This window comes from Vibrio sp. Isolate24, from assembly GCF_022398215.1.
Lineage (GTDB): Bacteria > Pseudomonadota > Gammaproteobacteria > Enterobacterales > Vibrionaceae > Vibrio > Vibrio coralliilyticus_A.
This window is the reverse complement of sequence record NZ_JAKEUU010000001.1, coordinates 461,372-519,042: the sequence shown is the minus strand read 5'-3', so window position 1 is coordinate 519,042 and position 57,671 is coordinate 461,372. Positions and strand designations below refer to the sequence as shown.

At 42.8% G+C, this 57,671-nt stretch carries 51 protein-coding genes (2 of these 51 running past the window's edge); 15 read left to right on the top strand and 36 right to left on the bottom strand.

From position 1 onward, the window contains the following. The 6 genes from luxQ to L1D23_RS02225 all read right to left on the bottom strand — a co-directional run. Positions 1 to 2,322, bottom strand: the 5' portion of a protein-coding gene (gene luxQ / locus L1D23_RS02250) for a quorum-sensing autoinducer 2 sensor kinase/phosphatase LuxQ (protein ID WP_239863983.1). 249 nt of this gene lie to the left of the window's left edge; the window shows 2,322 of its 2,571 coding nt (coding positions 1-2,322); its start codon is at positions 2,320 to 2,322; the stop codon falls past the left edge of the window. Next, positions 2,322 to 3,419, bottom strand: a complete 1,098-nt coding sequence (locus L1D23_RS02245) for an autoinducer 2-binding periplasmic protein LuxP (RefSeq protein ID WP_239863981.1) — start codon at positions 3,417 to 3,419, stop codon at positions 2,322 to 2,324. The genes luxQ and L1D23_RS02245 overlap by 1 nt, the downstream gene beginning before the upstream one ends. Before the next feature lie 151 nt (positions 3,420 to 3,570). Beyond that, on the bottom strand, positions 3,571 to 4,710 hold the full coding sequence (locus L1D23_RS02240) for a conjugal transfer protein TraF (protein WP_239863980.1): 1,140 nt from the start codon (positions 4,708 to 4,710) through the stop codon (positions 3,571 to 3,573). Positions 4,711 to 4,776: 66 nt separating this feature from the next. Continuing rightward, on the bottom strand, positions 4,777 to 5,094 hold the full coding sequence (locus tag L1D23_RS02235; protein ID WP_239863979.1) for a GIY-YIG nuclease family protein: 318 nt from the start codon (positions 5,092 to 5,094) through the stop codon (positions 4,777 to 4,779). Further along, on the bottom strand, positions 5,094 to 5,750 hold the full coding sequence (locus L1D23_RS02230) for a YceH family protein (protein WP_239863978.1): 657 nt from the start codon (positions 5,748 to 5,750) through the stop codon (positions 5,094 to 5,096). The genes L1D23_RS02235 and L1D23_RS02230 overlap by 1 nt, the downstream gene beginning before the upstream one ends. 29 nt (positions 5,751 to 5,779) lie before the next feature. Then, positions 5,780 to 5,974, bottom strand: coding sequence for a hypothetical protein (locus L1D23_RS02225; protein ID WP_239863977.1), 195 nt, complete (start codon positions 5,972 to 5,974; stop codon positions 5,780 to 5,782). Positions 5,975 to 6,152: 178 nt separating this feature from the next. On the opposite strand from L1D23_RS02225, the gene L1D23_RS02220 reads away from it, so the two are divergent. Next, positions 6,153 to 6,488, top strand: coding sequence for a DUF496 family protein (locus L1D23_RS02220; RefSeq protein WP_286037073.1), 336 nt, complete (start codon positions 6,153 to 6,155; stop codon positions 6,486 to 6,488). A gap of 295 nt (positions 6,489 to 6,783) precedes the next feature. Beyond that, positions 6,784 to 7,029, top strand: a complete 246-nt coding sequence (locus L1D23_RS02215) for a YgjV family protein (protein WP_239836237.1) — start codon at positions 6,784 to 6,786, stop codon at positions 7,027 to 7,029. A gap of 55 nt (positions 7,030 to 7,084) precedes the next feature. On the opposite strand, the gene glpK is transcribed toward L1D23_RS02215, so the two are convergent. Together glpK and L1D23_RS02205 are read right to left on the bottom strand one after the other, a co-directional pair. After that, positions 7,085 to 8,599, bottom strand: coding sequence for a glycerol kinase GlpK (gene glpK / locus L1D23_RS02210; RefSeq protein WP_239863976.1), 1,515 nt, complete (start codon positions 8,597 to 8,599; stop codon positions 7,085 to 7,087). Positions 8,600 to 8,644: 45 nt separating this feature from the next. Then, positions 8,645 to 9,496 (bottom strand): MIP/aquaporin family protein, encoded by an 852-nt coding sequence (locus tag L1D23_RS02205; protein WP_239835201.1) that lies wholly within the window; start codon positions 9,494 to 9,496, stop codon positions 8,645 to 8,647. Between the two features lie 508 nt (positions 9,497 to 10,004). Between L1D23_RS02205 and glpA the strand changes: the two genes are divergently transcribed. From glpA to glpC, 3 genes are read left to right on the top strand one after another with little or no spacing between them, the layout of a single operon-like run. After that, positions 10,005 to 11,642, top strand: coding sequence for an anaerobic glycerol-3-phosphate dehydrogenase subunit A (gene glpA, locus L1D23_RS02200; protein WP_239863975.1), 1,638 nt, complete (start codon positions 10,005 to 10,007; stop codon positions 11,640 to 11,642). Next, positions 11,639 to 12,943, top strand: a complete 1,305-nt coding sequence (gene glpB / locus L1D23_RS02195; protein ID WP_239863974.1) for a glycerol-3-phosphate dehydrogenase subunit GlpB — start codon at positions 11,639 to 11,641, stop codon at positions 12,941 to 12,943. Before glpA ends, glpB begins: the two co-directional genes overlap by 4 nt. Next, positions 12,940 to 14,169, top strand: a complete 1,230-nt coding sequence (gene glpC / locus L1D23_RS02190; RefSeq protein WP_239863973.1) for an anaerobic glycerol-3-phosphate dehydrogenase subunit GlpC — start codon at positions 12,940 to 12,942, stop codon at positions 14,167 to 14,169. The genes glpB and glpC overlap by 4 nt, the downstream gene beginning before the upstream one ends. A 19-nt stretch (positions 14,170 to 14,188) precedes the next feature. On the opposite strand, the gene L1D23_RS02185 is transcribed toward glpC, so the two are convergent. Next, the gene (locus L1D23_RS02185; protein ID WP_239863972.1) at positions 14,189 to 14,977 is read right to left on the bottom strand and encodes a transporter substrate-binding domain-containing protein; all 789 of its coding nucleotides are present in this window, start codon (positions 14,975 to 14,977) and stop codon (positions 14,189 to 14,191) included. 103 nt (positions 14,978 to 15,080) lie between these two features. Continuing rightward, positions 15,081 to 15,698 carry an OmpA family protein gene (locus L1D23_RS02180; RefSeq protein ID WP_239863971.1) on the bottom strand — a complete coding sequence of 206 codons (618 nt, stop codon included), beginning with the start codon at positions 15,696 to 15,698 and terminating at the stop codon, positions 15,081 to 15,083. Between the two features lie 236 nt (positions 15,699 to 15,934). Here L1D23_RS02180 and L1D23_RS02175 point away from each other — a divergent pair, with 236 nt between their 5' ends. Beyond that, positions 15,935 to 16,555 (top strand): thiol:disulfide interchange protein DsbA/DsbL, encoded by a 621-nt coding sequence (locus tag L1D23_RS02175; RefSeq protein ID WP_239863970.1) that lies wholly within the window; start codon positions 15,935 to 15,937, stop codon positions 16,553 to 16,555. Between the two features lie 19 nt (positions 16,556 to 16,574). After that, entirely contained in the window at positions 16,575 to 17,048 is a 474-nt protein-coding gene (locus tag L1D23_RS02170; RefSeq protein ID WP_239863969.1) for an FKBP-type peptidyl-prolyl cis-trans isomerase, read from the top strand. Between the two features lie 35 nt (positions 17,049 to 17,083). On the opposite strand, the gene L1D23_RS02165 is transcribed toward L1D23_RS02170, so the two are convergent. The 8 genes from L1D23_RS02165 to L1D23_RS02130 form a co-directional block, all read right to left on the bottom strand. Next, positions 17,084 to 17,494, bottom strand: a complete 411-nt coding sequence (locus tag L1D23_RS02165; RefSeq protein ID WP_239863967.1) for an NUDIX hydrolase — start codon at positions 17,492 to 17,494, stop codon at positions 17,084 to 17,086. 216 nt (positions 17,495 to 17,710) lie between these two features. Next, positions 17,711 to 18,322 carry an ATP-dependent zinc protease gene (locus L1D23_RS02160; protein WP_239863966.1) on the bottom strand — a complete coding sequence of 204 codons (612 nt, stop codon included), beginning with the start codon at positions 18,320 to 18,322 and terminating at the stop codon, positions 17,711 to 17,713. Between the two features lie 73 nt (positions 18,323 to 18,395). Beyond that, positions 18,396 to 19,577, bottom strand: a complete 1,182-nt coding sequence (locus L1D23_RS02155; RefSeq protein ID WP_239835212.1) for an amino acid aminotransferase — start codon at positions 19,575 to 19,577, stop codon at positions 18,396 to 18,398. Between the two features lie 169 nt (positions 19,578 to 19,746). Beyond that, entirely contained in the window at positions 19,747 to 20,214 is a 468-nt protein-coding gene (gene nrdG, locus L1D23_RS02150; RefSeq protein WP_239863965.1) for an anaerobic ribonucleoside-triphosphate reductase-activating protein, read from the bottom strand. An 81-nt stretch (positions 20,215 to 20,295) separates the two neighbouring features. Beyond that, positions 20,296 to 22,416 carry an anaerobic ribonucleoside-triphosphate reductase gene (gene nrdD, locus L1D23_RS02145; protein ID WP_239863964.1) on the bottom strand — a complete coding sequence of 707 codons (2,121 nt, stop codon included), beginning with the start codon at positions 22,414 to 22,416 and terminating at the stop codon, positions 20,296 to 20,298. A gap of 415 nt (positions 22,417 to 22,831) precedes the next feature. After that, a complete protein-coding gene (locus L1D23_RS02140; protein WP_239863963.1) occupies positions 22,832 to 23,308 on the bottom strand; it encodes a YeeE/YedE family protein in 477 nt (158 codons plus the stop codon). Between the two features lie 11 nt (positions 23,309 to 23,319). Next, positions 23,320 to 23,727, bottom strand: coding sequence for a YeeE/YedE family protein (locus L1D23_RS02135; protein WP_239865357.1), 408 nt, complete (start codon positions 23,725 to 23,727; stop codon positions 23,320 to 23,322). Beyond that, complete coding sequence (locus L1D23_RS02130; RefSeq protein WP_239863962.1) at positions 23,727 to 24,041, bottom strand: metalloregulator ArsR/SmtB family transcription factor; 315 nt, start codon at positions 24,039 to 24,041, stop codon at positions 23,727 to 23,729. The genes L1D23_RS02135 and L1D23_RS02130 overlap by 1 nt, the downstream gene beginning before the upstream one ends. Before the next feature lie 299 nt (positions 24,042 to 24,340). Here L1D23_RS02130 and L1D23_RS02125 point away from each other — a divergent pair, with 299 nt between their 5' ends. From L1D23_RS02125 to L1D23_RS02110, 4 genes are all read left to right on the top strand, one after another. Continuing rightward, positions 24,341 to 26,065, top strand: coding sequence for a choice-of-anchor I family protein (locus L1D23_RS02125; RefSeq protein ID WP_239865355.1), 1,725 nt, complete (start codon positions 24,341 to 24,343; stop codon positions 26,063 to 26,065). A gap of 359 nt (positions 26,066 to 26,424) precedes the next feature. Further along, a complete protein-coding gene (locus L1D23_RS02120) occupies positions 26,425 to 26,688 on the top strand; it encodes a hypothetical protein (protein ID WP_239835217.1) in 264 nt (87 codons plus the stop codon). 118 nt (positions 26,689 to 26,806) lie between these two features. Further along, on the top strand, positions 26,807 to 29,563 hold the full coding sequence (locus tag L1D23_RS02115; RefSeq protein ID WP_239863961.1) for an immune inhibitor A domain-containing protein: 2,757 nt from the start codon (positions 26,807 to 26,809) through the stop codon (positions 29,561 to 29,563). A 455-nt stretch (positions 29,564 to 30,018) separates the two neighbouring features. After that, positions 30,019 to 31,263: an SGNH/GDSL hydrolase family protein gene (locus tag L1D23_RS02110; protein ID WP_275658274.1), complete on the top strand. Its 1,245-nt coding sequence runs from the start codon at positions 30,019 to 30,021 to the stop codon at positions 31,261 to 31,263. Positions 31,264 to 31,322: 59 nt separating this feature from the next. Here the strand turns inward: L1D23_RS02110 and L1D23_RS02105 are convergent, their stop codons facing one another. The 6 genes from L1D23_RS02105 to L1D23_RS02080 form a co-directional block, all read right to left on the bottom strand. Next, positions 31,323 to 32,492 (bottom strand): MFS transporter, encoded by a 1,170-nt coding sequence (locus L1D23_RS02105; RefSeq protein ID WP_239863960.1) that lies wholly within the window; start codon positions 32,490 to 32,492, stop codon positions 31,323 to 31,325. Then, positions 32,489 to 33,181 carry an aspartate/glutamate racemase family protein gene (locus tag L1D23_RS02100; RefSeq protein WP_239863958.1) on the bottom strand — a complete coding sequence of 231 codons (693 nt, stop codon included), beginning with the start codon at positions 33,179 to 33,181 and terminating at the stop codon, positions 32,489 to 32,491. Before L1D23_RS02100 ends, L1D23_RS02105 begins: the two co-directional genes overlap by 4 nt. A gap of 134 nt (positions 33,182 to 33,315) precedes the next feature. Continuing rightward, a complete protein-coding gene (gene phaC, locus L1D23_RS02095; protein WP_239835221.1) occupies positions 33,316 to 35,100 on the bottom strand; it encodes a class I poly(R)-hydroxyalkanoic acid synthase in 1,785 nt (594 codons plus the stop codon). A 56-nt stretch (positions 35,101 to 35,156) separates the two neighbouring features. Beyond that, positions 35,157 to 35,504, bottom strand: a complete 348-nt coding sequence (locus L1D23_RS02090; protein ID WP_239835222.1) for a phasin family protein — start codon at positions 35,502 to 35,504, stop codon at positions 35,157 to 35,159. Positions 35,505 to 35,563: 59 nt separating this feature from the next. Beyond that, a complete protein-coding gene (locus L1D23_RS02085) occupies positions 35,564 to 36,772 on the bottom strand; it encodes an acetyl-CoA C-acetyltransferase (protein ID WP_239835223.1) in 1,209 nt (402 codons plus the stop codon). Between the two features lie 11 nt (positions 36,773 to 36,783). Continuing rightward, complete coding sequence (locus tag L1D23_RS02080) at positions 36,784 to 37,524, bottom strand: SDR family oxidoreductase (protein WP_239835224.1); 741 nt, start codon at positions 37,522 to 37,524, stop codon at positions 36,784 to 36,786. Positions 37,525 to 38,330: 806 nt separating this feature from the next. Between L1D23_RS02080 and L1D23_RS02075 the strand changes: the two genes are divergently transcribed. Next, entirely contained in the window at positions 38,331 to 39,038 is a 708-nt protein-coding gene (locus L1D23_RS02075; RefSeq protein WP_239863957.1) for a TetR/AcrR family transcriptional regulator, read from the top strand. 26 nt (positions 39,039 to 39,064) lie between these two features. Here L1D23_RS02075 and icmH read toward each other — a convergent pair whose 3' ends face one another. Genes icmH through L1D23_RS02050 form a run of 5 tightly spaced genes read right to left on the bottom strand, consistent with a single transcriptional unit; the run spans position 39,065 to position 43,689 of the window. Next, positions 39,065 to 39,856 carry a type IVB secretion system protein IcmH/DotU gene (gene icmH, locus L1D23_RS02070; protein ID WP_239835226.1) on the bottom strand — a complete coding sequence of 264 codons (792 nt, stop codon included), beginning with the start codon at positions 39,854 to 39,856 and terminating at the stop codon, positions 39,065 to 39,067. Further along, complete coding sequence (gene tssK / locus L1D23_RS02065; RefSeq protein ID WP_239863956.1) at positions 39,853 to 41,178, bottom strand: type VI secretion system baseplate subunit TssK; 1,326 nt, start codon at positions 41,176 to 41,178, stop codon at positions 39,853 to 39,855. Before tssK ends, icmH begins: the two co-directional genes overlap by 4 nt. An 11-nt stretch (positions 41,179 to 41,189) precedes the next feature. After that, positions 41,190 to 41,690: a type VI secretion system lipoprotein TssJ gene (tssJ, locus tag L1D23_RS02060; protein WP_239835228.1), complete on the bottom strand. Its 501-nt coding sequence runs from the start codon at positions 41,688 to 41,690 to the stop codon at positions 41,190 to 41,192. Further along, positions 41,683 to 43,074 (bottom strand): type VI secretion system-associated FHA domain protein TagH, encoded by a 1,392-nt coding sequence (tagH, locus tag L1D23_RS02055; RefSeq protein ID WP_239863955.1) that lies wholly within the window; start codon positions 43,072 to 43,074, stop codon positions 41,683 to 41,685. The genes tssJ and tagH overlap by 8 nt, the downstream gene beginning before the upstream one ends. 12 nt (positions 43,075 to 43,086) lie before the next feature. After that, positions 43,087 to 43,689 (bottom strand): hypothetical protein, encoded by a 603-nt coding sequence (locus tag L1D23_RS02050; RefSeq protein ID WP_239835230.1) that lies wholly within the window; start codon positions 43,687 to 43,689, stop codon positions 43,087 to 43,089. Positions 43,690 to 44,178: 489 nt separating this feature from the next. Between L1D23_RS02050 and L1D23_RS02045 the strand changes: the two genes are divergently transcribed. The 3 genes from L1D23_RS02045 to L1D23_RS02035 are packed head-to-tail and all read left to right on the top strand — an operon-like array spanning position 44,179 to position 49,402. Next, positions 44,179 to 45,513 carry a type VI secretion system ImpA family N-terminal domain-containing protein gene (locus tag L1D23_RS02045; protein ID WP_239863954.1) on the top strand — a complete coding sequence of 445 codons (1,335 nt, stop codon included), beginning with the start codon at positions 44,179 to 44,181 and terminating at the stop codon, positions 45,511 to 45,513. A 2-nt stretch (positions 45,514 to 45,515) separates the two neighbouring features. Beyond that, positions 45,516 to 48,911, top strand: coding sequence for a type VI secretion system membrane subunit TssM (gene tssM, locus L1D23_RS02040; protein WP_239863953.1), 3,396 nt, complete (start codon positions 45,516 to 45,518; stop codon positions 48,909 to 48,911). A gap of 38 nt (positions 48,912 to 48,949) precedes the next feature. Then, the gene (locus L1D23_RS02035; RefSeq protein ID WP_239835233.1) at positions 48,950 to 49,402 is read left to right on the top strand and encodes an Lrp/AsnC family transcriptional regulator; all 453 of its coding nucleotides are present in this window, start codon (positions 48,950 to 48,952) and stop codon (positions 49,400 to 49,402) included. A gap of 85 nt (positions 49,403 to 49,487) precedes the next feature. Here the strand turns inward: L1D23_RS02035 and tssG are convergent, their stop codons facing one another. The 7 genes from tssG to L1D23_RS02000 form a co-directional block, all read right to left on the bottom strand. Continuing rightward, the gene (gene tssG / locus L1D23_RS02030) at positions 49,488 to 50,486 is read right to left on the bottom strand and encodes a type VI secretion system baseplate subunit TssG (protein WP_239835234.1); all 999 of its coding nucleotides are present in this window, start codon (positions 50,484 to 50,486) and stop codon (positions 49,488 to 49,490) included. Further along, positions 50,483 to 52,231, bottom strand: a complete 1,749-nt coding sequence (tssF, locus tag L1D23_RS02025; protein ID WP_239863952.1) for a type VI secretion system baseplate subunit TssF — start codon at positions 52,229 to 52,231, stop codon at positions 50,483 to 50,485. Before tssF ends, tssG begins: the two co-directional genes overlap by 4 nt. A gap of 17 nt (positions 52,232 to 52,248) precedes the next feature. After that, the gene (gene tssE, locus L1D23_RS02020; RefSeq protein WP_099608287.1) at positions 52,249 to 52,659 is read right to left on the bottom strand and encodes a type VI secretion system baseplate subunit TssE; all 411 of its coding nucleotides are present in this window, start codon (positions 52,657 to 52,659) and stop codon (positions 52,249 to 52,251) included. Between the two features lie 62 nt (positions 52,660 to 52,721). After that, a complete protein-coding gene (gene tssC / locus L1D23_RS02015; RefSeq protein ID WP_239835237.1) occupies positions 52,722 to 54,197 on the bottom strand; it encodes a type VI secretion system contractile sheath large subunit in 1,476 nt (491 codons plus the stop codon). Positions 54,198 to 54,206: 9 nt separating this feature from the next. Continuing rightward, complete coding sequence (gene tssB, locus L1D23_RS02010) at positions 54,207 to 54,716, bottom strand: type VI secretion system contractile sheath small subunit (protein ID WP_239835238.1); 510 nt, start codon at positions 54,714 to 54,716, stop codon at positions 54,207 to 54,209. 26 nt (positions 54,717 to 54,742) lie between these two features. Continuing rightward, on the bottom strand, positions 54,743 to 56,308 hold the full coding sequence (gene tssA / locus L1D23_RS02005; RefSeq protein ID WP_239863951.1) for a type VI secretion system protein TssA: 1,566 nt from the start codon (positions 56,306 to 56,308) through the stop codon (positions 54,743 to 54,745). A 3-nt stretch (positions 56,309 to 56,311) separates the two neighbouring features. Further along, positions 56,312 to 57,671: the 3' portion of a protein kinase gene (locus L1D23_RS02000; protein ID WP_239863950.1), read on the bottom strand. The gene runs 635 nt beyond the window's last position; 1,360 of the gene's 1,995 nt are visible here — the last part of the coding sequence; the start codon falls outside the window, past its right edge; its stop codon occupies positions 56,312 to 56,314.

Below are 57,671 nucleotides of genomic sequence, written 5' to 3'. Positions count from 1 at the left end.
AAATTTAGCTGACTTTTGGAGTTGGTCTATCGCATTATGTCCATCTTGCACCCAGATCACTTCCATACCGTACTTTTCACAAAAGGCTTTAGCGATAAATGCATTCGTGTGATTATCTTCGACAAGTAAAACGTTGAGCGGACGATCAAACAAAGTCTCTGGGTCAGCTAAGAGTGTATTGGCTTCTACCTGTTCTACGGACTCCGTCAACTCTATGGGTACTGACAAACTAAATGTAGTACCTTGCCCTATTGAACTTTCAATCTCGATATGACCATTGAGCATTTCAACTAAACTGTGAACAATGGCTAGCCCCAAGCCACTACCACCATATTCACGAGTGGTGGTGGCCTCCGCTTGAACAAACGGTTCAAAAATATGCGAAATACGTTCACGGTCAATGCCTATACCTGTATCACTAACGCTAATATTTAAACAAGAGTTTTGGCCGTCATTGCCACACATTAACGATACAGTCACTTTACCTTCGTGAGTAAACTTGATCGCATTACTCACAAGGTTAAACAGAATTTGGTTAAGCCGCACTTGATCGCTATGGGCAAAGGTGGCATGGCTTACATTGGTCTTGACTTCAAAACCAATTCCTTTCTCATCACATAGTGGCGTGTAAATTTTCTCAACTGCACTAATCAGCTCAATCAAGCGGAAGTCAGCTGCCTGAATATGGAATTTACCCTGCTCTATTTTTGAGAAGTCAAGAATATCGTTAAGTACAGCAAGGAGGTGCTCTCCACTGTTACAGAGCACATCCAAATGTTCGATGTCTTCCGTATCTGATAATTTACTTTTTAGCAGTTGGGATACCCCCAAAATACCATTGAGTGGTGTTCTGAGTTCATGACTCATTTTTGCCAAAAAGTCTGCTCGTACTCGCGCCGATTCTTCCGCTTCTTTTCTAGCTGCCTGGCTTTGAAGCTCAGCCTCAACAAAACTCGTTACATCCTGACCTTGAGCCATAATGTTGCTTATGCCCTTATCGATGAAAATAGGAGATAAATTCCATCTATACGTCTTATCTCTAATGGCAATGTTAATGCCGGTTAACGTTGCCCCTTTAGCGCACATACGAATATGTGGTCCGAGCTTTTCAACTAAGAGCAGGTCATCATCATATTCTAAGCCTGTGTTTTTTCTAAAGCTTCGTTCTGCAGCGGGATTGCTTCTCAACAACTTACCTTCTACATTCCAGAGTGTGATTGGAGAAAGAGAAAAGTTAAATAAGTCAGCAAATTGCTTTTCCTGCTCACTTAATCGTAGAAAAGACAACTCAAAGGAATGGCCAATTTGATCAAACTCTTCAATCGTAGAGCCTGGAAATTTACTGGCATCCTTAGCTTCAACAGTACTTTCTGTATAGCGCATCAGCTTAGCAAGCTCTTTGGATACCCGTTTACCCAACCACTGACGGCTGTATACCGCAATCACAACTAATAGCAATGCGGTTATCGCTACCCACATATAGTGACTGCGCACCAGCGTAATAATCGGCTGGTTGTTCTGTATAGTATAAATCGATAAAAATGTTGCAACATCGCTGATGGTTAAGTCCGTTTTAGAAACCATATACTGACTGGCGGTATAGTCCAGAGCAGCTTCTTCCAGCCACTCAATATGCCTAAACCCTTTGTCCTTAGTGCTTGATGCAATAACTTCTGAACCGACAGACAACAGCACTTCATCGGCATTACTCCCCCTGACTAATGCATTGATCAGTGCAAAGTTATTATTAAGCACAACACCAACGTGTAGGTACCCAAGCACTTCACCGGAAATCATGTAAATAATCGGGACTCTTCGAATCATTAGGTAACGAGTGCCAAGTAGCGATGGTGTTTGTGACAAATGCCAACTACCACCCGTCGTCATTTCATCATTCAGGTGCGCGAGTTGTTCAGGGGAAATCCCATAAAATTGATAGTTAGAATCATCCCATACCACCTCAGTTTCTGCGGTAATGAATCTAAAATCAGGAGCAAGTTCAGGTGCAGCTTGATCAATTCCATTAAAGAAACGGTCTAAACCGGCAACATTTGATGTGACAAATGCATCGATAAGGGATTCATTTCGACTGTAGCTGTCCTGCTGGATCTCTAAAGCTTTCAGTCTAAAGTTGAAAATTTGCTGTACTAAACTCTGAGTTTGCAGTTTAGAGCGTGCAACCTCTTGGGAAACGACTTGGCGGTTTACTTGATAGTTCTGAAGTACCATCACCAAAGACAACACGCCTATGGTGAGGAATATAGAACGAGTAAGTAATGTGGCGAGACGACTTTTCCTGCCTCGCCGCGCTAGTAAGTCCATTATTGATCCGAGTACCTAAATGCTCTTTGCTTAAGTTTCTCAACTTTAGCCGGGCTGTCTGTCTTAGCCACAACCTCAAAATCACCAGAATAAACATGAGGTACAGCTTTCCCTTCTAGATCCCACTTGATTGCTTCAGCCATTGCGATCCCCGTATCATCATTCATTCGCATCGCAGTGACATCTAACTGCCCTTTAGCAATCGCTTCCAATTCTGCACTTCCCCCTCCCCAACCATTGATGAGAATATCTTTTCTTTTCATTGATTTAAGAGCATCCGCTGCACCTAAAGCAACATCGGTTGAACACGCATAGATAAATGAAAGGTTCGGATCTTTCTCAATCGCTTTAACCGCGGCCTTAAAACCGGACTCTCGAGTAGCTGTTGTATAGTAAGATGAAGAAAGTTGATAAGAGTCATGGTGACTCATTTCTTCGATAAACGTATCACCGCGCGCATCACTCACATAGCCTTCGGAGAAATAGAGTACTGAGTAACGGCTTTGCTTAGGGACCGTCTCTTTGTAGTACTTCTCAATGATTCGAGCACCTTTGATATGATCAAACCCAACGTACATGAAGGGTTGTTGATCATCCCAAGCTCTTACCGGAGTTGTGATGTTTTGTAGAATAAGCTTAGTGTTTGTCGAGCTAAGCACATGCTCGATAAACTTGCGGTGCCGGGTGGTATCAAGAGTAAAAATCAGGTAGTCCGCTTTATTCTGTACCGCTTCTAATAAAGATAAACTTTGTTGTCTGACATCTAGGTTAGGGCGTGTGAAAACCTGATTAATCTTATAGCTGATCCCCAGTTTTTCAAGGCGGGTTTCGAAGGCCCTAATATTTCTTACCCAATAATCTGAAATTTGCTGCCCAGGATACACAACCGCAATCGATACGGGTTTATCCTGTTTTAAAGAAATGGGAATCGGATAGTTTCTCACCGTTTCTGAAAGCGCATCCGTTAACTGCTTTTGTACTGGGTTAGACTCGAGGTATTCATCATACTGCCAATAACCATTGAGGACTTGAGTGGTATGCGCATGGCTAGCCGCTGACGCAATGACGGCTAGTGACAAGAACGTTGTTTTAAACATCTTTTATCCTCTTGCTGGATGCCTAACAGACTTCCATTTTTGTTTTCTCGGACAATTCGTAGTTACACAGCCATAATCATGCTGTATAACTACAGATTAATCCATTAAAAACATTAACTTACATAAGTTATAGCATTATGCACAAATGCACTTAGAACGTAAAAGATAAATTGCCTGAAAGGCCATATTGGTTATCTCCGGCATAGCTTCCCGCTAGGTCTAGGCTGACTATATCGCCCGGACTTATGCCAATACCAGCGGTAATAGAATTATCTAATGTGTCTTCCAAATCCACTTCATAACCCACTCTGAGCTGCGCCCACCCCATCGCATTTCCTTCAATACCAAAACGCAAAAATTGAGTGTCATCATTACGATCAGTAAAACGCTCCTGTTTAGTGAGATCCCAATCAACCGTTGCAACAAAGTAATCTAACGCGTATGCCCCTGAAACCGTCACCTGAGTATCTAATTTGTAGGTACTAACACCGCCAATGTTTAACGTATCAATCTTTTGAGAAAACAAGTCCTTAACGGCAAATCCAGCGCGGAATTGCTGATAAAACCACACTGCGCCCAGATCGAGGTTAAATGCATCATCCTTGGTTTCACTTTGATCATAATCATCCAGATCAAAGTTTTCGACGGTCAGAACCTGTTTATAGGTTCGCATAGTTTGAAACTTTGGCGATATCCCCAGAGAGACGTCTTGGCCAGCGATCGTCAAACGTTTTGCTATAGCAACACCGAACTCACTGTAGCCAAAAGCAATCGTATCAACTCTGGAGTTTTCGTATCTCGTTTGAGTGTCAGAATCATTAGAGATATCCGTGTTAGCAATGACATCTGCGTAACCACGTAAAAACAGATTGGTCGAGAGTGAGTTTAAAGGCAACGCAATAGAAGCAACCACTCCACCATTAACGCCAAGGGGTTTATCATCTGAAAGCTGATCCAAATAGCTGTTAATTGTGGCTTCAATACCTGGTGTTGAAGGGTTCGCTTCAAACTGTTTAATAGCATCTTGAAGGTCATCAACCGTTTCAAGCGTCTTATCAGTATCTCGAATTCTAGCCCCGATACCTGGAAAAAGAATTCCTACAGTATCGGAATCTCTATAAACAGCGACTAGAGCAGGATTATAAAAAGGGGCTAAGACATAATCCGCCGTAGTCACCCCTGTATTGCCCATCCCATTTCCCCGACCATCGGGAACAACCGTTGCTGCATTAGCAGCTAACGAAATTAAACCTGACACCACCACCACTGACTTTTTTATTAATAGTTTCATATCCATATCAACCTTTATGAAGTCCCATAGTCAAGGTTAATACAAATTTCAGAAAATGATGTGATATTAATCGGGTAGCGTCATATCGATATAGTCGTTTAAGTTGGAGCGACCGGAAATCAACTGCTCTTTTTGAGGTTTAGTGAGTTTCTTAATTCTGTATTCTATCTTGGAAGCATCCGAGCGGCTTTGGCCTACTTTAGCAGACCATTCTAAGGTTAAAGGCCCCTTTCCTTTTAACGCTTTTGCACCTACACCCTGTTGGTGCTGGGTATAACGCCGCTTTACATCGACTGTTATTCCGCAATACAAAGTATCTAAGCGTGTCCGGATCAGATACACATACCAATCCGCACACACCATTTTTGACTTAGGGTTCGACATTAAGCCGTTAATTCCTCAATCATTTGTCGTAGTTCAGCCACTTCAGCTTTCAGTGCAGTCACCTCTTGCTCTAGAGACTCCATTCGGCTGTTGTCTGCTGCCTGAGATACTCCCTCTGTCGCTGGAGAAAGTGCTTCCAAATCCACTTCACCACTAAAAAGGTGCATATAACGAGACTCTCGCTTACCTGCCTCACGTGGTAGCTTAACGACTAAAGCGCCCTCTTCTCTAGCTGCCATACCTTCGAGCACGGCCTCAACTTCTTTAACATCGGAAAACTCTGCCAGTCGATTAGTGCGAGTGCGTAACTCACCGGGCGTTTGTGCACCTCGTAACAACATGCAGCAAACAATCCCTTTTTCTTGTGCAGTCAGCTTCAAGTCACCAAATTCCGTGTTGCAAAATCTGTGTTGGAACTTGCTAGCTCGGCTGTTGAAGGCACTCTCATCGCTCACTAATCGACGTGCAATCAAGCCATCAACAGCTTGTTGAACTTCTACGTCACTTAAAGTCATTACAGGCTCACGATTGCTTTTCTGGTTACATGCGCTGGTTAGGCTGTTTAAAGTCAGCGGGTAATAATCGGGTGTGGTCACTTCTTTTTCAATCAAGCAGCCAATGACACGGGCTTCAATAGGGTTTAGTTCTATACTCATTTTTATTTCCTTATTGGCATCTTCCCAAATCAATGTTCAGAAAGAATGGGAACTTTTCTCATATTACCATCTTCATCGATCATCATGATTTTACTACGGTTTAATTCAACTTCTGTCGCTTCTTGGCGTGTACGCTCTTTTCGATAAGCTTCTACAATTTTACTTGAGCGTTTAGGAGCATCATTAGGTTCAATTTTTGGGATGATAATGTCAGAAGTTCGCATAATATTGAGGTATACGTTGCTATTGAGAATGAAATCATATCCTGAACTATAGCTGCTGCTCAATCACCTAATAATCAGATTGGTGATAAAACCGTCAACGCCTTGTCATGATTGATCTTAAGACTGTTATCGGCAGGAATGTTATGTTTTAATCATTGACAGTTAAAGGTAAGTAAATATGGGAAAGGAACCTATGAGTGGTGTATTTGAAATTGTAGCTCAGGCTCGTCGTAAGAATAAACTAAAACGCGAGCTGCTTGACAACGAAAAGAAGGTTCGTGATAACCGCAAACGTGTCGACCTATTAGATAACCTGATGGACTACATCAAACCTGATATGACTCCAGATGAAATCGTAGGCATCATTAAAAATATGAAAGCGGATTACGAAGATCGTGTAGACGACCATATCATTAAGAGCGCAGAAATCTCAAAAGAGCGTCGTGATATCAGCCGTCGTATTCGTGAATTGACAGAAGAAGATAAGCAAGTCGTTCAAGGCAAAAAGAAATAGTGGTTTACTCTAGTAACACGTCAAGCTCGCATTAAAATATGCGAGCTTTTTTAATTCCAGCGGAAGGTAATGCCAACATTTTTGGTTATTATAATTTAGTAAATTGCGTTAAACGTTTGCGTAATCGCTAACCTTCTACAAACCCAAAACTGGGGCTTTCATCACACATTTAGCCCTGTTATATTTCCTCACAGATAATCATTTAGACCATTCGAGGCATGGAGCTTCCTCAATTATCTCAAGATGAGAAGAATTGGTACCGACATTGTTCGGCAAACTTTTAGAGGGTCAAATTATGGATATGGTTGAAATTTTAGGTTACGCAGCATCGATCATGGTAGCGATTTCCTTAACCATGAAAGACATTGTTAAGCTACGTGTACTGAACTTCATTGGTTGCGCACTTTTCACCGCTTACGGTCTTATGATTGATGCGTGGCCAGTCGTAGTGACGAATGGCTTTATTGCATGCGTTAATGTGTACTTCCTTGCGAAAATGCAAAGCGAAAAAAAGAGCACTGAAGCCGAAAGCGCAGCATAGTAAGTCATTATCCGCTAAATCAAAACGCCCCGAACATGTTCGGGGCGTTTTTGCTTTACTCTTCGTCGTGCATGTCTGCCCAAGCTTGGGCACACTTCACGGCGCGCTTCCAGCCTTTGTAACGTCGATTGCGTTTTTCTTCATCGTGATGAGGAACAAATGTTTTGTCGATTTCTGCTTTATTTGCTACTTCATCCAAGCTACCCCAGAAGCCAACTGCCAAACCTGCAAGATATGCAGCACCCAGTGCTGTAACTTCAGTCACCTTAGGACGAAGTACTTGCGTATCCAGAACATCCGACTGGAACTGCATCAAGAAGTTGTTCGCAACCGCACCACCATCAACACGAAGTGCTTCAAGCTTAATGCCTGAATCCGCTTGCATCGCATCAAGTACATCACGTGTCTGGTAGGCAATACCTTCCAGTGTCGCACGAATAATGTGGTTCGAATTAACACCACGAGTCAAACCCACGATAGTACCGCGAGCATATGCATCCCAGTATGGCGCTCCAAGACCTGTAAATGCTGGAACCACGTACACTCCATTTGATGTGTCCACTTTAGTCGCAAAGTACTCAGAGTCTTTTGCGTCGGCCAACAGCTTCATCTCGTCACGTAACCATTGAATAGATGCACCGCCCATGAAGACAGCCCCTTCCAAAGCGTATGCAGGTTCACCTGAGGGTCCACACGCAAGTGTAGTTAGAAGGCCATTCTTCGAGGTGACTTTTTCCTGTCCTGTATTCATAAGAAGGAAACAGCCCGTACCATATGTATTTTTTGCCTGACCGGCATTAACACACATCTGACCGTAAAGTGCAGCTTGTTGGTCACCAGCAATACCTGCAATTGGAATACGAGTACCACCTTTACCACCAATGTTTGTTTGACCATACACCTCAGAGGATTTCTTAACTTCAGGCATCATAGACAATGGAATGTCCATGTCTTTAAGTAGTTTTTCATCCCACTGTAAGGTATTAATGTTAAATAACATTGTACGTGATGCGTTGGTGTAGTCAGTCACGTGCACACGGCCTTGCGTCATCTTCCATACCAGCCAAGTATCCACCGTACCAAACAATAGCTTACCCGCTTCAGCCTCCTCACGAGCACCTTCCACATTGTCCAAGATCCACTTAATTTTAGTCCCAGAGAAGTATGGGTCTAGCACTAAGCCTGTATTTTCTCGAATGTAGTCTTCAAGGCCACGCTGCTTTAAATCTTCACAAATTGCCGCAGTACGGCGACACTGCCAAACAATCGCATTATAGACTGGCTTACCTGTCTCTTTATTCCATACGATGGTGGTTTCTCGTTGGTTGGTAATACCAATACCAGCAACTTCATCGCTACGAATGCCCGACTTGCCAAGTGCTTCTACTAGCACTGAGCTCTGTGTCGCGTAAATTTCCATTGGATCATGCTCTACCCAACCTGCTTCAGGGTAAATTTGAGTGAACTCACGCTGAGATACGCTGACAATATTTGCATCGTGATCGAGTACAACTGCACGTGAGCTTGTTGTTCCTTGATCTAGCGCGACTATGTATTTTTGCTCAGTCATGATCATTTCCTTCTTGTTTCGATATTTCTATTAGTAATTTTAGTATTAAACATGCGCTTCTTGATTTTCTTCAGTGTCGTCACACTGATTTGGAATCGTACAACCTGTACCCGTGTTTGGCAGGTATTGAGCGATAAATTTTGGATAAGCCCAAGCACCAAAACATGCACCAGCAATAGGACCTAATATAGGAACAATAAAGTATGGAATGTCTTTAGCACCTGATAGTGCGTAATCCCAACCCGCAAGGTATGCGAATAGCTTAGGACCAAAGTCACGAGCAGGGTTCATTGCAAATCCGGTCAAAGGCCCAAGTGAACCACCAATAACCGCAATCAACACACCAATAAGTAGAGGGTTCATCGGACCACGTACTGCGCCATTATTTTCATCACCAAGCGCCAGAATTGCGAACATCAGAACAGCAGTAATGACAAATTCAACAGCTAAAGCTCCAGCAAATGATAACGACGCATGAGGGTAAGTAGAAAAGATTCCTGCCGTTGCTAGTGCTTCTTGGCTGCTTCTGACGAAGCCATGAGCGATTTCGTAATCTACGAACAAATTGCTGTATAGGCTGTATACCAGTGCCGCTGAACAAAATGCACCTAACATTTGAGCGATGATGTATGGAATAACCTTCGCTTTATCAAATCCATGAAAAGCGGCCAATGCGATTGTCACTGCCGGATTGATGTGTGCACCTGATACACCGGCAGTACAGTAAATGGCAATGGAAACACCAAAGCCCCAGACGATACTGATCTCCCATTGGCCGAACTGAGCCCCCGCAAGTACTAAAGCGGCAACACAGCCAACGCCAAAGAAAATCAAAAGCCCAGTGCCTATAAACTCAGCGATACATTCACCAAGTAAGGTTGGTTTTCTATTAGTCATAGTAAGAGTCCTTGTTTACATTAAGATGCGCAATTTATTTTTTTATTGATTGCGCATTGTATTTTGCATACAAGAGCGTGATATTAAACTTCCCCAGCCCATTAATGAGCGTTCGAGCACATTTTGTTATTTTTATGTTCTCTATTTTGTTAATTAAATCAATTTTTTGATCTTAGCGACCAAATCCACCTTTGACATGAATTTGCAACCATACCCTCCTGCTAGCAAGCCAGAAGTGGTAATGACAGAGCCTTATCATTAAACAGGTGTAAATACTCTAACTACAAACTTATCATATGTTTATCTTTTGTTACGCATACGTTTTCAAGCCTCTTGTTACTGTAATATCTACAGGGTCTTGCGTGTTAGTACCCAAAACCTCCTATTAACCAACATCACAACAAGCATTTTTATTTCGTACGAACATTTGTGAGCAATACATCGAAAATAAAATGAAATAAATGGCACATTATATTTAAGGATATTTGTTCACAAGGCTCATTTCGCTATGGATAAACGGTTTGAAACAGACGTTGTTATCATTGGAGGCGGTGCGACTGGCACCGGAATTATGCGCGACTGCGCATTACGAGGGATTCGTTGCATCCTTTTAGAGCAAGATGACATTGCGTCAGGAACAACTGGACGGAATCATGGACTGCTACATTCTGGCGCTCGTTACGCCGTCACTGATGAGGAGTCGGCCAAGGAGTGTATTCAAGAAAACCGTATACTGAAGTCAATTGCTCGTCATTGTGTGGAAGAAACCTCAGGGCTCTTTATCACCTTACCTGAAGATGATATTGATTTTCAAAACACGTTTATTGGCGCTTGTGACACTGCAGGTATCGACACAAAACGCTTAACAGCGAAACAAGCCCTCTCGCTCGAACCCAATGTTAACCCTAAATTAGTCGGGGCAGTCCAAGTGCCTGATGGGACACTAGATCCTTTCCGTTTATGCGCCTCCAATGTGCTTGACGCCAAAGAACATGGCGCTCGCCTCTTTAATAAAACCAAAGTGTTGTCCTTGATCCGGCATGAAGATACTGTCCTTGGTGTTAATTGCTACAACACGCAGCACAATGAACCTTTTCAAGTGTTTGCCAAACAGGTTGTCAATGCGGCTGGCATTTGGGGCCAAAATATTTGCGAATATGCAGATTTAAAAATAAAAATGTTTCCGGCTAAAGGCTCACTGCTCATACTCGACTATCGCATTAACAACTTGGTCATCAACCGCTGTCGTAAGCCTTCCGATGCTGACATCCTTGTACCTGGCGACACCATTTCCCTTATTGGTACTACTTCTGAACATATCGATTACGAGCAGATTGATGATCTCCATGTCAGTGATAGAGAGGTCGATGTTTTACTTGAAGAAGGGGCAAAACTCGCTCCCATTATGGCTAATACGCGAGTGCTGCGCGCTTACGCAGGCGTTCGACCGCTCGTATCCGTTGATGACGATGGTAGTGGGCGAAACATTAGCCGAGGCATCGTACTCCTCGATCACGAAAAGCGTGATGGCCTCAAAGGCTTTACAACCATCACTGGTGGCAAACTAATGACTTATCGTCTTATGGCCGAATGGACCACTGATTTGTTGGCCGAAAAACTGTCAGTAGATACACCTTGCTCAACCCATACCAAACCCTTACCTGGTTCAAACAAACATAAACTAAAAAGCCGGAAAACAGCCAGTATCGCTAAGCCTGTTTACGAATCTGCGTATTACAGACATGGAGAACGCGTCGCAGAGTTTCTTGGTGAGAGCCTAGATAAACAAACCGTTATTTGTGAATGTGAGATGGTAACAGCGGGTGAAATTGAGTATGCCATTAAACAGCTTAATGTTCATTCTCTGGTCGATTTACGCCGAAGAACTAGGCTTGGTATGGGCCCCTGCCAAGGAGAATTATGCAGTTATCGAGCAGCGCACTTGTTTCATAAATATGCCAATGCTGATGGTTACCAATGTAGTCTACTGCTGAACGAATTTTTAGAAGAGCGATGGAAAGGAATACGACCCATTTTTTGGGGAGATGCACTCAGAGAGGCCGAATTTAGTCACTGGATTTATGAGGGTTTATTTGGTGCCAGCCAGTTAGATAACCATGCCGAAAAGAAGGAGGAAACCCAATGAAATATGATGTCGCAATCATTGGAGGTGGGATTGCAGGTTACTGCGCTGCCCTTAGGTGTTTGGAATCAGGACTTAAAACCGTATTAATCAATCAAGGCCATAGCTCTTTGCACTTCTCTTCTGGCTCCATTGACGTACTGAGTAGTTTACCTAATGGTCAAGCAATCAAAGATCCATTTTCTGGTATTCATCAGCTCAAAGAGCTCTCCCCTGAACATCCTTACAGCAAAATGCGTGTTGAAGAAATACAATCTTCATTGAAATGGTTTCAGACCACATTAGCTAAAGAAGGCGTGTCTCTATCGCACAGTTCAGATCATAACAATCACTGTCGAATTACTCCTCTTGGGACACTAAAATCAACATGGTTATCACAGCCTTTCGTACACCAGTTTCATCATAAAGCCACATTCAAAAGGCTAGTGCTCGTTGCCATCGATGGATTTAGGGACTTTCAGCCACAACTTGCATTCGATAATCTTAGCCAAATCGAAGCATTTCAACATATAGAGAAAAAAATACTGCCTATTCGTATTCCAGGCTTTGAGTCATCACGCCAAAACCCTAATGAACTGCGTTCTATTGATATTTCGAGGGCTCTCAAACAGCCTAAAGCATTCTCCAGCCTAGTCCATCAGCTCAGCGATGGCGCGATAAAAGATGACCTTGTTATTCTCCCTGCCATAATTGGAAATGGCGATGGGCTCACCTTGATGGAACAGCTTCAGCAGCTCACCCAGCTTAATTTTCACGAAGTGCCCACTATGCCTCCTTCTTTACTAGGGATTCGCATTGAAGAAGCTCTTTATAGAGCATTTATCCGTCTTGGTGGTATTCAGCTTAAAGGCGATAAAGCTCTCTCTGCAAAATGGTACCTCAACAAACCATGTATCGAATCAATTCAAACTGCGAATTTAGAAGACTTTCCGCTGGTAGCTAAGCACTACATTCTTGCCTCTGGAAGCTACTTCAGCCATGGATTGGTGGCGAAATCGACTCAAGTTGTGGAACCTGTGTTCAACCTCGACGTTTATTTTCACCAACACCGACGCCAGTGGCGCGCTAAAGCATTTTTGAGTCAGCAACCTCATCCATTTATGCAGTTTGGCGTTGTGACCAACAGTCAATTTAGTCCTTCGAGAAATGGGCAGACGATAAGCAATTTACATTGTTGTGGTTCAGTGTTGTCTCATTATGATCCTATACATGAAGGGTGTGGCGGCGGTGTTGCTATCGCGTCAGCATATAAGGTCGCTGAAAATATTATTCACTCAATGACATCTGAGGAGGCCCGTGTATGACAACAAAATTCGCCACTCACGCACCTCAAATCACTAGCTTTGATCAATGCATTAAATGCACTGTTTGTACGGTTTACTGCCCGGTAGCTAAAGCAAACCCACTTTACCCTGGCCCTAAGCAATCAGGCCCAGATGGAGAGCGATTACGTATAAAAAATGCGGAGTACTACGACGAAGCGCTTAAGCTTTGTACCAATTGCAAGCGATGTGAAACGGCTTGCCCATCAGGTGTCAACATTGGCGACATCATCGCCGTTGCTAGAGGGAAATACGCAAAAAAACGCCTAAGTCCAAAGCTCATTCGGGATTTCGTTTTAAGCCATACCGACCTGTTCGGCACTCTAGCAACACCTGTTGCTCCGTTGGTCAATAAGATCACAGACAACAAGCCCATCAAGACGATCATGCATAAAACCATTGGTGTGCATGACCATAAATCCTTACCTAAATACTCTCACGGTACGTTTCGTCGCTGGTACAAAAAGCAGGCTTCGGAGCAGGATTTATACCCTAAACAAGTTAGTTACTTTCATGGTTGTTACGTCAACTACAACCATCCTCAACTCGGCAAAGACCTCATCACCGTCATGAACACTATGGGGATAGGTGTTCAGTTACTAGAAAAAGAAAAGTGCTGCGGCGTGCCGCTGATTGCAAATGGCTTTCATAACAAAGCTCGCCGTCACGCAGAGTTCAATGTAAAGAACATTGAGGATGCAGCGATAAAACATGACCGAACCGTTATTTCGACCTCCTCAACATGCTCATTCACCCTAAAGCAAGAGTATCCGCATGTATTAGGGGTCGAAAATCACCACATCAACAACCGCATTGATTACGTGATGAAATATCTGCTTAAAGAGTTTATGAACGGCAACACACCATCTATGTTACCGATTAACAAACGCGTGGTATACCATACTCCCTGCCACCTAGAGCGAAGCGGTAATGTGATATTCACTCTAGAGGTGTTGCGCCAGATCCCAGGATTGGATCTGATTGTGTTAGATAGCGAATGCTGTGGACTCGCTGGCACATATGGATTTAAAGAAGAAAATTATTCGGTTTCAATGAAGATAGGACACCACTTGTTTGAATCGATCAAAAACGCAGAAGCAGACTATGCGATTACAGATTGCGAAACCTGTAAGTGGCAGATAGAAGAAAACACGCAGCTAGAAACTATTCACCCCATTTCTTTACTAGCAATGGCAATAAGCCATTAAATGCTCTCGTTTCGAGAGGTCATCGATAATGAAGATGTGCGTTCAGAATAGCTTGTAACTTGCCATTTTTTTTGATGACTTTCAGGCCTTTATTGAAAGTCATCAATCTCTGCCTACTTTCGGAACTTCGCTTAGGTAGCAATAGGTGCAGAGTATTGATAAACAAAGGCGTAGGATGGTAAGCCAAACGTTCCCTTTCTGACTCTAGTCCTTCTTTCTTAAGAACGTAGTTAACGTATGCGATATAAAGCGGTGAAACATCAATAGTGCCCGCGATTAATTTCTTAATATTTTTAGCTTCATCATCAACTCGCTCGACGGAAATTTTTCCACTTTGCTCGGCATTTTCAAATGGTTCACCATAATAGCCACCAACCAAAGCACTCACTTTTAAGCCTTTAAGATCTTCTATACGATTCCAGTCGAATTCTAGCTCTTCTTTGTAAAAGAAGTGTGCGTTTATCTTATAGACAACATCACTGACCAAGAAAAGTTCGTGATACTGTTTATTTAACTCCCATAACGCCGTCGCATCAGCCTTCCCTTGCGCCGCGAAATCAAAGGCTTCTTTCCACGTTGGTAAGTACACATACTTTACTGCAACATTTTGAGTTCTAAATGCAGCTGTTACAATTTGAGCATTGATGCCATCACCAGGCAGCTGTTTAGAGTGATAGGGAGGATATTCCCCCCCCCAACAGCAATGGTGACTGTTTGCGGAAGAAGCGGACAGAGGAATAAAAACAAGGCAGAAATAGGTAAACAATATACCCAAGCCCTTAGATAAAGGCTGAAGTTTATGGAGCATAGACTCTCCGCTAACACTAAGCTAATCAATACAATCCCAATGAAGCGTCATCGAGTTGTATTTAAAAAGACTAGCTTTGGCTTTTGAGTTGCGCGAACTTTTCTCAGTTATTCGAAACGATAAATAGGACTTCTACCCGTCTATTACACGCTTTTCCAGCATTGGTTTTGTTTGAGCAAGCTGGAACATATTCCCCATAGCCTCTTGTGTAGATAGAGTTCATCGCCACATTATGGCTAACCAGCTGTTGCTTCACGGCTTTGGCACGCTTCATAGAAAGTGAATCATTAAATGTTGGTGCACCAGTACTGTCAGCATGACCATCAATGACGATGTCGATGCCAGGTTGTGTTGCAAGATAGCGCCCCATCATATCCAGCCAGTACATTGAATCGGGCTTAACCATCGACGACCCAGTGTTGAACTTGATGGTGTCGGTTAGCTTAACCATGACGTGATTGCCCGGTAGTACTTCGTAGTCAACACCATTCTTCAGCAAGAAGTTCTGCAGATCACTGTAGCTGGTCGTGCGCATTTGCCCCATTGGGCCTTTAACGCCTGACGAAGCCAGTTGAGGGGCATCCCCCCAATTAGGGTATCGAACCTCAAAATCTGTCTTTGGTGCGGTCTCAAGCATGTCTTCCGTTAGGTAACGCATTTCCTTTGACAGATTTCCACAACCTGTCAGAAGCAAGATCAGAGGCAAGGCAAGATATTTCATCGATCCACCATTCGTTCGTTTCCGTTTCGATACATCATTTATATCGGCAAATTTGGGAATACTTTAATGATAATTTAACCCTTTACTGTTCGCCTTCTGACCACTTAACGTTCTGAAATGATTTAATAAGCATTTCACTGCCAGAACTGTTTAGTTAAGGCCTGTGAAAGAGTAAAATCCAGCTATTACAACCTCGCTGAGCATCAAAATGGCCAGTGTCCACAAAGAGTATTATTATGAAAAAAATGATGACCTTATTTGCCATCGTGTTTGTCACTTTGTTGGCAGGCTGTAGCGACCGAGATGTGCCTCAGGAAGGCAAACAATTCCAAACACTCCCTACGGACTTGTCCACTTATCGTTTACCTCAGGTGACCGAAGTTTTCTCATTAAACTGCGGCCACTGTAAAAAAATGGAGTCAGTCCTTCCTCAGCTTGAAGAACTGACTCAACAAAACATTGGCAAGGTTCACGTTACTTTTAATGACAGTGCTAAAATCAGTGCCATGATTTATTACACTGCTGAGATGCAACTTGGGCAAAAGCCTGATCACTCCATGATGAACGAGTTATTTCAAGCCGCACAAATGGGTAACAACGCAACAATGGCAGAGAAAAAACAAGCGATTATTCAAGCGTTTCACTCACGAGGCTTGGTAAGCCCATATGAGCTAAAAGAAGAGAATCAAAACCAATTATTTAAAGCAATGCAGCTTGCAGAAAACCTCACAGAAAAAGGTCAGATAAACTCCGTACCGACCTTTATTATCAATGGTAAATACATGGTTTTGACATCAGGCCATAAAGATGTTCAAGACATCGCTAACACCATCAATTATCTTACTCAACAACCTTAAGTAAATACGGAAAAGACTCATGTCTAAAATTATTATTCCCATTGTCGTTCTGGTTCTAGCAGGCTTTATGATTTACCGCACTTTAGTAACAAGTAAAGCAGGCGAAGAAAACTTCGCAGCCGGGCAAGCCTTCCTTCTAGAAAACGCCAAGAAAGAAGGCGTAGTCACTACTGAGAGCGGGTTGCAGTACTTGGTGCTCAATAAAGGGACAGGCACTGTCCATCCAACCACTAAGAGTAAAGTTAAGGTGCATTATCACGGCACATTGATTGACGGTACTGTTTTTGATAGCTCAGTTGAGCGTGGTGAGCCGATTTCATTCGCTTTGAAACAAGTGATTAAAGGCTGGCAAGAAGGCCTGACTCATATGGTAGAAGGCGACAAGTTCCGCTTGTTTATTCCAAGTCCCTTGGCGTATGGCAAGAACGGTACCGGTCCTATTCCACCAGCATCAACTTTAATCTTTGATGTGGAACTTTTAGAAATCCAATAACAGCAAGGCCAATCATTCAATGATTGGCCTTTCTTCTATACAAGTTCTTTTGACTCTCGGCGCAAATGTTTCTTTAGATGACGCTGGATAAAGTTAACGTCTGCTTTATAAAAGTCATGGGTTGGAATATCTTCAATCGACATCCAGTAAAATGTTTGCTGTCTGCCTTTGTCGTGTGCGACTGGTACTGCTGACTCGTTAGCATGCAACACGACGTAGTAAATTCTCCCACCATATTCATTAATATCGCTATAAGTCGCTAAATGTGAGAGGCCACTTAGGTGAGTTTCTTCATAGAGCTCTCGGATAGCGGCGTCTGTTCCTGGTTCGTTTTCATTGGCTTCACCTCCCGGAAATTCCATCACCATACCTTGCTCTGCACGGTAACGTTCTTGAATCAGAACTTTGCCGTTTCTGATAACAACGGCCATCGCTAAATGCTTCATTTGGGGCTCCTTGGATTAAGCTGACTGTATCGGTACTTCCAACCTAGGCGTATTGTGTTTTTTAAATTAGAAATGCCTGCCACCGATACGGAATGTTAAGAACCCGCGCAGAGTAACTGAATATGCAATTAAGTTCTCTCACTGTGTTCAAAAATCTCAATGTAAAACAATAAAAAACGGCACCTTAAATGGTGCCGTTCTTGCTTTGCTACTTCTTTACTTATGCTTTTTCTGCACAAACTTTTTGCTGACATCGACCACTGCGACATCTTTAAAAAAGCTACGTCCAAGCAACAATGGAAACTTGAGGTGCGTTCTATCAGCAAGCGTGAATTCGGTTTTCTCCTTTAGATCCCCGATTTGAATCCAAGATTCAACGACAGCGCGACGTTCAGACTCTTCTGCAGTCGACTGGCGAATTTTCACCCAGCGCTGGACAGGCAAAGCAATCTCTTTACTCTTGATGCCATCATGTTCAATCTTGAACTTAACCCAATCTTTTCCATCACGTTCAAATTCAACGACATCCGTAGCACTGATCGAGGAGGTGGTTGCACCTGTATCAATTCGTGCTTTAAAACTTTCTTCTAGCCCAGGAACATACACCCATTCTTGTTCACCCATTATCAGCTTCCCATCAGGCGTCTTTCTTGCCTGTGGTTTTGGCTTAGGTTTCTCTTCCGGTTTTGTTTCTTTTTCTGGCTCTACTTTAGGCTCTTCAACTTGTGGTTTTTGCTCTGACTCTACTGGCTGTTGACCTGTTGTAGAACATGCCATCAAACCACCACTAAGCATAATCGGAATTAAAGCTTTCCACGGTTTGTTCATTCGATCACCTAACTAATAACAAGACACGACTGCTTTTAAAAAGGCCCACATGATGTGAGCCTTAAAGCAAAATTTAAGACACTTTAACTATCGCATCGGCTACGTAAGGAATATCTTTTTCTGTTAGTCCTGCGATGTTAATTCGACCGTCACCGACACCATAAATACCATACTCTTCACGGAGTTGCGTCATTTGGTCTTGAGTAAATCCTAGCACAGTAAACATGCCTTTGTGGCTTTCAATGAAATCGAACTGTGAAGTGTTATGGGTATTTCTCAGTTCATTACATAAAGTTTGACGGAGGTTGAGCAAGCGCTGCTGCATTTCACTCAACTCTTGCTTCCAAACATGTGTTAAGTTTTCATTTTGAAGAATAGTCTTAACCAACGCAGCACCGTGATCTGGTGGCATAGTGTAAGTCGCACGAGCCAACGTCAGTAACTTACCTTTTGCGTTATTGACATCTTGTACAGACTTACCAACGACAATGGCCGCACCTGTGCGTTCGCGATATAGGCCAAAGTTTTTTGAACACGACGTCGTTATCAGCATCTCTTCAACGTTATCAGCCATAAAGCGTAAGCCTTTGGCATCTTCTTCTAAACCATCGCCAAACCCTTGGTACGCGATATCCACAAACGGAATAAAACCATTCTTCTGAGAAAGTTCCGTAATGGCTTGCCATGCTGAGAAATCAATATCGGCGCCCGTTGGGTTATGGCAACACCCGTGAAGAAGTACCACATCTTTCGGCCCTGCCTGCGATAACTCTTCCAACATGCGACCTGTGTCGACTTGCTTAGTCTCTGGGCTGAAATAAGAGTAGTGTTTAACTTTTAACCCTGCAGCTTCCATGACTGGTCGATGGTTAACATAGCTTGGGTTCGAAATCCAAACCGTAGTTTCTGGCTGAGCAACTTTCATTAAGTCACCCAACATACGCAAGGCGCCACTTGCCCCCGGCGTCTGGATCGCTGCAACCCGGTCCATTGCAGAGGTGCCCGATAGTAGTAAATCAACCATGCTCTGGTTGAACTCTTCACAGCCAGCTAACCCGACATAAGATTTCGTCTTTTGTGTTTCAACAACAATATCTTGCGCTTGCAAAATAGCTTTCATGACCGGGGTTTCACCGGCGCTATTTTTATAGACGCCAATACCCAAGTCCACTTTGTCAGGACGAGGATCGTTTCGGTATGCAACGGATAAAGAAAGGATAGGATCCAATGTAGGTGTTGGTAAATTAGAGAACATGAAAGTCATAACCCTTTGAAATTCAAGTAACGGTGTTCAACTTATCATTGAATCCTTTAATTCAGAAATAAAATTTTAGCAGCTAAGAGCAAAACAGGATAAAAACCTGCACCAGTTAACATAATTGCAACACAAAGTAGTAGTTCAGAATAAAACGCTATCGCTAAAGTTAGATTTTGAACCTGTGTATGATTTGATTGGAACTCCCCCTCCACTCCAGCTTGAGATCTTTTTTCTCTTGCTCAAATTTTCCGTCAATAAGTACATCGAGTAATTCAACTACCTCGCTTTGTTCTGACGTCAATTCTGCCAGTGTGTAGCCGGTCCACATCCAGATGTCTTTATCAGGGCACTCTTTACGCACACGCTTTACTAGCTTGAGGACATCCGCTACGTTTGCAGGATGAAGTGGATCTCCGCCAGACAAAGACAAACCACGTCGTTTTATACGGGTATCTTTTAAATCCAGAAGGATCTGGTCTTCTGCTTCTTGGGTAAACAACGCGCCAGAATCAAGGCGCTGCGTGGATTGATTGTAACAACCACGGCATTGATGCACACACCCCGAGACAAACAGAGTACAGCGAGTACCAGGTCCGTTTACAACATCAACTGGATAATATTGGTGATAATTCATGATGCCATTCGACTCCATACAATCTCAGTACTGGCATTGAGAAAAGGACGAAGGTTTCGCCCTATTCACTAACCAAAAATGTTACAGATGTTTCACCCGACGTTTGACTTCTTCTTGTTTACCGAAATTAAACGGCCTTGCATCGGGGCTTCCCAAATATCCACAAACACGTCGGGTTACCGAAACTTTAGTCGAGTCATGATTCCCGCAGCTTGGGCAGGTAAAGCCCTTACTGGTGCAGTCGAATTCTCCGTTATAACCACATTCATAACATTCATCGATGGGCGTATTGGTTCCATAGTAAGGAACGCGGCTATAGCTATAGTCCCACACATTTTCTACCGCTTCTATATTGCGCTGCATGTTCGGAAACTCACCGTAGCAAATGAATCCACCGCTTGAGATCTCAGGGTAAGGCATTTCAAAGTCGATCTTGTCATATGGGTTAACCTTTTTCTCAACATCTAAATGGAAGCTATTGGTGTAGTACCCTTTTTCAGTGACTCCCTCAAGCACACCAAATTCCTTGGTATCGATACGGCAGAATCGGCTGCACAGATTCTCACTTGGCGTGCCATATAAGCTATAACCATAACCCGACTCTTCAGCCCATTGATTCACCGTTGTTTTTAGGTGCTTAATAATATTCAGTGCTTTTTCACGTAGCTCTGAGCTATCGTACACATGCTCATTATTACCATAGAGTGCGTTGATGGTTTCATGGATACCAATATAACCAAGAGAAATAGATGCTCGACCATGCTTAAAAATGTTGGCGATAGGTTCATCAGCTTTAAGTCGAACTCCGCATGCTCCTTCCATGTATAGAATAGGCGCCACACGCGCTTTGACATTTTCGAGTCTTGAGATACGAGTCTCAAGCGCTCGACGTGACAGCACCAGTTTTTCATTCAAGATCTCATAGAACTTCGCTTCGCAGCCTTCAGATTGAATGGCAATTCGCGGTAAGTTCAAGCTAACCACACCTAAATTATTGCGCCCTTCATGGATGAGTTCTCCCTCTTCTCGGTAGGTACCCAAAAAGCTACGACAACCCATTGGCGTCTTAAATGAACCCGTGACTTCTACCACTTTTTCGTAATTAAGAATATCTGGATACATGCGCTTTGAAGCACATTCTAGTGCGAGTTTCTTAATATCGTAGTTAGGATCAGCCTCTTTGTGGTTAAGTCCGTCTTTGATGCCAAAAACCAGTTTAGGGAACACCGCAGTTTTCCGGTTTTTACCTAAACCAGCAATACGATTTTTCAAGATAGACTGCTGAATTAAGCGTGAAGCCCAACTAGTGCCAAGCCCAAAGCCGAAAGTGACAAAGGGAGTTTGTCCGTTTGCGGTGTGAAGCGTGTTGACTTCATATTCTAAAGACTGAAAAGCGTCATAACACTCTTTTTCCGTTCGAGCACGTGCAAATGCCTCCGGTTCATGAATGTCCCAATCTTTAGCTATCTCAAGGTGTTTAGCGTAACTTGCCATCACGTAAGGTTCTAAGACTTCGTCAATCCGATTGATTGTCGTTCCGCCATAGATATGGCTGGCCACTTGAGCAATGATTTGTGCGGTGACTGCGGTCGCTGTCGAAATAGATTTTGGCGTATCTATTTCGGCATTCCCCATTTTAAAACCATGTGTCAACATGCCTTTTAGGTCGATCAACATACAGTTAAACATAGGGAAGAACGGTGCGTAATCTAAATCATGGTAGTGAATATCGCCTTGTTCATGGGCTTGAACAATATCGCGAGGCAGAATGTGAGTTTTAGCATAATGCTTAGCAACAATACCCGCTAATAAGTCACGTTGAGTTGGAATTACCTTGCCATCTTTATTTGCGTTCTCGTTAATAAGATCGACATTACTTTCCTCAATAAGGCCTTCAATTTCCCGTGTTAATGTACTCTGCTTTTCTCGCGCTATGTCACGGTCATGTCGATATTCAATATATGACCGCGCCAGTGATTTGTAAGGACCTTGCATCAACTCGTTTTCTACTAAGGTTTGAATCTCAGTAATATGAACTTCATCGTGATCTCTTAGCTTCAGCTCCACCGCTAACGCGACATTGAGCGCGTAAATAGCGATCTCTTTATCGACATGCTCTGCCGCTGCTTCAACAGCAGCTTGAATGCGATCCCTGCTAAACGGAGCTCTAGAGCCGTCACGTTTGATTACGATTGGTTTCACCTTCTCTCCTTACCCTTTAAATACTCACAGAGTTATCCATAAATACACTATATAGGGTTAATTTTTACTCTACCAGCACAATATATTGTGGCGTATTTAACGAGATGAGCTCATGGTATGTATTGATTTCGATCAATAAAATTGGGCCCTAGATTAAGATCAAATCGATCTTAGTGGCAGTGATCTCAGCTTGAAAGAAATGTATGAAAAAAGTGATTTTCACTCGATTTTCACTTGCTTTTTCTTGAGTGCTTATAGAATAAAGGCTGTCAATAAACACAAATTATATAGAGTATGACAAACACTAAACTTATATCGATTCTGGCGCTTCTGTTGATAACTGTCTTCAAATCAATTTATTCCGCCACTACCAACCAGTGAGGATTTTACGGTACTTGCATAGCCCTTTTCGACTTCATTCGCGTTGAATGGCCATGTTATTAATAGGTACTCGGATGTGTTTTGCCATCAGTGAACCCGTCATCATTGCGATAATGAAGATGAACATATCGAGGTTACCAAATGATAGGCTTGTGATAGCAGGTCCAGGGCAGATGCCTGCGAGTCCCCAGCCAGTACCAAATAGTATTGAGCCCGAGACTAATCTTCTATCAACCTTCTGGTTCCTTACTAAATAGAACGGCTCCCCCAGCAACGCATGTCTCCGAGTCTTGATTACAAAATGGTAAATAGGGGTAAATACGGCTAGCGCACCTCCCATTACAAACGCTAAGCTGGGATTCCAATCCCCCATGACATTTAAAAAACCAATAACACTTTCTGGATTAGTCATCCCAGACAACGCCATGCCAATACCAAACATTATCCCACTGGCTAGTGCAACGAATTGTTCTGATATTTGTGCTGGCGTTTGAAGCTTAAGCTGTGACATGTTATCCCACCTTAGCGAACATAAACCGTCACAGCCGCAGTGAACATGAAGATCAGCGTGGCCACAACGGAGCGTAGAGAAAATCGGCCGATACCACAGATACCATGACCACTGGTACATCCATTAGCAATACGCGTACCTAAGCCAACAAGCAAACCTGCTACGACCAAATGAGGCGTTGATATAGAGTCGGTGCTAGGTACTTGTATCTCTAAAAAACTCACACAGAGTGCACCTCCACTTACCATTCCTGACAAAAACAAGATACGCCACAAAAAGTCATGCCGATTAGGCGTAAAAACGCCATTTACAATCCCACTTATTCCTGCGGTCTTAGCGTTAAATAACAACAAAATCGCAGCTGACAGACCAAGAAGAGTACCACCTATTAAAGAATGCCATGGAAAGGTTTCACTCATCATGACCTCCTACAAAACACATCGTGAAAAGATTCAATTAACGTTTCAATTCTAGGGTCCGCTAAAGAATAAAAAACTTGCTGCGAGACTTTGCGGGCCTGAATCATCTTGTGATTACGCAATACCGTAAGATGCTGAGAAAACGCAGATTGGCTAAGTAAAGCGTTCTTCTGTAGCTCTCCTGCCCCCATTTCGCCCTGCGTCAGTTGGCACAAAATCATCAAACGAACAGGGTGAGCCATAACCTTCAGCATATCTGAAGCCTCAGTCGCCCTTTCCCTCATTTCTGAAATATCAATCGTGTTTGAACCCATAGCTTATAAATTAGCATTTACTAAATTAATGAAAATTATCACTCACCCACAAACATTAGTCAATGCTAATTTAGATATTCTTGTTGCACCAACCTCTTTGCCTAGTAACTTAGGCCATCACGTTAGTCCGTAAGACAAAAAGCCCACCAGTGCCACATTCCACTATCAACAATTCAATCAACTGTTATAGAAATTAAATATTTCTTTCACAATTCCTCCGTAGTATCAGCGCGTTAAATCATGGAGGAACCATTTTGTTTACTGTTCATAAATTGACTAGTTTGGCTGCTTGTACTGCTATTGCTCTAGCGGGTTGCACTTCTCTAGAAACAACTAAATTGACCGCAGAGTGCCAAGTTACCGCCAAGCCTGAGAGCTCAGAGTCTTCTATCACCGGGTTAACATTACTCGGGACCTATGTCGCCGATAGTGAGTTTGACACTTCGGCAGCAGAAATCGTTGCTTATGACGAATGTAGCGATCAATTGTTTGTGGTGAATGCCCAAGCCAAGCGGGTCGATGTCATGACTTTAGATGCACAAAATCGTCCTACTAAAACTGCGCATATTGACTTATCCACCGCGGGTGAAATGGCCAACATCAAGATTGGCGCCGCCAATAGTGTTTCTGTTCACAATGGCTTAGTCGCAGTCGCCATTGAAAACCAAGTGAAGCAAGAAAATGGCTTGATTGCGTTGTACCATGCAGACACATTAGAACTGATTAAGACCTATCAAACCGGTGCACTGCCAGATATGGTGTCTTTTTCTAAAGATGGTCGTTACATAGCAACGGCTAACGAAGGCGAGCCAAATTCTGACTACAGCATCGACCCTGAAGGCAGTATCACATTAGTCGACCTCGCATCAGGTATTGAGCAAGCCGAAGTCAAACAGATCTCATTCAAAGCGTTCAACCAAGGCGAATCACGACATGATGAGCTAATGGAAACCATCAGAATATCAGCTCCAGGGGCGACCGTTGCACAAGATTTAGAGCCAGAATACCTGACTTTCGCAGATGACGGCTATTTGTACGTTGCGCTTCAGGAAAACAATGCGCTGGCTAAAATTGATATTCACAAGGCTTCCGTTGACTCTATCTACGGCTTAGGTGGGAAAAGCTGGGAAACAAAAGCTCTAGATGCTTCTAATAAAGATAAAAAGCTGGGCAACCTAAACTCTTACCCTCAACTTGAAGGGCTTTACATGCCTGATTCTATCGCTAGTTTTCAAGTAGAGGGAGAAACCTACATCGCAACAGCCAACGAAGGTGATGGTCGAGAGTATGGTTTTAAAACCACTCAAGCGGTCTGCGATAGCAAAGGTTTTGAATGGGACGAAGATGACTTCACGGACTCGAGCCAATACAGAACTGAAAAAGGCTTCTGTATCGTATACAGCGATGAGCTGCGTGGTAAAGACCTAAACGTCAACACATCACATCCACTAAAAAGCCAACTCAGTGACAAAAACCAACTTGCCCGTCTGAAAGTTGTAAAGCCGAATGGCGATTTAGCACAAGATGATGTGGTTTATAGTTTTGGTAGCCGCTCTTTTTCACTGTGGAATGCAAACGGTGAACTCGTATTTGACAGTGGCGATGAGTTTGCTGATATCGTCAATACACTTGATCCACAACACCTGAACAGCAGCAACGACAGCAATGAAACAGCTGATGACCGCAGTGATGATAAAGGAGTTGAGCCAGAGGCCATTGAAGTTGCATCAATTAATGGTCGGCAGTATGCGTTTATCGGGTTGGAAAGGCAAGGTGGCATTATGGTTTACGATGTGAGCACACCAACTTCACCGATGTTCATCAACTACATAAACAATCGCAACTTCTCCGAGCCAGTTTGTACTCAAGTTTCGGATGGCGAGTGTAGTAATGATACATATAACCCAGAAGCAGGTGATTTAGGTCCCGAATCGATTCGTTATTTTGCTCGACATGGTCAGCACCTCCTCGCAGTGGGTAACGAAGTCAGCGGAACTACATCGATTTACCGCATAGAACTTTAACTGCCTAGATCACATTACTGGGCTCAGTTTCCCTCTGTAATGTTCATGCTCTATATTGTAAAAAGCGCCTTATGGCGCTTTTTTGTTGAACTTAGCGTACGATAAAATAAATATTTACCCTCTTTTTCCACACCTTTCTATTTTCAATACTCCCAAGCCACTAATAACAAATTTATAAAGTTATTTATTCTATAATGTTAAATAATTAGATAACAAAAGAGTAAATTAAGGACGAGCATATGTGTTTACTTATTTTGTTGATACATGAATCAAGATCTTGATGGACAAAAAATAGCCGTTGCATTTAATAACGCTTAGTTATATTTTGTTTCGAAAGATTAATATTTTATAAATTAAAAATGAAATTTGTCAGTTGTCTGTTAACACTTCTTTCTTCTGCCGTTATAGCAAATCCACTACCTGATGATGAGAAACTCATTGCTTCTTTAATTGAACGCGGTGTTATTTGCGATAATCAAACCTATGAAGAAAAACAAGAATCTCTCCAGATTTATCTTGCTAATAGATTCGACAAAAAAAACAAAAACGATAAGAAAGATAATAACACCAATATAAAAAACAACCCGACTGAACAAAAGTGTATTTCAGCAATTAAGAAATAGCTCAGGCTGAAAGTCACTTAAAAGGAATCTTCCCATTGATTGGGATTTTGTTGTTCACGCAACGTTATAACCGCTTAATAAGTGGTATTTGGCAATCAAAATATAATAAGGAAATAATATGAGTCCTATGAGGAAAACACTGCTGGCAACAGCGGTGCTGACCCTTTTTAGTGTCAGTGGTCACGCCAAAACACCTATAGATTTAGGTGTGATGAACGAAGAAAAAATTATCGAGATGCTCGTTAGAAAAGGGGTTCTTGATGAAAATTCTTCGGTAGAAGAGCAAAAAAACGCCCTTGATAACTACTTAAACACAAAGCTTAATGGAGGCTTTAAAGGAGACGCTCAATTCGGCAAGAAAGCGCTGGAGCAGCGAGCTAAGATCCTAAAGTCTATCGAAGCAAAGAAAGGTCACCATAAAGCACATGTGTTTGCTTTTGATTTATCACAAAAGCGTACAGACAAAGTCCTTGCCCTACTCGTCGACTTCCCTGACTTACCTTGGGATGAAAACCGACTGACTTCCGAGCATACTGAGATGCTCTACGATAGTTACAAACCCGAACACTACCAGAACCTACTCTTCTCAGGTGCAGGCTATCTTGGCCCAAATGGAGAAAACCTCATCTCCATGCGTCAATATTACGAAAGTGAGTCAGGTGAAAGCTATAGCGTAGCTGGTCAAGCGGCTGGCTGGTACCGAGCGTCGAAGAACGCGTCTTTCTACGGGGGTAACTCTCCTACAACGGACAATGATCTCAATGCTCAAGAGTTAGTACGTGAAGCCTTAAACCAGTTAGCACAAGATCCAAGTATTAATCTGGCCGACTACGATATTGAAGATCGTTATGATTACGATGGTGACGGCAACTTCCGTGAGCCTGATGGCGTCATTGACCACCTGATGGTATTCCACTCTTCGGTGGGTGAGGAAGCCGGTGGTGGTGTCTTAGGTGATGACGCAATTTGGTCTCACCGCTATAATTTAGGTAAGTATCATGTGCTTGAAGGTACGTCTAGCAACGTCCCTGGGCGCTTCGGCGGTAAATATGCCGCATTTGATTACACTATCCAACCTATTGATGCCGCAGCAGGTGTCTGTGCTCACGAATATGGGCACGATCTCGGCCTTCCAGATGAGTACGACACTCAGTACACAGGTAAAGGTGAACCCGTCTCTTACTGGTCTATCATGTCTTCAGGTAGCTGGGCAGGAAAAATTGGGGGCACACAACCAACCGCATTCAGCTCGTGGGCAAAACAATTTTTACAAGAATCCATTGGCGGTAAATGGATTGCTAACCAAACCATCTCTGCAGATGCTCTATCGAGCAAAGGTGAAGAGATTACGCTGTATCAGACGATCGACAATGACAAGCAAAACATGGTTCGCATTGACTTACCAGTCAAACGAACTGAAGGTCATAAACCGTTCGCGGGCAATTATAGCTTCCATTCAGGTAAAGGCGATGACCTAAAGAACAAGATGTCTCGTCAACTGACTCTACCAGAAGGCAACAGCGTCAAGCTGACGTTTAAAGCTTGGTATCAGATCGAAAAAGACTATGACTACGCTCGAGTGCTTATCAACGGTCAGCAGATCGAAGGTAACATAACAACCATGGATGACCCATACAACACAGGTCTTGTTCCAGCCATCGCTGGCGAATCTGACGGTTGGGTTGATGCCGAGTTCGATCTATCTCAGTGGGCAGGTCAAACCATTGAACTGAGTTTCGATTATGTGACCGATGGCGGCTTAGCTATGGAAGGTCTTCACCTCGATAATATTTCCATTGTGGCTGACGGTAACACAACTCTGATCGATGATGCGGAAGATCAATCTAGCTTTACATTCGATGGTTATCGGTTAAATGATGGCTTCAATGAAGCTGCTCATTACTACTTACTGCAATGGCGTAGTCACAACGATGTCGATGAAGGTTTGAACAACATCAAACGCTTTGGAAAGCTGATGTCATTCGAGCCAGGGCTGATCGTTTGGTATGTAGATGAATCCATGACGGATAACTGGGTAGGCAAACACCCCGGTGAAGGTTGGCTAGGTGTTGTCGATGCCGATCAAAACGCCATGATTTGGGCAAATTCAGGAACAGCAGCGCAAACACGATACCAAGTTCGTGATGCAGCTTTCTCTTTAAATGACCAGAAACCAATGCGTTTGGAAAACAGCGACGGTGATGTACTTGAAGATGTGAGCCTGATTGGTAATGCCTATTTCGCTGACAACCAAGACTACTCAAACCCTCAAGCACCAGATGCTGGCCGACTTCTCACTGAGCACGGTGTGCAAATTGAAGTGATCAACCAAGCTGCAGACAACACTTACGGTGTAATCAAAGTATCGAAAGCAGAAGCACCTAATCAGCCGCCGGTCGCTGCATTTACGCTGTCTATTGATGGTTTGAAGGTTACTGCAACCAACACGAGTTCAGACAGCGATGGCTCTATTGTCGCTTACGACTGGGATTTTGGTAACGGTGAGTCGAGCAATGAGAGTACTCCTACATGGACTTACCTCAATGACGGCAGTTATACAGTATCTTTAACAGTGACGGATGATCGTGGTGACCAGCACACAACGACAGAAACCATTACAGTAGAAGCTGACAACCTACTCCCAACCGCCAGTGCACGCTACATACACCTTGGTCGCTGGGTCACTATGTGGTCAACAAGCTCAGATCCAGATGGCCGCATCGTTGATACTGAATGGGTTCTACCAAACGGAAAAGTGAAACGTGGACGCATATTTACTTCTATCTTCCCGAGCTACGGTAAGCAAGAAGTCCGCTTGACCGTCATGGACAACAACGGTGATAAAGTCACTAAAATCATAACTGTCGATCTATAAGGGTTTCCCCGTTCCTTAACTTCCTACTCCTCTTATTTGAGTGAGATTTGAGCGCAACTTAAGTTGCGCTCTTTTTTTATCCATTACAGTTTTTTTTTATTTTTATCATTATAGTAATCACCTTTTATTCTACGCATTACAGCCAAGTCTATTTTTATCCCATGTTCGGCTAATGTTTTTTAACCAAAACATTAATAATGTCAAATGATACACTCAGTTTATTTCTATAAATCGCCACTTCAAAAAATAGCCATAAAATTCGACTTCTAAATGTTTAAAAATCAAACGCATTGCTTATTAATTATTCCTAATCATTAAACACTCATTTATGGATAAAAATTTGATCTTGATTCAATCTCAATTCATTTATCAAATGAATACTTTGACTGTTCTATGTTATATATGCAAAAAATAATGAGTAAATACTCTACAATCAAAATAATAAGTGCATAATTATGAATAAAACGTTGATTTTAGCTAGCTGCATTTTGGCAACACCTACCGTTTTTGCAGATAACTTACCAATGACACCAGAAGCTGTAACCGCAAGTTATGCTTCTGAAGTACAGGACACACAAACATACACTTATGTCCGGTGCTGGTACCGCCCTGCACAAAATCATGACGACCCTTCTACTGACTGGGAGTGGGCGCGTGATGATAACGGTGACTACTACACCATCGATGGGTATTGGTGGTCATCGGTTTCATTCAAGAACATGTTCTATACCAACGCCTCTCAAACAGAGATAGAAAACCGCTGTAAAGAGACACTTGATGTTCATCATGATAGTGCCGATCTTCTTTACTATGCCTCGGATAATCGTTTCTCATACAACCATAGTATTTGGACAAACGACAACGCTCTCAACAACAGAATCAATCGTATCATTGCTTTTGGAGATAGTTTGTCGGATACAGGTAACCTATACAATGGTTCCCAATGGGTATTTCCTAACCGCAACTCTTGGTTTCTTGGCCATTTCTCGAATGGCTTTGTATGGACTGAATACTTAGCCCAGGCAAAAGGGGTCCCGCTGTACAACTGGGCAGTGGGTGGCGCTGCGGGCACCAACCAATATGTAGCCTTGACAGGGATTTATGATCAAGTTACGTCTTACCTAACCTATATGAAGATGGCGAAAAACTACAACCCTGAGAACAGTTTAATGACTCTTGAGTTTGGCCTAAATGACTTTATGAACTATGGCCGAGAAGTGGCCGATGTTAAAGCAGATTTGAGCAGCGCATTGATTCGGTTAACGGAATCTGGAGCAAGTAACATTTTGCTTTTCACCTTACCCGACGCAACTAAAGCTCCACAATTCAAGTATTCAAACCAAGAAGAAATTGATACCGTTCAAGCCAAGATTCTTGAGTTCAATGACTTTATTGAAGAGCAAGCAAGGTTATATCAAGATAAAGGGCTAAACGTGGTTCTGTATGACGCCCACGATATCTTCGATAAAATCACATCCAACCCTAAGCAGCATGGTTTTGAGAACTCAACGGATGCGTGTTTGAACCTCAATCGCAGTTCTTCTATTGACTACTTATACAGCCATGAGTTAACCAATGACTGTGCCTATCATAGCTCTGATAAGTACGTGTTCTGGGGTGTCACTCACCCGACAACAGCAACGCATAAATATATTGCCGATCAAATCATTGCGACGAAGTTAGATCAATTCAACTTCTAGAGTCAGTCCCTATCAAAAGAGGCAAAGTCATTTGCCTCTTTTCATCCTTTAATGCATCACTAAGCCGCTACACGCCTCACTCTGAAGACATTAATGCCGAACAAAGTAATTACGGCAAGTACAAATGGAAGTACATAGATATTTAAGCTCTCCCACCCCACTGTCGCCTCTAACCAACCAGACAATAATGCAGTCATTGTCACACAGCTAAAGACAAAAAACTCGTTAAATGCCTGAGCCTTAGATTTGTTATGTGTCTCATAAGACTGACTGAACAAACTCGTAGCAGCAATAAACATAAAGTTCCATCCAACGCCGAGTAAAACAAGAGCCAATGAAAAATGCCAGATAGATTGTCCGTGGATATTGATTGCTACACACAGTACAAATAAGATAGCGCCAGTGAGGATCATCTGCCTTGCGCCATATTTCTCAATCAGTTTACCGGTGAAAAATGCTGGAACAAACATACCCAAAACGTGCCATTCAATAACTCCTGCGGCTTTCTCAAAATCGAAGCCACAACCAATCATTGCTAAAGGCGTTGCTGTCATCAAAATATTCATTACCGCATAAGCCACCATGGCAGCAAATACAGCTAACATGAAGTTAGGTGCTTTAATGATTTGCCTGATCGAATCTGGGCTATCTTTTGTTTTACTTAGCTGATGACTTGGAAATTCAATAGTTTGCAACAGGCATAATGCGATGATGTTAAGTACAATGAGAGACATAAACGCCCCGACATAAAGTGAATCACCTGTCATCTGCTGTGAGTAAACAGCAAGGTTTGGCCCAAGGATAGCAGCCAGTACACCACCAGCCATAGATATTGAGATTGCTTGATGCCGTGCATTTTCCTTACAAACTTCTATGGCTGCAAAGCGGTATAAAGTCCCAAAGCCGATACCAATACCTAATAGAAAAGTGCCGAAACAAAACAAATAAAACTGCTCACTATACAGAGCGTATGTCGAAACAGACGCCCCCGTAATGCCCACTAGATTCCCTAAGCTAAACCCTTTTCGCCTACCGAACCTCCCCATGATCAAAGAGGCTGGAATAGTGGCACTCATCAAGCCAAGAAATTGCAGAGCTACAGGCAAAGTAATCATACTTTCAATCGGTGCTATTTCCTTACCTACTAGTCCGATCACAGATATCAGGAGAATGTTTCCTGTCATCAACAATGCTTGACACAGTGAGAGGATCCAAACGTTTCTGTTCACTTTAATGCCTCTTTAACCGCTGCATTTGCGTGTATCTCTGCAGTATCGAATAAAGGAACTTCCGTGTCGTCCTCGCTAATGAGTAAGCCTATCTCAGTACATCCGAGAATCACCCCCTGTGCACCTTGCTCACCTAAATCTTCTATGACCGTTTTAAAGTCCTGCTTTGATCTTACGCTCAGGGTACCAAGACACAGTTCATCATAGATGACGTCATGTATAAGTCGGCGCTGAACACCATTCGGAACAATAACCTCAATCCCAAATTTATCCGTCAAACGTTGTTTGTAAAATGATTGTTCCATGGTAAATGCAGTACCAAGTAAGCCAACTTTATTGATTCCTTGTTCAACCAATACTTGACCTGTTGTATCAGCAATATGCAGTAATGGAATAGAGATCGCCTCTTCTACCTGACTGGCTACTTTATGCATTGTATTGGTTGCAATAAGCACAAAGTCCACGCCTGCTTTTTCTAGTGACTGGGCAGCATTACTCAGAATAACCGCGGTTTTCTCCCATTCACCTTTATGTTGCAAAGCTTCAATCTCCGCAAAATCGACGCTATTTAAAATCAACTTTGCAGAATGCAAGCCTCCCTTCTCTGCTTTGGTTGCTTGGTTAATCTGCTTGTAGTAGCTGACTGTTGACTCCCAGCTCATACCACCAATAATACCAATTGTTTTCATCGCACTTCCCTTCACATGATTACTACACCAATTAATCAAATGCGTAACAAAATTACAAGATGATTTCCAAGCTCACTGACATAAAAAAGCCCTGAGTAGAATCACTCAGGGCTTTTCAATTTCTATCACCAAATTTAGCTGGTAACTTCTTCTTTGACGGGGAGCACTTGCTTGACATAGTCACCAGGAGCAGGGCCAAGTACAGGGAACTGCTCGTTGCCCGTATTAAACGGCTCCACTTGCTCTTCTGGGCTAAAGCCTAATAGCCATTGATGCCAATGCGTCCACCACGATCCTTCAGTGTGCTGCGCATTACTTAACCATTCATCCGCGCTTTCATCTAAGCTGTCATTGGTCCAAAAACCGTATTTATTCTTAGATGGATGATTGACGATACCCGCAATGTGGCCAGATTCACCTAAAACGAACGTTTTATTACCACCAACGTTCAAAGCACCGCGATACGTACCCTGCCACAAGGCAATATGATCTTCTTTAGTGGATACAAAGTAGCTTGGAATCTTAATCTTATTGAGATCGATCCATACACCACCAATCTTGACACCCTTGTCCTGTACCAATTTATTGTTCAAATACAGTTCACGAAGCATAAAGTTGTGACAGGTTGAACTGACATTGGTGCTATCACTGTTCCAGTACAACAGATCAAAATCTACTGGGCTTTGGCCTTTAAGATAGTTGTCTACATAGTAATTCCAGTAGAGGCTATTTTCACGAAGCAGGCTGAAAGTCACGCTCAAAGAGCGGCCATCCATATAGCCCTTAGCGTTATTCTGCGCTTCAATGGCACTGACAATCGTATCGTTGATGTATGCACCTACCTCTCCAGGTTGCGAGAAGTCGAGCAATGTAGTGAAGAAGGTTGCACTCTTAATACGTTTTTTCATTCGCTTAGCAGCATAGTAAGCAATAGTACTTGCCAATACAGTGCCACCAATGCAGTAACCCGCTGCGTTAATCTGCTCTTGTCCGGTAATATCTTCAATCGCAGATACTGCCTTGACCACACCATCCGTCACGTAGTCGCCAAACTCAACATGGCTTTGTGCCTTACCAGGGTTACGCCACGACATCATAAATACCGAGTGTCCCTGTTCAAGCAGCCAACGAACCATTGAGTTTTTCTGGCGTAAATCAAGGATGTAATATTTGTTGATAAATGGCGGCACGATTAAAAGTGGTGTTGCATACACTTTTTCCGTCATCGGACGATACTGAATTAACTCAAACAGTTCATTACGATAAACGACTTCACCTGCCGTATTAGCAACATCATCACCTAAACGAAACGCGTTATTGTTCGTCATGCGAATCTTTAAGATATCAGCACTCGACTCTGCGTCTTCTTTCAGTTGTTCTAAGCCTGCAAGAAGGTTTTCACCATTTTGCTCCAGAGTCAGTTTCAATAGCTCCGGGTTAGTCGCGATAAAGTTACTAGGAGACATCGCATTGATTGCTTGCCGAGAAAAGAAGCTAATGCGCTCTTTCGCTTTTTCATCTAAGCCTTCAATGCTATCGATAGTTTGTAGGTAAGTTTTACTGAAAAGTAAGTATGACTGTTTGATGAAGTTATAAAACACATCGTTTTGCCATTCTTCATTGGAGAAGCGTTTATCTCCTTTTTCCGCTTCAACAACAGATGTGTTGTTTTGTGCCAAAACGACATTTTGCCAGATTTGCAGTTGCTGTTGCCACCAATCAGCTTGGATTTTCAACATAGTAGCTGGTTGGTTAGCTGCACTTTCGAAGAGTTTCGTTGTATCTTCGAAATTGACTTCTTGCATGGCTTTGTTTAGAGGGGAATTAACGGCTGCCCTGCTTAGTTCTAGATCTTCCCACCATTGTTGATTGGTTTCCTGAAGCTTCACAAGGTAGTCCGAAAAGAAGTGTTGATACATATTGCTACTCCTATGATCGGAAAAAATGCCGCCTCTCGGCGGCAAACAAGTCAGTGCTATGCGGGAGTCACTGTCTTAAGGTTTTCCGTAGTAAGCTGATCAACATCATCTTTGAACTCTTTAGCGATAGATTGTAGCTTGTTGCTGTCATCCATCATTTGCTGAGAGAGCTTTGTAAGTACAGAAAGCTGCTGGCTGTTAAATGCAGTCAGAGAAGTGACATCTTTAATCTCACTTGCCGCTTTCATTTGAGTTAGGCCCATTTCGCTGTAAGTACGGATAGCATTTAGCTGAAGCTCTGTTAACACTTCTACGTTCTTAGTCACAAGTTTGTTGAATTTTACGTAGGGCTCTAGGCTTTTTTCAGTTTGGTCTGTGAAAGATTTGAAAAAATCAGTGTACATAGTCTTACTCCTGGGTTAATTCCATTTTAATTTAGCTAAAATTCAGGCTCGAATTGAATTTAAGCGATTGATTTAATAACAACAGCCGTTCCCATACCGCCACCAACACATAGCGAAGCGACACCATAAGTCCCATTGCTTCGGTTAAGCTCGTGTACAAGAGAAACCAAAATACGGTTACCTGATGCACCCAGAGGGTGGCCAAGAGCAATCGCACCACCATTTACGTTGGCTTTATCTAAAATCGAAGAAACAGATACATCGTGCTCTTGTGCGAGTTTATGGATAACACCAAGCGCTTGAGCGGCAAACGCTTCGTTCAACTCATAAACATGTATATCGTCTGTGGTAATATCCGCTTTACTCAAAGCTTGCGTCACAGCTTCAACAGGCCCCAATCCCATGATCTGCGGGTCTAAACCGGATTGCGCGTAGCTAACTATTTCCGCAATGGGTTCTAAGCCATGTTGTTGAACCGCACTCTCGCTCGCAACGATAATGGCACTCGCACCGTCATTGATACCAGAAGCATTCCCAGCCGTTACCGTCCCTTCTTTATCGAATGCTGGGCGCAATTTTGCTAAACCACTTAGCGTAGCACTTGCTTTAGGGTACTCGTCGGTATCGAACACAATGGTTTCTTTGCGTTTTTTCACATCCACAGCAACAATTTCATCAACGAATTTGCCAGCTTCAATCGCAGCCACTGCTTTCATTTGGCTAGCCAGAGCATATTCATCTTGCTGCTCACGGCTAATGCCCACTTCTCGCGCAACATTTTCAGCCGTTTTACCCATGTGGTATTGGTTAAATACATCAGTTAAGCCATCGTTGATGAGCAGATCCGTTAGATTCATGTTGCCCATCTTGTGGCCGTCGCGAATGTTGCTAGGCACAATGAAAGGAATTTGAGACATCACCTCTACGCCAGCGGCGACGACGACAGATGCATCACCGGAGCGAATGTGGCTGACCGCGTCCATGACGGTTTTCATGCCACTGCCACATACCATATTCAGTGTATAGGCAGGCACAGTCTCAGGGATTCCAGCATAGATGGCGGCCTGACGACCAATTCCCATGCCTTGCCCTGCACCAACCACGTTGCCGACAATCACTTCATCAACTTGTTCAGGGCTTACCTTCCCTTGTTCCAATGCAGCCTTAATAGCAATTGAACCTAGGTTTCCTGCTGCAATGTCTTTTAATGTTCCGCCAAATGCACCGATTGGTGTGCGTTTTGCGGCAACAATATAAACTTTTTCCATCACACTCACCCTTAATGCATGTATAAGCCGCCGTTTACGGACAATGTCTCACCCGTAATATATGCACCCGCATCGCTGACAAGAAATGATACCGACTTAGCGATCTCTTCTGGTGTAGCAAGACGCTTCATCGGGATCTGAGCTTTAATCGACTCCAGCACTTCTGGCTTCATTTGCTCCACCATTGGCGTGCCCGTGTAGCCTGGAGCAACCACGTTAACAGTGACACCACTTCTTGCCCCTTCCGCTGCAAGCGCTTTAGAAAAACCGATCATACCGGCTTTCGCTGCAGAGTAGTTTGTCTGACCAAACTGGCCTTTGAGACCATTGACTGAAGAGATATTAATGACTCGCCCATTGCCTTTTTCACACATCGCAGCAAACAAGGGTTGCGTAACATTAAACAAGCTATTGAGATTTGTTTCGATGACATCTTTCCAAGCTGATGCGGTCATTTTCTTGAACACACCATCACGAGTAATACCTGCATTATTCACAACAACATCGATCGTGCCTTCTTCCTCTAATAGCAAAGCCAAACGTTCAGCACATTGTTCAGTGTTTGTGACATCCAACTCAAACAAGCGGACTTGATCTTCGTTGAATTCTTTGTCGTTAAACCAATCCAGAGCGCACTGATAGTTACCAGTAAAATAGGTAGCGATTACACGATAGCCATCATTCACTAGTTGAGAAGAAATTGCAGAACCAATTCCGCCTTTTGATCCCGTGATCAAAGCGACTTTTTTCATTAAGAGACTCCATTCTTAACAGCAATTAAATTTATTCGCCACTAACTGGTGCTCAAGCCAAGCACCAACCAACGTTATTAGTAATATTTCAGTAAGGCACTTTCTGTCCTTAGTTCTGATAAATAAAACTAAACTCTTAATGTTACAGTTCAAATACTTTTTGAGTTTAGTTGCATAATGTTGAACGAGATCTCATAAGGAATGAAATGTTATATAAGTGTTAACTTACCATAAGCCATTGATTTGAAATGAATTAAATTAAAACTTATTTTTATCAGAAGTGTATAAAACATTGTTTTAGCTTGAATTTTCATTGCTTACACCTATTTCATCAGTCTTTATCACCTTTTAAAAAGCAAGTATTTTTGTTGCAGATAGGTTGATATTATCATGACAAAACAATCAATTTCCTATGACGTTTAGTTTTCATTATGCACTTTATGGAATTTACAATTCTAATAATTAAATAAAATGCATCCTATTAATTTTGGAATATATTAAAAATCTCTAAATATGTTTTAAAATATAATCATTTCTAAATATTTTATACTTATTCTATAACTCACCACCGTTGTAGAACCTAAAACATACCATGCCCCCAACCGCTATTTGAGTTCGCTTCTAACCCAGTGATGACCAGAGTTTAGTAATGTGTTTGTCACGGCTAGTTGGCTACACGTCTGCACCCTGCGCTTATTTACCGCATGCATTATAGGTTTATGGTATGAATATTTTCGTGCTTTAAGAGATGAAAAGCGGTTAGATTTCTGATAGAAATACCGCGTCGTAAGTAATTGAAAAAGAAAATGCTAGAAAAAAAACAAGGCCGCCGTAGCGCCCAAGATGCCGAGCAGACGAAGTGCGATATCATGAAGGTTGCGACTGAACTATTTTGCGAGCTTGGTTATGAACGTGTATCACTACGTAATATCAGTGAAAAAGCTGGAGTTTCACACAGTTTGATTCGTCATCACTTTGGTAGCAAAGAAAAAATCTGGCACGCAATCAGTGACCGATTACATAGCTATATAGAGGCTTATATTCATACCATAGTCAATAATATGCCCAAGGGTATAAGTCCGAACATAAAGCTGTACTTGTTTTCTGTTCAGCTTCTCGCCCATCTATTGACCTTCAAGCAACCAATACAACTTATCGCCGATGCCGTACGCCAAGAAGATACACTTTTTGACTACTTCATTGACCATTCAGGCGAGCTGGAAGCGTTAGTCAACCGCATTGCTGATGACTATAATCAAGCATTCCCCAACACTCCGATAAAAATCTGGGAAATCAAATGGCAAATGATTATGTTTGCACACGGGGCAGCTAGCCTCGAACCATTCATGCGAGAAACCTGGAGGGATGAAACCGAGGACTATTCACAGTGCTTACTCAAGCATTGGAATATGTTCAATCAAATGATGGCATGTCGCTTTCAAGTTCCACAAACAGATATGCTTACACCAGATAAAGTTGAAGAGTTAGTCTTTGATCTAACTTGTGAGCGATAAAAAAGTCTGCGCTAAGCAGACTTTATCTATTGAAAATTATTTAACAGGTTCTGGAAGTTAGTATCGATAATAAAATACGTCGCCGCATACATAATGGAGAACAATATCGCTGATACACCTAATGTCACTCTTGGAGGTATAACTCGCTTCAAAGGTTGCTTTAGGTATTTGGCTTTAAGATTCACCAAGGATACTTTTTCGTTTTCCGCTAGCCTTTCATCTTTAATGAGGCGATAAATTGTATTGGCGATATCAGCAAGTTTTTCCTGTCCTCTTTCTTCTCGGCCATACTTTCCTTGAAAGCCAAGCTGAATAAGAAGGTAAAGCAATTCGATGACGTATCGATAACGACGCGGATCTGCTTTCAAACGTTCGAGAATAGTAAAAAACTTATCACCACCTGAAGTTTCATTGTGAAACTCAGCCAGCAGACTATTTTGACTCCAGCTACTGTTTGATCCCCACTCTTGACGGCATACTGCTTCATCAATTGCAGCACATAAGCAATAGCGGATAACCAATATTGATGCACGATCGACTTCCATCTCATTTAGCTTACGTTCTCCCTTGCGTATTTCACGAGCAATCTGCTCCCGAAACGGCATAGGATCTTCGAGCCAAGGAATAGAAGACATACATGACAGGCTAGCAATTAACCAAGAAAACTGATCTACCAGCGGGTTGACACCCATTTTCTCGATATTCGGGTCTTTAACCGCGATATTTCTCGACAAGTCAGGCGCGGGCATCACCTCCATTGGCTTACCCGGCTCTGGCTGGAACAATACAACGGTTACATCGTTATCTATGTAACTCATGCTCTAACTGCCCATAGCTGTAGCGATAGATTAGCGAAGTCTCCAGAAACATGTACTGCAATCGCCGATGCACTTTCTAATGCGGCCCATTCTTCACTTGCTCTGTCGAGCTCAAAATAGGTATAACCTGCATGATATGGGAGCGCTCTCGGCACAACTGGCATTGGCTTAATACCGATACCAGGAAGCTGTAAGTTAATGAGATCACGAATATTATCGATAGACCCAATCTTGGTCTGACTAACAAATTGAGTATGAAGCACATCAAGGGTGACGTCTGCTTTCACAGCCAAGATAAAGGTTGCGGTTTCAACCACTTTCTTATCAGGGATCACCGCTGTACGAATACCGAAGTTCTGCTCTTGCAGCGTTAATGGTATTGCACGTTGCTCGGACATTACACTTAATGTACGCTTCGCATTCTCCAACGTACGCGATAGACAACTCGTTAAATCACCGTGGTTATACTCTATGAATTCAGGCGGTCTACGAGAAGCAGAGCACAATGTTGAAAGCTCACCTTCCGCCTGAAGCAAGATACGGTACAGTGACTCAGGATGAACACCTTCAACACTTGAAAAATGCCAGAATAGAGGTTCATAACGGTTGAGCGCTTGTAACAGCATAAAATCAGAGACCGTCGATACACCTTGCTGGTCAACGGTACCGAGGCGTTCCACAATCGATTCCGCGCGGTGCTTTAACATCGAAGCAAATTCACTGGTGAACTTGCTGAGTACTTCTGATGCATTGATATCAATACAAGTTGGAATGTAACGATCATCCAGCACAACACTGCCATCTGGTTTTACTTCAGAGACTTTAAGAATCGGAATTGCAGTGTAGGCACTACGATCCTCATCTTCGTACATTAACCGAAACTTAAGTTGTCCGACCGCGATGTTAGCTGTGTCTTCACTTTCGTATACCGCGTCGACAGCATCCTGATGACGCACAATATAACGAGCACCGTCTTTGTCAGAACCAAACAACTCTTCTCGTTCAGAAGGCAGCGGACAACACAAATAAATCACTTTATCGGTAATTGACGGGTCAACTTCTTTGACGTCAGGCACCTCAGCCAAAAGGGGCAAATCAAACGGCGTCCGATCTTGAAGAACACCTGCCGCTCGGGTAACAGCGATCTTTCCTTGAGTCAGTAATTCTGTATTGATTTCGATACGATTCACACCCCAGTGTAGTGGTGTACTACTGGCAAACAGCATGGTGCTTAGTTTCGTCTGAGCACGATCAAATTGCTGAAAGTGTTGTGGTTTCATGAACATGCCATCTTGCCACACTACAGGATTATATAATGACATTTCGTTGTTCCTTAAAAGTAAGTTTGCTCAATTCCACGCGTAGAGTTGAACGACAACTCGCTTCCCTCTAGCTTAAGTTTTAAGAAGTATTCCGATTTTTCTTCAATTAACTCGACTTTTCGCCACGACGAGCCATTAATGTCACGAAAAGCCGCTGAAAACCCCAATGCTCTTGTCGCAGGATCAAGGACAAGCACTTCATGGATTTTTTCACCCGGCTTTAGCTGGTACTCATAACGTTTAATGTATTCATCACCAAGTGATGCCTTGTCATTCTCGAATAAGGCAAAGAAGTCCAAATTACGAAACAATACTGGAGAGGTTAATTCATGAATACGAAGAATGACTGGAGAAGGTTGCCCTCCATCACGCTGATTTAACTGAGGTGAAGCTTCAATGATCAACTCAATAGATGAGGTTTCCGGCGTAATGCCGCTCGACTCCTTGAACTGATCCCACATTGAGCAACCAGTTAAGGAGAAGAATAAGAAAAGGACGATAAGTTTACGCATATTTTTCTTTTAAGAGTCGATTATAATTTTCTTGAACGAGTTTTTTCGTGCCCACTCCGTGTACACCTTTTAAACTCTCCAAATAGTGCAATTTGTACGTATCCCACAATTTTTGTTTGGCCAGAAAACCTTTGTTCTCGCTCTTCTGCTCAAAGATTATTGGATCGTACTGGCTGATACTTTGTTGAACATAGCTATTAAGAGCTTGCTCATATAAAGACTTATGCTCGCTGATTTCATCCAACATTTGCTCTACAAGTTCGTTGGGTGACAACATACTTTGCTTGTTTAGATCCAACATTAAGCTGATCAAATCGGTGTCCGCGGGCGTATGAGATTGCTTCAATTCTTCAATTTCAACAAGCTCATGCTGCAGTTTTGTCATACACAAACGTAGGCAAATCCCCATCTGTTCGAACAGGCGAGGATCAGCATCAAGTAATTCATCATCAGTCACACCCAGACCTTTCTTGAACGAAGACAACAAATCGCTGTGTGAATGCTCAGGAGTCACCGCACCTTTTTGTCTATCATGCCCTTCAGAAGGTTGCGACTCAATTTTAGGTGCGACTTCTTCCCACTGCTCGCTCTGGACTTTTATTGCGCTTGGCACTGATGCGGTGGATTGCTGCTGCGCAGGTACTGAAGCAGTCGTGTTCTTGGATTGTGGGCGCGGCGTTACAGGTGGTATAGTGTTTTCCACTTGTTTAGGCTGAGCATCAACACCAGCCATCCAGTCTTCAGGAATCAGACTCGGTGCATCAAACTCTGAATAAACACTTAGGCTGTCATCGACCATTTGACGTGCTGATTCATTCGCCACAACAAACTGCTCAAGCTCTTCCTCCTCTGAACGAATAAGATGCTCTTCGCTTCTATCAAGTGAGAAATCCAAGTGTGTCATTGGGTCAGAGGCGTCTGACTCGTCCGATTTTGTCTCAAGGAAAATTTCTTCCAACGGCCCCTGTTGCTCAAGCTCTGCAGGCACTTCATCCAGATTAACGAGCGGATCCATTGTATCTCGGTCAGGGGTAATATCGAATGCAATATCCGCGGTATTAGTAGTACGTTCTACGCTGACTGATAATTCATACTGCCCTAATACAATACTATCCCCTTCATGGATTGGGATAGGTTGATTTTTAAGCAGTTTATTCCCATTGACAATGACTCCATTGGTGCTGACGTCACTAATATAATACGCATCACCATAAATACTCACTAAGCAGTGAGTACTGGAAATATAACGATTGTGGTCAACCAAAGGAACTGAACATCCTGGGTTGCGGCCAATAGAGCCACCACTTTCTGGTAACTCTACGAACTTTGCTCCCGTGTATTCTTCAGGATGCTTTGATATGACTATAACCAAGCGCTCTAACAAAGCTTTTATCCTCTAGAAAAGAAGTGACACTGTGAACTCAACACCACCAAGGCCATCGTTGTATACCGGTAGAATATACGATGCTTGCGGGATAATCTGGAGGTGTGCATCCGGGTTGCTGCCTAACTTGATCACAGTACCGATTGTCGCTACAGCCCCCGCTTCGAACTGATCAATATCTTCAAGCTGTGAACCATATTTAAATCCATCACTATCCACAACCCAACGATTCGAATACTGGCTATAACCAGCTGACAAACCTGCACCGATATAAGGTGTAAAAATAGACCAACTGCCTAGAGCATATTGGGGCACAATTCGTAACTCGTAGTTGGTTACTTCTTGATAGATACCGTTTGCAGGCGCATCAATAGATTCATTGATATAATTGAACCCTAACCACCATCTCCAGCGGTTGTTGTCTTCATCGATTGGTCGAGTGTGGACAAAACCATATCTCAACGCGTCAACTGTGCCGCTCGTTCCTTCTTTGTATTCGATGCTGTCAATGCTCAGCATATTGATGGAGCCACCATAGCGCTCCCCTTTCGCGTTAGCCACCGTTGACACAGTACATGCCAATGCGAGTAAGCCCAGTCGACTTAACTTGTTCATCCTTTTATCCTCAAAAGGTCTAAAGTCAAAAGATAAATTAAAGATTCAGCAAAATAGCAGGCTAACTAACAAATTCAATAGCGAAAAAAAATCCCCACACAATTATGTTCTTTCTCCTATCGTTAACTTCTTTTTTCCTATCAAAATGGACATTTCAACTATTGGTCAAAATTCAATCATCAGTCTCAATATTTAACTCGAAATGATGAGTAGAAAGGGTAAATCCGAAATTGCAATCATTTACCTGTATAATATGGACAATAAATAACCATACTGTAAATATGAAACACAATCACTATTTACTTTTTTCTCAATTAAACTTTAGTAGTAAACGATAGCGGTCACATTTAATGAACTTTAATTAGCTTTAAGCAATATCTTATCTACAAATTACTTTTCTCCTACGTAAAATCCTCCTCGTGATAATTAAGAATTACTAAATAAGACACAAAACACTTTTTATAATTAACGTCATTTGGGTAGGATTTAATGTACTTTTCAGACTTTGCTCGGCGGCCAGTGGACGAGCTCACTCCTTGCGGAGTAAACCCAAACAATCTCGAAGAGTTTGAGGAAATTAAACGGCAGATTAATAATATCAACAAGGTAACTGGACGAGTTTCATGGAAAAAAGTCCAACAACTATCTAAAGATATTCTTAAGAATAAAAGTAAAGATTTGCGTTGCGGTTGTTACTATGCCGTTGCATCTGCGCATAATGACGGTTTAAGTGGCTTTGTTGACGGGCTAAATTCAATCTTAGATTTATGCGTTGTCTACTGGTCATCATCGTTTCCTGAGGTGTCTAAAACCAGCGCGAGAATGGGCGCATTTGAGTGGTTAATAGAACATGCCGAAAGACGTGTTAAACAATTCAATATTGGTGTTGAAGATCGACCTATCCTTGAAGCGGGCCACAGAGTATGTTTACGAATCGAAGAAGAGCTAAGACTCCGCTACGGTCACAAGGCCCCCTCACTAGGTGTTATCCGCCGACTGTTTAGCCAATATATCGATGAGATCAAAGAACTCGAAGATAAGAAAGAAGCGCAAAGAAAAGCTCATGAGAGAAAGGAACCGACCCAAAGCGCCGCTAACACTTCCGTTCCAGGTGGTATTACTGTCAATGTCAAGCCGCCGATGACGGAAAAAGCCCCCCCAATACCAACAGAAGCAGAAAAAAGTCGCGCTACCGTTTGGACAATAGCACTCGTTGTTGGCTTATTTATATTTTCACTCAGCGCTTACTATTTGCACAAAGAACAGATGCTAAATAGCTACAAGCAACAGATTGCTTCAAACAATATCCCAACCCTCCTCCAAGTGACTGAAAGTTTGAGACTAGAGAATAAAGATACTCTCAATAAACTTAAAGAACCCTTAATTAGCACTGTCGATACTATTGTTTATGATTTAGATAAATCACCAGAAAAGATCGGTCAGTTATCAAGCTTAATTCAACTTACAGATAACCTCTCAGAGCTATATTCTGACTCCTCATCCGTTCAAGTACTTTCCACAGAGCTACAAAGAGTGAAGAATCAATTAGAAAAAGACTTCACTGATATCAGCTCTCGTTTTTCACGTGCGCGAACTGCAATCGCCAATTTGAAACTAGACTCAGGTGACACGAATACTAAGCTCGCTTACCAGTACAGTAATTCATTATTCCCGCTATTAGGGCGCATTGAGTATGCAGAAAAAACAAACAACACAGAAGAGCTGGATCGCTCACTCATTCTTATAAATGTTTATCTGCATAAGATCGCTCAATTAAAAGCAACCCAAGAAAATCAAACATCAAACCAAGTAGTGGCTGAATAACTATGCTAAAAAATATAATACGTCATCCGATATTCTTATCCACTTTACTTGCGCTAGTATTGGTAGGTGGTTTAACTGCAGTACACTTTTTATTCCCCGAAGTTGTTTCTAAAACAATTTTCTACATTTGTCTTGCAGTCATTGTCTTAGTCTTTTGTGTATATCAAATCACTCTTTTCGTTAAGAAGAGAAAACAAAGCCGTGACCAGCAACTCGAAACTGAAGAAGAAGCTCTAAGCTTAGTATTAAGACCACTGCTTATCAGCTCAAAGAAAAAGCCTATCTACTTGATGATAGGTAATAAAGCTGCGGGCAAAAAGCAATTCTTATTCAGTTCAAATGCCATTAAATCTATTGATACGTCTCGAACTACAAAAAACGACTTTTTCGAGTGGTATGAATCTGACGAAGCGATTTACCTCAAACCAGATCAACGCTTGGTATTTCAAGAGGTTTCAGCGGCAGACTCATTACTGTGGGATACCATGGTCTCCGAAGTTATTCGCAGCCGCCCACGTAAACCATTTGCGGGATGTTTGTTCTTTACTGACCTTGAGTTTTTAATCATTTCTGAAGAAGAACAAATTGATTACGCGCTTACCGCTCTGATAGAGCGCATCACTTCGATCTGTGACCGTACAAGCACTGCTTTGCCTGTTTATATGGTGGTATCTAAGCTCGATAAGTTGCAAGGCTTTAAAGAGTATGTTCAGCTCAGCCCACTAAAACACAATGTCGAGTACCTTTCTATTCCGCTGAAAGACTCCAAAGGCGTGTTAGTTGACTACTACCGTGACAGCTTTAGCAATTTAGTAAAAGTCATTGAGAAGAATGCTCTGGACTCTACTTCTCAATCTAACGATACCAAGGAAAAACAAGCGATTCTGTCGTTCCCTAAACAACTTGAAATATGTCAGAAAGAAGTTGAATACGTAGTACAAAGGCTAAGTGAAGTTAATCGTGGTGCCTACTTCCTTGATCTGCGCGAGTTGTTCTTCTCCTCATGCCTTCAAGGTGGACGCAAATATAACCTACTCGCAAAAAGTTGTAGCACATACTTCAACCTACCTATTATTGCATCCGAACACACTCAGCTATCTGAAACGCCCTATTTTACGCGCTTCCTGATTGAGTCTCAGATCCTTCCTGAGGCTGATTTTGCTGGCGAGAATAAGACTTACCTTAAGAGAATCCTGCGTCAGAGTCGCTTAGCTATGGTTGCCTCCATCGTATTTCTGGCAGGTGGCGCTTATCTACTCGGTACAACTCTTGATAGTAACCTTCGAGTGATTTACCAACTTCTTAGCATTGAAACGGATGCTCAGTCAGCGAACAGTACTCGCTTACTTGACGAGAAATTGGCCTACGCCATCACTCAAATTCAGCCCGTATATAATGCGTGGGTTGAAGGTAGCGAAGCATTAGATCAAGAGCTTGTTTCTCTTAATGTCAGCCGTTTAGAGCCAGCGACTAAAATGGCTTACCAAACCCTTCTGAATTCAATTCAGCAAGAGCTGGTACCTGTCATTGAACAAACTTATCGTGTCCAGCTGACTAAGTATCAAGATAAGCCAATTCAAGCACTTCCAATACTTAAGGGCTATCTGATGCTCAAAGAAAAGAGTAAACGCGATTTACCCTTTATGACCGCACAGACACAGTCAACTCTAAACAAGGTGATTGGTGACTCTGAACAGGTCAGTACAGCAATGAAGTACTTGAATGCCTATTTCAGAACAGATTTTGAGCCCGTCAATATTAATATGGACATCGTCCGTGCAACTCGCCGTAACCTATTAGCTGAATCCAATGTCGATTTGGTTTACGCTCAATTAATTAACCAAGCGAGCACTATTGACTTAGGCACTTTGAATCTTGAACGAGCTGTAGGCTTCGACTTCAACAATGTATTTAATGACCAAATAGATCAAGATCTTCTTGATATTAGCAAAGTTTACACCGCCACTGGCTTTAGCACTTTCTATCGCCCTCGTATCGATCTGATGTCAAAAGACGTGATCACAAATAACTGGGTATTGGGCCTGTCTAAAAATGTCACCCCAACGAAAGAAGAACACGAAGCATTTAAAGACCAAATTCGTAAAAAGTACACCGACGACTACATCAATTACTGGCGTAATGCGTTGAGTGAACTTAAGGTCAAGGAATATCATTCAATTGGAGAGCTAACGAACGCTATCGATCTAGTTTCAGGTCCATCTTCACCACTGACGACTGTATTGAAGCAAGTTTACTCAAATACGCACTTCTCTCCGGTTGGCGAAAAAGAGCTATTAGCTAATAAAGTGCCTAAAGCGGCAACTGAAGCAATTGATAAACTTACTGACTCTGCTGAAGAATTTGTACAACCTGACTACCTGCTAATGCAACGTGTCGAGCAAGCATTCTTCCAGTTGAATCAACTACAGATCAATGAAACGCCTAACTCTCCTACTCCATGGGATGAAATTGTCACTGCGCTGAGCAACCTGCGTACTTACATGAAAGACATTGCGGACTCTCCAGATCCACAAATGGCCTCTTTGCTAGCTGCACGCTCACGAATGAAAAGTTCAGAAGCTGATCCGATTGTTCGATTGAAGCAAATTGCCCAAAAATCGCCAGAGCCAGTACGCAGTTGGTTACTCGGAATGGTTCAGCAAAGCTGGTCAGTGATGATTGCCGAGTCAGCAAAAGGCGTTCAGACTCAATGGTATAGCGAGGTTTACACCAAATATCGTGAATTAGCATTGAACAAATATCCGTTTGATTTGAATGCTGAAGAGGAAATTGCACTTGAAGACTTTGAGCTGCTGTTCTCGACAGGTGGTATTATTGATACCTTCATTCAAAAAAACCTGGCGTCTTTCTACGACACTAACCTGTGGACACCAAAAAGGGTTGAAGGCGAAACTATGCCACTGACACCTGAACTTCTGGTGCAACTCAAAAACTACAATGTGATTCGTGATACCTTGATCAATAAAAGTACTAACCGTGTCTACATCCCATTTAGTACTAAGATTCTCGACTTAGACTCCAGCGCTATTCGAGCAACGGTTAAAGTCGCAGATTCTCAGATGAGCTACTACCACGGACCAAGTCGTATTAGGGAGCTGGAGTGGCCGCCTAAGAGTGGTGACTTCAACGTAAGTATTACAATTCAAGATGTAACTGATGAGGGCAAACAATACGTACTGAGCAAGAGTGGCCAGTGGGCGATTTACAGACTACTAGGCCAATCCACACTAACAAATCAACATGATGGTAGTTTTGTTAGTGATATCACTGTTTCAGGTCGCGACCTGAAGCTAAGAGTGAAGCCACTTTCGCAAAGGAACCCATTTACCTTGGCAGAGTTGTATAACTTCTCTCTACCAGAAACCATCAACCTATAAAAAAAGTAAACATATAAAAACAACGTAAGGCAGGATATATGATGTCAACTACTAACCTTCAGGGATTAGACAAACTCGATCGGAAAATTCTCTCTAACCTTTTGTCTAATGGCCGAGAGTCAATCGCGAACTTATCGCGAAATATTGGCTTGTCACGTACCGCAGTGGCTGAACGTATCAGTCGACTGGAGAAAACCGGTGTAATTAAAGGCTATACCGCACAGATCAGAGTTGAGCAAGAAGGCAGATCTGCAGCCAGTTACTTGCTAATCTCCTGTGAGAAAGGTAAGAAGAATAATGTCACGGAAGCTCTTAAAGAGCTTCCTGAAGTGAGGCTGACGAGTATTGTCGGTGGCACTTACGATATTATTGCTCTCATTGAGGCGCCAGATCTTCAGTCGATACATACCCTGTGTAATGAAATCGAGTCGTTTAACGGCATTCAGTCACTAAACAACACCGTGGTATTGCATCAACCTATCCGACGCTAATCTTTATAAAAGCTTGAGTAGGACACATTAAAACAAAACCCGCGAATATCGCGGGTTTTTATTGTTTTCGACCGTAACGGCTTACTTATAACTGACCAATTTGCTTAATTGAAGCATCTTTTTGCTCTGGCTGACCCAACCAAACTGTTTGCCCCAATAGATTACCTTCACCCCGCCCTAGCTCGTTTTTAGGAATCGTATCCAGTTTCACCTTCATAATCAGATCCCAAGCTAACGGATCTCTTAATATAAATTGCATTAAGCCAATAAGAGTTTTGTAGTTTCCTCTACCGGGTAAAAATGTTTGATAGGTTGAAAAGTCAATGTCTTCAATACGTAGATGGAATTTACCCACCAGGTCAGGAAGTGTTTTGCCCAGGTGCAAATCATGCCCTAAGACACAATTCATATGGTTCAATTTGTTGCGTTGCGACTGATGAATTGCCACACGTCGATATATCCACTCATCGACAGTCACATTCTGCAAGCTAAAGTAATGAGCCACAATACCAGATATCAACTTTGGTGAGCGAGTCCGGGTCGATAACTGACTAACGTATGAGAGCAGTTTGGCTCTATCCAGTTCACTGACTTCTGCCTCCTGCATTACGGAGGATAACCCTAACAGGTGCAACATCCTCCCTGAGAATGGGTCCTTAGCATCACTCAGGTACTGGATATGATAGCGATACTTCTTCCAAACACGGTACACCAATGAAATATGGCGATTATGGAAAAAGTCAAAAAACTGTTTAACTGGATTATCTTCATCATCACGTCCTGCCAACTTCTCCGTATAAGAAGAAGGCAAAGGAGAACTCGAGCCGTGAAGCCCGAGAAAAGTCACTTCTACGCGTGAGTAGGGATTGCCCTCCACTTCATAGTGCGAAACATAGTCAATGTCGCTTTTCGGGAAAGCTAAGCTCGGCGAAACACTAAAGCGAATATGCTCCTGCGCAATGTACTTATTTTGCCCGATCCCTTGATAGGTAAAGTCTGTTTGAAATTGGTAATACTTTTCTAGCAACGAAACTGCTTGAAAAAAACCAAACTCATGAGTTTCTTGTTCAATTTGATTAATCATAGAACCGTTTGCTGCCCAGCTAAGCTTGGCCAATGATAGTTTTCACCCGTTTTTTCGTCGAAGACTTCCAGCTCTGTAAACGAGTTTAAACTGGAATACAAACGAATGAACTCATTCAATACACTGACCAACAAGAACATATCACCTTCATTAACAAAGTAAGTAGAGTCGACCGTCAGAGTGAACTGAGTTCCTCGAATCGCCGTGCCTCGAAATACCCTGTCTGCTGGCTTCATTTCCGTTTTTTTGATTCCATCTAGTCGATGTATTGATGCACGATGGGCTTGACGGTCCACTCGGGAATGGAAGTCATACGTTGATAGAAGCACCTTAAGTACATCAATATTTGCTAATGAAAGGTAGTTTAGCGACATATTGGCAATCAATTGCCATTGCAACTCTCCGTTCACCTGTGGGCTCACCGATTGAGTTGGTTTGGTAATGTTTGTAAAGCTCGCATATGTCGGTGAATTGTGCGACGTATAAGTCACATCGCCGACAGACAAACGCTCTGCCAAATCGCCATTACTGCACGTCAACTTCATTAATACCGTTTCTGAGCCTAAATCTGCAATATCACTGTTATGGGTATGGAAAGAGATATAACGCTCCAAACCACGACCACTGACTCGCTCAGAGACTTTCGTCTTATAGAATTCTCTTTTGTCACGTTGATTGATCTGATGCTCAAACGATTCAAACTCGATAAGCTTCTTACGACTGCGTTCGTTTTTACTCCATGTCTCTACATTCTCAATCGAGTACACTTCATAATGCTCTTGGTTACTGCTTTGTGGTCGAACTTTATATTCACTTCGACGGTGTTCCAAACGGATAGGATCACCATCTTTATGGAATAGATTGACAGACGGCGTACAGTGCAAGCGTAAATGCTTATTCTTTAACACCACTTCAGAAGGTAACGCTCTCTTAAACACAAACGAGACTTTGACCGTTGAACGCTGAGGAATACCACTCAACCATTCTAAACCGGTCACATCAAAGAACATGAACTTCTCTGGTAAAGAAAAATATTCTTGAAGCAAACGATATCCAGCAAACGAGTTAGCGCCATAAGGAAGAATCGCTTCATCATCGCCAAAACCCACAGGCTTTATATTGCTTGCAGGCAATTTATGCTTGTAACCGCCTCCTACATCAAGCTCAATGTAATCGAGATAGCGAAACAACCATAAATATAAAGTACGCGTTATATGCACCTCACCATGCAAATAGAATCGCAGCGAGTCCATCTTCAATCTAGATAACTCTTGCCCATATTCTGCCGCAATGGTCACGTCAACATTAGAACTGGTACGGCTATTAGATTGCTCGACATTAGTAATACTGACCGGATATAGAGCAACATCGTAACAGGTACGAAATAGACATTGCGTCCCTTCAACCTGCTCACTGGCCATTTCAACACCTCGCTTCACGACTGTTTTTTCCGTCACTCCCCCAACATGCGGGGAGAGTTCAGAAATACACATCGACGGTACCGAACGCATATAATGAGGCCAAAGCAACGTCATTAAAGACTGAGTTAACTCCGGCAGTTCATCATCAATTTTTTCTCGAATACGTCCGGTTAGAAAGGCAAAACCTTCCAGCAAACGTTCGACATCTGGGTCGTAAACGCCTTCTCCCAGAAAGTTCGTTAACTTAGGGTGATATTTTGCAAACTCACTCCCTGCTTCACGGAGATAAGAAAGTTCATCCTGAAAATATTTACTGCTGCTCACGAAGATTTCTCCTGAGTTTACACGTTAAACTTACCGTCAACGCCCATGAACACATTGATAGACATTGGTACCTGACCACCGTTGTGGGAAACCTCACCAGTGATGCCGAAACTCAGCTGTAAGGGATTATGAAAGTCTTGCCTGTACGTCACTTCGACGTTGCCTAGTCGAGGCTCAAACTTATGAATAGTGGTGCGAATGTTCTGCTGAATATGACGCACAAGGTTTGACTGACTGGCTAGAACATCATTGAAGTCTGGAAGACCATAATCATTGTCTATCATTGCATTCCCGGCATGCGTATTAAGCAGATCCGCGAGATGAATGTGAATCGATTCGATAAGATGTTTATGAGATACAACTTTTTCGTAGCAGTTTTTGGGTTCACCCAATTCTATGCGTTCGAGTAAGCGATAACCTTTTTCCATACTGAATCCCAAAAAGAGCGGCCAGCAAAGCTGGCCGCTCGAAACTTAAATAAACACTCTGATTACTGATCTAGTTTACCAACTAGAGACAGATCGAAGCTTGCACCCATGTACTTGAAGTGCGGACGAACAGACATTGATACTTTGTACCAGCCTGGATCGCCTTCAACGTCAGAGACTTCAACCTTCGCAGCGCGAAGTGGGCGACGACCACGTACTTCTGCTGGCGGGTTTTCCTGGTCAGAAACGTACTGACGAATCCATTTGTTTAGTTCGATCTCTAGATCAGAACGCTCTTTCCAAGAGCCAATTTGCTCACGTTGTAGCACTTTGATGTAGTGAGCAAGACGGTTGATGATGAACATATACGGCAGCTGTGTACCCAGCTTGTAGTTCATTTCCGCGTTTTTGCCTTCTGGCGTATTCGCATAAACCTTAGGCTTCTGGATAGAGTTTGCTGAGAAGAACGCAGCATTATCTGAACCTTTACGCATCGTCAAAGCGATAAAGCCTTCTTCTGCTAGTTCGAACTCACGACGGTCAGAAACTAGGATCTCTGTTGGGATCTTGGTTTCGATCTGGCCCATTGACTCATAGTTGTATACTGGCAAGTCAAATACCGCGCCACCACTTTGAGGACCAATGATGTTTGGACACCAGCGGTACTTAGCAAAAGATTCACTGATCTTAGATGCCATTGCGTACGCAGAGTTACCCCATAAGAAGTGGTTATGGTCGTCAGTCACTAGCTCATCGTAATCAAACGCTTTAATTGGGTTGTCTGCAACCGAATAAGGGTTACGTAGCATAAAGCGAGAAGTACATAGGCCCAGGTAGCGTGAATCTTCATGTTCACGTAGACCACGCCATTTCGTGTATTGTGGCCCTTCGAATACAGACTTAAGATCTTTCATGTTTGGTAGCTCTTCATAGCTATCCAGACCAAAGAACTTAGAAGAGGCAGACGTAATAAATGGTGCGTGTGACATTGCACCAACATTTGCCATGTATTCCATAAGCTTGATATCTGGGCTAGAAGAAGTCAGCTGGTAATCACAGATAACTGCACCCACTGGCTTACCACCAAATTGACCATATTCACGCGTATAGATCTGCTTATAGAGGCCAGATTTCACTACTTCAGGCGCATCCTCAAAGTCATCCAGCATTTCGTCTTTCTTCGCTGAAATCAATTCAATAAGGATGTTTTCACGGAAATCAGTGTGATCAACCAAGTACTTAAGACCACGCCACGTAGACTCGATAGCTTGCACTTCTTCGTTGTGAAGAATGGCATCTACCTGCTTAGACAACTTCTGATCAATCTCGCTGATCATAAGATCAACCAAGGATTGGTCAACTTTCTCAGCAGAGTTATTGCTTAAAAGTTCACCGATGAACGCTTCAACACCACGCTTGGCTACGTCAAAACCTTCATCACTTGGCTTTAGTCGTGTTTCATTAAGAATGCTGTCCAGAAGAGAACCAGACTCGGCTAACGCCGCTTCTTGTTCTGGAGCTTGTGCTTCTGCTGTCATAATACCCTCTTATTCAGCCTTTTCAGCATCTTGGCTCTCACCAAGGCTGAGTTCTTCTAGTAGTTTCTTGCGAGCTTCTTCGTCCTGAAGAACGGCAGCGATCTTCTTACGGAAAGCAGGAACGTTACCTAGTGGGCCTTTCAACGCAACCAGTGCTTCACGAAGCTCTAGTAGGCTGTTTAGTTCTGGAACACTTTTAGCAATCGCCTCAGGGGAGAAGTCCTTCATGTTCGTAAACGTTAGATCAACGCCAAGCTGTGCACCTTCTTCATCAGTAAGACGGTTTTCAACGTTAACTTTTAGATTTGGCGCGTAGCCTTCCAAAACCTCGTCAAAGTTGTCTTTGTCAATGTTGATTGGCGTACGTTCTTCGATTGGTGTCTCATCAGAGCGTGCTGTAAAGTCACCAACAACCATCATATTCAGCGGCAGTTCAACGTCTTCTTGCGCATCACCTGTTGCTGGAACATAACGGATATTAATTCGCTCTTTAGGAGCTACCGAGCCATCGCGTGACATAATTAGTTCCTTATCTAATTGTGTAGTTAGTTATAGATTGACTCCCACTCCTCAAACTTTGCAGGCAACAGCTCCTTGCTTGGATACAGCTGCTTCAGAATTTTTTGAGTTAATTCATCTAATTGCAAAGAAAGGTGTGGTTCCCAGCTGCTCAGGCGCATTTCGTCCCTGATAGACCATAGCTTTTCAAGATAAGGTATACAGAGCGCGTAAAGTCCAACAGCTTGGTAAGCTTTCACGATTTGTAAATGCAGCATGAACTGCCCTCGCCCAGAACTGTCTAGTTCTAGGTTTTGTGCAACTTCAGCTACGCGTTCTCCCAAGTTTTCGAGAGTAACATCGTCCATTGACACCAAATCGCCTTCTTGCACGACCACACTAGGTAACATTTGTTGACCTGAACTGGACGTTGATGAGCTTGCTTTATTAAGCCACTCAACCGTTGCTTCGTTGGCAAATGGAATCGAATTTTTGAATGACAGAGCCTCAATGCCCGGTAAAGATTGGGCGAAAGCTTTAACCTCTTCAGATACTGCTTGCGCCGCCTCTTCAAGACTCAAATTTTTGAGCATCTGATAAACATAGTAATGACCAGTAAGCCAGAAAGGCGCATCGGTCAAAGTACGCTCTAGTCGTTTAATAGTATCAATATCACTTTCTTGCTTTGCTTTGTCTCGATATTCGGATTGTTTGTCCTGAGACACAGCAAGAATTAAAGGCGTTTCATTGTTCTGATGGTCTGGCAACTCTTCGATGTCTGACCAAGTCAAATGTCTGTGAATACGGTAAGAGAGCGGCAGTTCAGGCTCAGAGCCCAAAATCATTTCCGCTACCTTTTTCAGCGTTCGTTTAGAAGCTGTAGGTGAAGAAAAGTCGGTGTCGACATCCACTTCTCTTTGCGGTCGACTTACAGGTTTCACAGTACTTGGTATAGCAACTACAGGCTTAGCTTGCGTTGTCTCTGGTGAAGGTTGACTTTCAGGTTTAGGTTGCGAAACTTCAATTGGAGCCTGTTCAGCCTCTGGCTCAGAAGATACCGCATGTACCTCGTCAACTCCTGCGGATTGAAGTAGACGGTTCAGCTCACTACGCAATTCAAAGAAATCCGCCTCAGAATCTTGGAACACTTCATCAAAATGGCGTTGAATCTCTTCTACTGCATCATTACAACGTGATAACGCATCCCATGAAAGTTGCTCGTTCGGTAGCTTAGGCAAAGCAAGTTTAAGCTGATGATTAAGCCACTCTACTGCACCGTCTCGGCCGCGCTTTCTGCGCGGGTATAAATCAGAGCCAAAGCGAACCAACGACTCAGCCAGCAATGAGAGACCTTGCTCTAACCCCTGTAAGCCCTCACTTTCAACAAGAGAACGCGTCAGGTAACACATCGCTTTAAAATCTTTGCTGTGCTTAGTTATGACTTCAGTTGCATGATTTTGAACCACAGCCCAATCGACCGTTTCGCCAAACAAAGAGCCGAATTTTTTGACTTCAGCTTCCATCATTTCGAAGCTGAACTCATAGCGCGCGTCTTCACCCGCAGGCGAAGCGTCATTGATTGGTTCAAGGAGCGTATTAATTTCTGCAGACATCACTTAGCTCCTTGCATCCGGCTGGTAGTCATGAATCGCACGTTTTACAGCCAATGCACCACGGGCTGGCTTAGACTTTTTATGACTTTTTCGAATCGCATCGCTTGCCATACTGTTCAACAACTCAGTCACTTCGCTGAATTTTTTCGGCGCATTCACTTCTAAATCGTTGAGAGAAGCATTGAGCTTCGCATTTTCAAATATGGCCTGTTCCGTCACTGTGCTGAAAAGAATGTACTCACTACGAGCAACTTTTAAAGCTCGGATCTTCGCGTTTAAATCTGGAGTGCTTCCGTAATACTGCTTTGCCGCTTCTGCTTGTTCGATTGCGCGAGTGTAATAATGCTGCTCTGCGTTTGCATCAATCGTTGCATAAACTTTATTCAATACGTTATTAGGCAAAACTTGACTGTAATAATACGACTCAGCTTGGTGATTCGCCCATGCAGTTTTCATGTAGTCATCTACCGCTTTGGCACGACCATTTAAAATCAAGTTCACTAACTCAGAATCTGGTTTACCTAAGTAATTTATCACTTTCTGAGCTTCAATGGTCAGCTTGTTAAGGTTTGACATAACCTGATTAAAAGAGCGTTCGGATTTAGCAAACAACACACCATCGTTATTTAGATTCTCATGGAGTGATACGAGCTGAGTACGGATGTCCCTCAATGCAACTGGAATATGACTCGCCACTTCCCTGCGCTCATTCAAAGACTCTTCATTATTCTGATAGACATTAAGTAATTTGGTTTGTTGGACTCGATATGCATCGCGGTAAGGTGCCATCATAACCACATCATTCGACATATCATCCAGTGCGTACTCAATCTCCCACGGAGGCTGAGCAAGAAATGAGGCGGTTTGAGCTGGCTTAATTTTATTGACTAACACCGACGGATCAGTAAAACCTGGTTTTGCTGAAGGCTTCCATTCTGGCTGCAAATAATCATAAAAGTAGGTACCAGTAACCAATACAACGGATGCCACTAACGCTGCTTCCAAATACTTAAACCGACCCAATGCAAATTTATCCGCCACACTGTGCTGCGTTAAGACAAGATCAGCGTTTCGTAAATTCGAAAAGATTGGAGCACTGTTATCGGATTTGAGTGCCTGTGTATCGATACGAGCAAGTGCCTGCGCAAAAGAGATCGCGGTATAGCCATGCTCTCTAGGTTTGTTGATGACATTTTTAAGCAGTGACCAGACATGTTTTGGAATCAATTGGCAGCGCTTGTTTTGACCTAATAACTGACGCCAAACATCACCATAAGATGATCCCAAGAAGAGATGACCTGTCAACAAGGCTAAAGAGTAGACATCGTCCTGAGGCTTAGCAATACCGCTTTCGACGTACATT

Coding starts and splice junctions, on each gene's coding strand:
- L1D23_RS02245 (WP_239863981.1), bottom strand. CDS start 3,419: ATGTTTAAAACAACGTTCTTGTCACTAGCCGTCATTGCGTCAGCGGCT.
- L1D23_RS02240 (WP_239863980.1), bottom strand. CDS start 4,710: ATGAAACTATTAATAAAAAAGTCAGTGGTGGTGGTGTCAGGTTTAATT.
- L1D23_RS02235 (WP_239863979.1), bottom strand. CDS start 5,094: ATGTCGAACCCTAAGTCAAAAATGGTGTGTGCGGATTGGTATGTGTAT.
- L1D23_RS02230 (WP_239863978.1), bottom strand. CDS start 5,750: ATGAGTATAGAACTAAACCCTATTGAAGCCCGTGTCATTGGCTGCTTG.
- L1D23_RS02225 (WP_239863977.1), bottom strand. CDS start 5,974: ATGCGAACTTCTGACATTATCATCCCAAAAATTGAACCTAATGATGCT.
- L1D23_RS02220 (WP_286037073.1), top strand. CDS start 6,153: ATGGGAAAGGAACCTATGAGTGGTGTATTTGAAATTGTAGCTCAGGCT.
- L1D23_RS02215 (WP_239836237.1), top strand. CDS start 6,784: ATGGATATGGTTGAAATTTTAGGTTACGCAGCATCGATCATGGTAGCG.
- glpK (WP_239863976.1), bottom strand. CDS start 8,599: ATGACTGAGCAAAAATACATAGTCGCGCTAGATCAAGGAACAACAAGC.
- L1D23_RS02205 (WP_239835201.1), bottom strand. CDS start 9,496: ATGACTAATAGAAAACCAACCTTACTTGGTGAATGTATCGCTGAGTTT.
- glpA (WP_239863975.1), top strand. CDS start 10,005: ATGGATAAACGGTTTGAAACAGACGTTGTTATCATTGGAGGCGGTGCG.
- glpB (WP_239863974.1), top strand. CDS start 11,639: ATGAAATATGATGTCGCAATCATTGGAGGTGGGATTGCAGGTTACTGC.
- glpC (WP_239863973.1), top strand. CDS start 12,940: ATGACAACAAAATTCGCCACTCACGCACCTCAAATCACTAGCTTTGAT.
- L1D23_RS02185 (WP_239863972.1), bottom strand. CDS start 14,977: ATGCTCCATAAACTTCAGCCTTTATCTAAGGGCTTGGGTATATTGTTT.
- L1D23_RS02180 (WP_239863971.1), bottom strand. CDS start 15,698: ATGAAATATCTTGCCTTGCCTCTGATCTTGCTTCTGACAGGTTGTGGA.
- L1D23_RS02175 (WP_239863970.1), top strand. CDS start 15,935: ATGAAAAAAATGATGACCTTATTTGCCATCGTGTTTGTCACTTTGTTG.
- L1D23_RS02170 (WP_239863969.1), top strand. CDS start 16,575: ATGTCTAAAATTATTATTCCCATTGTCGTTCTGGTTCTAGCAGGCTTT.
- L1D23_RS02165 (WP_239863967.1), bottom strand. CDS start 17,494: ATGAAGCATTTAGCGATGGCCGTTGTTATCAGAAACGGCAAAGTTCTG.
- L1D23_RS02160 (WP_239863966.1), bottom strand. CDS start 18,322: ATGAACAAACCGTGGAAAGCTTTAATTCCGATTATGCTTAGTGGTGGT.
- L1D23_RS02155 (WP_239835212.1), bottom strand. CDS start 19,577: ATGTTCTCTAATTTACCAACACCTACATTGGATCCTATCCTTTCTTTA.
- nrdG (WP_239863965.1), bottom strand. CDS start 20,214: ATGAATTATCACCAATATTATCCAGTTGATGTTGTAAACGGACCTGGT.
- L1D23_RS02140 (WP_239863963.1), bottom strand. CDS start 23,308: ATGTCACAGCTTAAGCTTCAAACGCCAGCACAAATATCAGAACAATTC.
- L1D23_RS02135 (WP_239865357.1), bottom strand. CDS start 23,727: ATGAGTGAAACCTTTCCATGGCATTCTTTAATAGGTGGTACTCTTCTT.
- L1D23_RS02130 (WP_239863962.1), bottom strand. CDS start 24,041: ATGGGTTCAAACACGATTGATATTTCAGAAATGAGGGAAAGGGCGACT.
- L1D23_RS02120 (WP_239835217.1), top strand. CDS start 26,425: ATGAAATTTGTCAGTTGTCTGTTAACACTTCTTTCTTCTGCCGTTATA.
- L1D23_RS02115 (WP_239863961.1), top strand. CDS start 26,807: ATGAGTCCTATGAGGAAAACACTGCTGGCAACAGCGGTGCTGACCCTT.
- L1D23_RS02110 (WP_275658274.1), top strand. CDS start 30,019: ATGAATAAAACGTTGATTTTAGCTAGCTGCATTTTGGCAACACCTACC.
- L1D23_RS02100 (WP_239863958.1), bottom strand. CDS start 33,181: ATGAAAACAATTGGTATTATTGGTGGTATGAGCTGGGAGTCAACAGTC.
- phaC (WP_239835221.1), bottom strand. CDS start 35,100: ATGTATCAACACTTCTTTTCGGACTACCTTGTGAAGCTTCAGGAAACC.
- L1D23_RS02090 (WP_239835222.1), bottom strand. CDS start 35,504: ATGTACACTGATTTTTTCAAATCTTTCACAGACCAAACTGAAAAAAGC.
- L1D23_RS02085 (WP_239835223.1), bottom strand. CDS start 36,772: ATGGAAAAAGTTTATATTGTTGCCGCAAAACGCACACCAATCGGTGCA.
- L1D23_RS02080 (WP_239835224.1), bottom strand. CDS start 37,524: ATGAAAAAAGTCGCTTTGATCACGGGATCAAAAGGCGGAATTGGTTCT.
- L1D23_RS02075 (WP_239863957.1), top strand. CDS start 38,331: ATGCTAGAAAAAAAACAAGGCCGCCGTAGCGCCCAAGATGCCGAGCAG.
- icmH (WP_239835226.1), bottom strand. CDS start 39,856: ATGAGTTACATAGATAACGATGTAACCGTTGTATTGTTCCAGCCAGAG.
- tssK (WP_239863956.1), bottom strand. CDS start 41,178: ATGTCATTATATAATCCTGTAGTGTGGCAAGATGGCATGTTCATGAAA.
- tssJ (WP_239835228.1), bottom strand. CDS start 41,690: ATGCGTAAACTTATCGTCCTTTTCTTATTCTTCTCCTTAACTGGTTGC.
- L1D23_RS02050 (WP_239835230.1), bottom strand. CDS start 43,689: ATGAACAAGTTAAGTCGACTGGGCTTACTCGCATTGGCATGTACTGTG.
- L1D23_RS02045 (WP_239863954.1), top strand. CDS start 44,179: ATGTACTTTTCAGACTTTGCTCGGCGGCCAGTGGACGAGCTCACTCCT.
- tssM (WP_239863953.1), top strand. CDS start 45,516: ATGCTAAAAAATATAATACGTCATCCGATATTCTTATCCACTTTACTT.
- L1D23_RS02035 (WP_239835233.1), top strand. CDS start 48,950: ATGATGTCAACTACTAACCTTCAGGGATTAGACAAACTCGATCGGAAA.
- tssG (WP_239835234.1), bottom strand. CDS start 50,486: ATGATTAATCAAATTGAACAAGAAACTCATGAGTTTGGTTTTTTTCAA.
- tssE (WP_099608287.1), bottom strand. CDS start 52,659: ATGGAAAAAGGTTATCGCTTACTCGAACGCATAGAATTGGGTGAACCC.
- tssC (WP_239835237.1), bottom strand. CDS start 54,197: ATGACAGCAGAAGCACAAGCTCCAGAACAAGAAGCGGCGTTAGCCGAG.
- tssB (WP_239835238.1), bottom strand. CDS start 54,716: ATGTCACGCGATGGCTCGGTAGCTCCTAAAGAGCGAATTAATATCCGT.
- tssA (WP_239863951.1), bottom strand. CDS start 56,308: ATGTCTGCAGAAATTAATACGCTCCTTGAACCAATCAATGACGCTTCG.